50 protein-coding genes and 1 tRNA gene are annotated in these 57,182 nt (G+C 58.2%); 26 read left to right on the top strand and 25 right to left on the bottom strand.

Going from position 1 to position 57,182, the window contains the following annotated elements; translation table 11 throughout:
• Positions 1-4: 4 nt before the first annotated feature.
• From LRK71_RS12820 to LRK71_RS12810, 3 genes are all read right to left on the bottom strand, one after another.
• Positions 5-2,056 carry a molybdopterin oxidoreductase family protein gene (locus LRK71_RS12820; RefSeq protein WP_232404227.1) on the bottom strand — a complete coding sequence of 684 codons (2,052 nt, stop codon included), beginning with the start codon at positions 2,054-2,056 and terminating at the stop codon, positions 5-7.
• 121 nt (positions 2,057-2,177) lie between these two features.
• Positions 2,178-2,600, bottom strand: coding sequence for a tellurite resistance TerB family protein (locus tag LRK71_RS12815; RefSeq protein ID WP_232404226.1), 423 nt, complete (start codon positions 2,598-2,600; stop codon positions 2,178-2,180).
• Between the two features lie 154 nt (positions 2,601-2,754).
• Positions 2,755-2,928, bottom strand: coding sequence for a hypothetical protein (locus LRK71_RS12810; RefSeq protein ID WP_232404225.1), 174 nt, complete (start codon positions 2,926-2,928; stop codon positions 2,755-2,757).
• A gap of 357 nt (positions 2,929-3,285) precedes the next feature.
• On the opposite strand from LRK71_RS12810, the gene LRK71_RS12805 reads away from it, so the two are divergent.
• Positions 3,286-4,923 (top strand): lysine--tRNA ligase, encoded by a 1,638-nt coding sequence (locus tag LRK71_RS12805; RefSeq protein WP_232404224.1) that lies wholly within the window; start codon positions 3,286-3,288, stop codon positions 4,921-4,923.
• A 433-nt stretch (positions 4,924-5,356) separates the two neighbouring features.
• Entirely contained in the window at positions 5,357-7,642 is a 2,286-nt protein-coding gene (locus LRK71_RS12800; protein ID WP_232404223.1) for a glycosyl hydrolase family 28-related protein, read from the top strand.
• 90 nt (positions 7,643-7,732) lie between these two features.
• Here the strand turns inward: LRK71_RS12800 and LRK71_RS12795 are convergent, their stop codons facing one another.
• Together LRK71_RS12795 and LRK71_RS12790 are read right to left on the bottom strand one after the other, a co-directional pair.
• The gene (locus LRK71_RS12795; protein WP_232404222.1) at positions 7,733-8,227 is read right to left on the bottom strand and encodes a HugZ family pyridoxamine 5'-phosphate oxidase; all 495 of its coding nucleotides are present in this window, start codon (positions 8,225-8,227) and stop codon (positions 7,733-7,735) included.
• 51 nt (positions 8,228-8,278) lie between these two features.
• Positions 8,279-9,046, bottom strand: a complete 768-nt coding sequence (locus LRK71_RS12790; RefSeq protein ID WP_232404221.1) for a hypothetical protein — start codon at positions 9,044-9,046, stop codon at positions 8,279-8,281.
• A gap of 117 nt (positions 9,047-9,163) precedes the next feature.
• Between LRK71_RS12790 and LRK71_RS12785 the strand changes: the two genes are divergently transcribed.
• Positions 9,164-9,490, top strand: a complete 327-nt coding sequence (locus tag LRK71_RS12785) for an antibiotic biosynthesis monooxygenase family protein (RefSeq protein ID WP_232404220.1) — start codon at positions 9,164-9,166, stop codon at positions 9,488-9,490.
• A 159-nt stretch (positions 9,491-9,649) separates the two neighbouring features.
• Complete coding sequence (locus LRK71_RS12780) at positions 9,650-10,060, top strand: universal stress protein (protein ID WP_232404219.1); 411 nt, start codon at positions 9,650-9,652, stop codon at positions 10,058-10,060.
• Between the two features lie 101 nt (positions 10,061-10,161).
• Here the strand turns inward: LRK71_RS12780 and LRK71_RS12775 are convergent, their stop codons facing one another.
• From LRK71_RS12775 to LRK71_RS12760, 4 genes are all read right to left on the bottom strand, one after another.
• On the bottom strand, positions 10,162-10,779 hold the full coding sequence (locus tag LRK71_RS12775) for a hypothetical protein (protein ID WP_232404218.1): 618 nt from the start codon (positions 10,777-10,779) through the stop codon (positions 10,162-10,164).
• A 74-nt stretch (positions 10,780-10,853) separates the two neighbouring features.
• The gene (locus tag LRK71_RS12770) at positions 10,854-11,885 is read right to left on the bottom strand and encodes an ABC transporter substrate-binding protein (protein WP_232404217.1); all 1,032 of its coding nucleotides are present in this window, start codon (positions 11,883-11,885) and stop codon (positions 10,854-10,856) included.
• Positions 11,864-13,228 carry a sensor histidine kinase gene (locus tag LRK71_RS12765; protein ID WP_232404216.1) on the bottom strand — a complete coding sequence of 455 codons (1,365 nt, stop codon included), beginning with the start codon at positions 13,226-13,228 and terminating at the stop codon, positions 11,864-11,866. Before LRK71_RS12765 ends, LRK71_RS12770 begins: the two co-directional genes overlap by 22 nt.
• A complete protein-coding gene (locus LRK71_RS12760) occupies positions 13,221-13,886 on the bottom strand; it encodes a response regulator transcription factor (protein WP_232404215.1) in 666 nt (221 codons plus the stop codon). Before LRK71_RS12760 ends, LRK71_RS12765 begins: the two co-directional genes overlap by 8 nt.
• Positions 13,887-13,996: 110 nt before the next feature.
• Between LRK71_RS12760 and LRK71_RS12755 the strand changes: the two genes are divergently transcribed.
• From LRK71_RS12755 to LRK71_RS12745, 3 genes are all read left to right on the top strand, one after another.
• Complete coding sequence (locus LRK71_RS12755) at positions 13,997-14,980, top strand: Bug family tripartite tricarboxylate transporter substrate binding protein (protein WP_232404214.1); 984 nt, start codon at positions 13,997-13,999, stop codon at positions 14,978-14,980.
• A 75-nt stretch (positions 14,981-15,055) separates the two neighbouring features.
• Positions 15,056-15,538 (top strand): tripartite tricarboxylate transporter TctB family protein, encoded by a 483-nt coding sequence (locus tag LRK71_RS12750; RefSeq protein WP_232404213.1) that lies wholly within the window; start codon positions 15,056-15,058, stop codon positions 15,536-15,538.
• A gap of 1 nt (position 15,539) precedes the next feature.
• The gene (locus LRK71_RS12745) at positions 15,540-17,054 is read left to right on the top strand and encodes a tripartite tricarboxylate transporter permease (protein ID WP_232404212.1); all 1,515 of its coding nucleotides are present in this window, start codon (positions 15,540-15,542) and stop codon (positions 17,052-17,054) included.
• A gap of 86 nt (positions 17,055-17,140) precedes the next feature.
• On the opposite strand, the gene LRK71_RS12740 is transcribed toward LRK71_RS12745, so the two are convergent.
• A complete protein-coding gene (locus LRK71_RS12740; protein WP_232404211.1) occupies positions 17,141-17,620 on the bottom strand; it encodes a MarR family winged helix-turn-helix transcriptional regulator in 480 nt (159 codons plus the stop codon).
• 145 nt (positions 17,621-17,765) lie between these two features.
• Here LRK71_RS12740 and dctP point away from each other — a divergent pair, with 145 nt between their 5' ends.
• The 7 genes from dctP to LRK71_RS12705 all read left to right on the top strand — a co-directional run bounded on the left by dctP (position 17,766) and on the right by LRK71_RS12705 (position 24,927).
• Positions 17,766-18,761 carry a TRAP transporter substrate-binding protein DctP gene (dctP, locus tag LRK71_RS12735; RefSeq protein WP_232404210.1) on the top strand — a complete coding sequence of 332 codons (996 nt, stop codon included), beginning with the start codon at positions 17,766-17,768 and terminating at the stop codon, positions 18,759-18,761.
• Positions 18,762-18,826: 65 nt separating this feature from the next.
• The gene (locus tag LRK71_RS12730; protein ID WP_232404209.1) at positions 18,827-19,354 is read left to right on the top strand and encodes a TRAP transporter small permease subunit; all 528 of its coding nucleotides are present in this window, start codon (positions 18,827-18,829) and stop codon (positions 19,352-19,354) included.
• A gap of 1 nt (position 19,355) precedes the next feature.
• Complete coding sequence (locus LRK71_RS12725; protein WP_232404208.1) at positions 19,356-20,627, top strand: TRAP transporter large permease; 1,272 nt, start codon at positions 19,356-19,358, stop codon at positions 20,625-20,627.
• Positions 20,628-20,671: 44 nt separating this feature from the next.
• Entirely contained in the window at positions 20,672-21,553 is an 882-nt protein-coding gene (locus tag LRK71_RS12720; RefSeq protein ID WP_232404207.1) for an isocitrate lyase/PEP mutase family protein, read from the top strand.
• A gap of 126 nt (positions 21,554-21,679) precedes the next feature.
• A complete protein-coding gene (locus tag LRK71_RS12715) occupies positions 21,680-22,636 on the top strand; it encodes a TAXI family TRAP transporter solute-binding subunit (RefSeq protein ID WP_232404206.1) in 957 nt (318 codons plus the stop codon).
• Between the two features lie 53 nt (positions 22,637-22,689).
• Complete coding sequence (locus tag LRK71_RS12710; protein WP_232404205.1) at positions 22,690-24,477, top strand: TRAP transporter permease; 1,788 nt, start codon at positions 22,690-22,692, stop codon at positions 24,475-24,477.
• Positions 24,478-24,849: 372 nt separating this feature from the next.
• A tRNA-Arg gene (locus LRK71_RS12705) sits at positions 24,850-24,927 on the top strand.
• 10 nt (positions 24,928-24,937) lie between these two features.
• Here the strand turns inward: LRK71_RS12705 and LRK71_RS12700 are convergent.
• From LRK71_RS12700 to LRK71_RS12675, 6 genes are all read right to left on the bottom strand, one after another.
• Positions 24,938-26,062: a tyrosine-type recombinase/integrase gene (locus tag LRK71_RS12700; protein ID WP_232404204.1), complete on the bottom strand. Its 1,125-nt coding sequence runs from the start codon at positions 26,060-26,062 to the stop codon at positions 24,938-24,940.
• 147 nt (positions 26,063-26,209) lie between these two features.
• Complete coding sequence (locus LRK71_RS12695) at positions 26,210-27,427, bottom strand: phage portal protein (RefSeq protein WP_232404203.1); 1,218 nt, start codon at positions 27,425-27,427, stop codon at positions 26,210-26,212.
• The gene (locus tag LRK71_RS12690) at positions 27,424-27,903 is read right to left on the bottom strand and encodes an HK97 family phage prohead protease (protein ID WP_269751754.1); all 480 of its coding nucleotides are present in this window, start codon (positions 27,901-27,903) and stop codon (positions 27,424-27,426) included. The genes LRK71_RS12695 and LRK71_RS12690 overlap by 4 nt, the downstream gene beginning before the upstream one ends.
• Positions 27,904-28,213: 310 nt before the next feature.
• The gene (locus tag LRK71_RS12685; protein ID WP_232404201.1) at positions 28,214-28,465 is read right to left on the bottom strand and encodes a hypothetical protein; all 252 of its coding nucleotides are present in this window, start codon (positions 28,463-28,465) and stop codon (positions 28,214-28,216) included.
• Positions 28,462-28,848: a hypothetical protein gene (locus LRK71_RS12680; protein WP_232404200.1), complete on the bottom strand. Its 387-nt coding sequence runs from the start codon at positions 28,846-28,848 to the stop codon at positions 28,462-28,464. Before LRK71_RS12680 ends, LRK71_RS12685 begins: the two co-directional genes overlap by 4 nt.
• 199 nt (positions 28,849-29,047) lie before the next feature.
• Complete coding sequence (locus LRK71_RS12675) at positions 29,048-30,535, bottom strand: hypothetical protein (protein ID WP_232404199.1); 1,488 nt, start codon at positions 30,533-30,535, stop codon at positions 29,048-29,050.
• A 707-nt stretch (positions 30,536-31,242) separates the two neighbouring features.
• On the opposite strand from LRK71_RS12675, the gene LRK71_RS12670 reads away from it, so the two are divergent.
• On the top strand, positions 31,243-31,875 hold the full coding sequence (locus tag LRK71_RS12670) for a tyrosine-type recombinase/integrase (RefSeq protein WP_232404198.1): 633 nt from the start codon (positions 31,243-31,245) through the stop codon (positions 31,873-31,875).
• A 221-nt stretch (positions 31,876-32,096) separates the two neighbouring features.
• Here the strand turns inward: LRK71_RS12670 and LRK71_RS12665 are convergent, their stop codons facing one another.
• Positions 32,097-33,053: a formylglycine-generating enzyme family protein gene (locus LRK71_RS12665; RefSeq protein WP_232404197.1), complete on the bottom strand. Its 957-nt coding sequence runs from the start codon at positions 33,051-33,053 to the stop codon at positions 32,097-32,099.
• Positions 33,054-33,095: 42 nt separating this feature from the next.
• Positions 33,096-34,676, bottom strand: a complete 1,581-nt coding sequence (locus LRK71_RS12660) for an arylsulfatase (protein WP_232404196.1) — start codon at positions 34,674-34,676, stop codon at positions 33,096-33,098.
• 339 nt (positions 34,677-35,015) lie between these two features.
• On the opposite strand from LRK71_RS12660, the gene LRK71_RS12655 reads away from it, so the two are divergent.
• From LRK71_RS12655 to LRK71_RS12645, 3 genes are all read left to right on the top strand, one after another.
• Positions 35,016-36,020, top strand: coding sequence for a hypothetical protein (locus LRK71_RS12655; protein WP_232404195.1), 1,005 nt, complete (start codon positions 35,016-35,018; stop codon positions 36,018-36,020).
• Positions 36,021-36,331: 311 nt separating this feature from the next.
• Positions 36,332-36,541 carry a hypothetical protein gene (locus LRK71_RS12650; protein ID WP_232404194.1) on the top strand — a complete coding sequence of 70 codons (210 nt, stop codon included), beginning with the start codon at positions 36,332-36,334 and terminating at the stop codon, positions 36,539-36,541.
• A 391-nt stretch (positions 36,542-36,932) separates the two neighbouring features.
• Complete coding sequence (locus LRK71_RS12645; RefSeq protein WP_232404193.1) at positions 36,933-37,133, top strand: hypothetical protein; 201 nt, start codon at positions 36,933-36,935, stop codon at positions 37,131-37,133.
• 471 nt (positions 37,134-37,604) lie between these two features.
• On the opposite strand, the gene LRK71_RS12640 is transcribed toward LRK71_RS12645, so the two are convergent.
• Entirely contained in the window at positions 37,605-38,108 is a 504-nt protein-coding gene (locus LRK71_RS12640) for a GNAT family N-acetyltransferase (protein WP_232404192.1), read from the bottom strand.
• Positions 38,105-38,416, bottom strand: coding sequence for an ETC complex I subunit (locus tag LRK71_RS12635; RefSeq protein ID WP_232404191.1), 312 nt, complete (start codon positions 38,414-38,416; stop codon positions 38,105-38,107). Before LRK71_RS12635 ends, LRK71_RS12640 begins: the two co-directional genes overlap by 4 nt.
• Before the next feature lie 187 nt (positions 38,417-38,603).
• On the opposite strand from LRK71_RS12635, the gene uvrB reads away from it, so the two are divergent.
• Together uvrB and LRK71_RS12625 are read left to right on the top strand one after the other, a co-directional pair.
• Positions 38,604-40,835, top strand: coding sequence for an excinuclease ABC subunit UvrB (gene uvrB / locus LRK71_RS12630; protein WP_232404190.1), 2,232 nt, complete (start codon positions 38,604-38,606; stop codon positions 40,833-40,835).
• Entirely contained in the window at positions 40,832-41,350 is a 519-nt protein-coding gene (locus tag LRK71_RS12625) for a YdcF family protein (RefSeq protein WP_232404189.1), read from the top strand. The genes uvrB and LRK71_RS12625 overlap by 4 nt, the downstream gene beginning before the upstream one ends.
• Here LRK71_RS12625 and LRK71_RS12620 read toward each other — a convergent pair.
• The 4 genes from LRK71_RS12620 to LRK71_RS12605 form a co-directional block, all read right to left on the bottom strand.
• Complete coding sequence (locus LRK71_RS12620) at positions 41,347-41,748, bottom strand: hypothetical protein (protein ID WP_232404188.1); 402 nt, start codon at positions 41,746-41,748, stop codon at positions 41,347-41,349. The genes LRK71_RS12625 and LRK71_RS12620 overlap by 4 nt on opposite strands.
• Before the next feature lie 148 nt (positions 41,749-41,896).
• The gene (locus LRK71_RS12615) at positions 41,897-42,580 is read right to left on the bottom strand and encodes a DsbA family oxidoreductase (RefSeq protein ID WP_232404187.1); all 684 of its coding nucleotides are present in this window, start codon (positions 42,578-42,580) and stop codon (positions 41,897-41,899) included.
• Between the two features lie 232 nt (positions 42,581-42,812).
• Positions 42,813-44,678 (bottom strand): methyl-accepting chemotaxis protein, encoded by a 1,866-nt coding sequence (locus LRK71_RS12610; RefSeq protein ID WP_232404186.1) that lies wholly within the window; start codon positions 44,676-44,678, stop codon positions 42,813-42,815.
• 50 nt (positions 44,679-44,728) lie between these two features.
• Positions 44,729-45,298 (bottom strand): hypothetical protein, encoded by a 570-nt coding sequence (locus tag LRK71_RS12605; RefSeq protein ID WP_232404185.1) that lies wholly within the window; start codon positions 45,296-45,298, stop codon positions 44,729-44,731.
• A gap of 579 nt (positions 45,299-45,877) precedes the next feature.
• Here LRK71_RS12605 and LRK71_RS12600 point away from each other — a divergent pair.
• The 3 genes from LRK71_RS12600 to fdhF are packed head-to-tail and all read left to right on the top strand — an operon-like array spanning position 45,878 to position 51,352.
• Positions 45,878-46,777, top strand: coding sequence for a LysR family transcriptional regulator (locus LRK71_RS12600; RefSeq protein ID WP_232404184.1), 900 nt, complete (start codon positions 45,878-45,880; stop codon positions 46,775-46,777).
• A gap of 54 nt (positions 46,778-46,831) precedes the next feature.
• Positions 46,832-48,574: an NAD(P)H-dependent oxidoreductase subunit E gene (locus LRK71_RS12595; RefSeq protein ID WP_232404183.1), complete on the top strand. Its 1,743-nt coding sequence runs from the start codon at positions 46,832-46,834 to the stop codon at positions 48,572-48,574.
• A 3-nt stretch (positions 48,575-48,577) separates the two neighbouring features.
• Positions 48,578-51,352 (top strand): formate dehydrogenase subunit alpha, encoded by a 2,775-nt coding sequence (fdhF, locus tag LRK71_RS12590; RefSeq protein WP_232404182.1) that lies wholly within the window; start codon positions 48,578-48,580, stop codon positions 51,350-51,352.
• A 287-nt stretch (positions 51,353-51,639) separates the two neighbouring features.
• On the opposite strand, the gene LRK71_RS12585 is transcribed toward fdhF, so the two are convergent.
• Positions 51,640-52,269, bottom strand: a complete 630-nt coding sequence (locus LRK71_RS12585; RefSeq protein WP_232404181.1) for a TetR/AcrR family transcriptional regulator — start codon at positions 52,267-52,269, stop codon at positions 51,640-51,642.
• Positions 52,270-52,374: 105 nt separating this feature from the next.
• Here LRK71_RS12585 and LRK71_RS12580 point away from each other — a divergent pair, with 105 nt between their 5' ends.
• The 3 genes from LRK71_RS12580 (at position 52,375) to LRK71_RS12570 (ending at position 56,805) form a co-directional block, all read left to right on the top strand.
• Positions 52,375-53,937 (top strand): trimethylamine methyltransferase family protein, encoded by a 1,563-nt coding sequence (locus LRK71_RS12580; RefSeq protein WP_232404180.1) that lies wholly within the window; start codon positions 52,375-52,377, stop codon positions 53,935-53,937.
• A gap of 89 nt (positions 53,938-54,026) precedes the next feature.
• Positions 54,027-56,072: an NADH:flavin oxidoreductase gene (locus tag LRK71_RS12575; protein WP_232404179.1), complete on the top strand. Its 2,046-nt coding sequence runs from the start codon at positions 54,027-54,029 to the stop codon at positions 56,070-56,072.
• 1 nt (position 56,073) lies between these two features.
• Positions 56,074-56,805 (top strand): NAD(P)-binding domain-containing protein, encoded by a 732-nt coding sequence (locus LRK71_RS12570; RefSeq protein ID WP_232404178.1) that lies wholly within the window; start codon positions 56,074-56,076, stop codon positions 56,803-56,805.
• Positions 56,806-57,182: the final 377 nt, after the last annotated feature.

The following is a 57,182-nucleotide window of genomic DNA, read 5'->3' as shown; positions in this document are numbered from 1 at the left end:
GGGCTTACGGTGCCGTTTGCACCTCGACAAAGGTTTCGTGATAGCAGGCACCATCCTCGATATCCGTGCGCAGATCAGCCGGGATCAGCGCATTCACGGTAAAGCCGGTCTGCGATGTGGCGCGCCAGGTGCCTTTGGGGGAATAAATCACCCCTGGGCGGGTAGCATCAGAGATTTTCAATTGCAGGGTCACCGCGCCACGCGCGTTTGAGACCAGGACAAGCGCGCCATCCTTCAGGCCACGGGCTGCGGCATCTTTGGGGTGCATTTCCAGCTGCTCTGGTCCAGAGGAGGCCGGGTCCGACCCAAAGGTTGCATTGGTGCGCTTGGCAGAGCTGGGGCTGATGAGCACCAACGGCAGATCCTGCGCCACCGGGTCATAGCGCGGCACACCAAAGCCATAGCGGGTTTCATACTCCTGGCTGAACAGCTCAATCCTGCCCGACTTCGTCGCGGGGATGACGTTTTGACACATAACCAGGGGCGCGCCATCTGCTGCCATCATTTCGATGGCGCGATCCAGCGCGATCTCGCTGGGGCGCTGGCCGTCCAGCTGTGGATGACTGGCATCAATTGCTTCATCCATCAATTGGCTGTCGCTGGCCTGAAACAGCGCATCCTCATAGCCAAAGCGCTTGGCCAGGCGGCGAAAAATTTCCGTATTGGGCAGGCTTTCCCCGACACAGGGGATCACCGGGGCGGCGCGCTGCAGATAGTTCTGCCCATAGGCGCCATAGATGTCGTCAAATTCAAAATGCGACGCGGCGGGCAGGATCACATCGCAATAGGCCATGCTGTCGGTCATCACCACATCGCAGCCGACAATGAACAGATCTTCGCGCATCAGGGCGCGCATCAGATTGGCCTGATCCGGGTGGGTTGCAACCGGGTTGTGGTTGTAGATCATGGTGGCCTTGATCGGGGGCTCCAGCGTGTCATCCTGCAGTTTTTCGGCCAGATCCACGATGTTAAAGACCCGGGTGCCGGGTTTGATCAGGTGATCTCCCTGCAGCCTTGCTTGGGTCTTTGGGGTGGCGCTGCCGGATTTGGCCAGGACGCCCGCGCCCAGCCGTCCATGATGACCCAGCAGGGCAGGTAGGGCCATGGCGGCGCGCAGCCCGGACCCACCAGAGCGGCCGCGTTCAATCCCGTTGCCAAAGGCGCAGGCCATGGTCTGCGCCGCCTGCATCATATCGGCAAGCGCATGGACCTCGGCGGTGGTGATGCCGCAGATCTCGACGATCTGTGCGATGCTATAGCGCCGCGCCTGTTCCATGAAGGGGGCAAAGCCATCGACCCAGAGATTGATGAAATCCTGATCCAGCGCCCGGCGGCGCTCTAGCTCGGCCGCCAGCCCCATGGCCAGCACCACATCGGTGCCAGGTTTGATTTGCAGATGCATGTCGCATTGTTCCGCGATCTTGACCCGCTTGGGGTCGATCACCACCAGCCGCCCGCCCTGGGCGCGCATCTTTTTCAGCAGCGGCGCCAGATGCAGGTTGGAGACGGTGACATTGTTGCCCCAGACCAGCACCAGATCAGAATGGACAACTTGAAGCGGCGGCATTCCGGGGGCACTGCCAAAGAGGCTGGCATAGGCGCCGCCCCGCACCCCGCCGCAGAGCGGGCCACGGTTCAGCAGGCTTGCCCCCATTTTATAAAAGAAACGCCGATCCATCGAGCCGCCGGCCAGCTCTCCATGTGGGCCGGCATAGTTGAAGGGCAGGATGCTTTGCGGGCCGTGGCTGTCGATGGCTTTGGTGAAACCCGCATGAACCAGATCCAGCGCGGCGTCCCAGCTGATGCGTTCAAACTGCCCGGTGCCGCGAGGCCCCACCCGTTTCAGCGGATGGGGCAGACGGTTTTTGCCATGGACAAATTCGGGGTAGGACCGGGCGACCTTGTTGCAAATCACGTTCGCGGTAAAGGGGTTGGCCCGAGATCCCTTGACCTCGACCAGGCGGTCGCCCGCAACCTTGACAGAGAGGCTGCAGGTGTCGGGGCAGTCCAGCGGGCAGACCGAGGGCAGGGTGCGGATCGCGCGAGGGGTATTCATAGGCTGGCTCCGATTGCAGTGGCTGGAGCCTGTGTAGCCTTGAACTGGATCCGTGATTAAGCACCAAAAATGCGAAATTTCAGCAGACCAATTTGATCTGCCGCCTCAGTCTTGTGGCGGCCTAGACCATGTGGCGGGCGCGGGCACCACGCTCAATAGCTGCCGCATGCAGCCGGTCGATGTTCAGCTCATAGCGGACCTCGGCCAGGAACTCGAGCTCGGTCTCGGCCAGCTTGCCATCGGCCGCGGCCACATCACAGGCCAGCGCATAGGCGGTTTCATAGAGATGTTCGGGCAGGTCGTCGCGGATCAGGCCAAACAGGGCCTCCAGCCCGTCTTCCTGTTCAAACAGGTCCAGAACGGTGTTCGAAATCCGGGTCATGCGGTCGATGTCGTAATCAGCAAAGACGGGCAGCATGTTGACGGCAGACTGGATCTTGATCAGCTCGGCGGTGCGGATGTTTTCATCCGAGGCAGAGACCGCCACCATCAGGGCCACGAGACAGTCCTGGGGGGACATGGATTGGGCGTTTTTCTCGGGCATGGGACATCCTTTTTGCGCGAAATTGCTAGCTTGAGAATAGGCTTGGCCAGAGGCAGGTTCAACTGCTGCCACTGTCCTATTGGCGCGAAACTGGCGGGAAACAGCCACTCGTAGTTGTTTTTGTGGCGCGTGCTGACCTGCGGGCGGGGCACTTTTATGCCAGTGCTTCGTCTGCGCCGGGAAAGCGATAGGTGATCTTCTCAAAGCTGGCCTCGGCAAACCCACAGGCAAAGCGCGGATCATCCGGGCTGGCCTGGGTGCCATGTTCGGCATTGGCGTGCACATAGATGGCAACACCGGGGCGCGGATTGTTGATTTCAGCTCTCATGCCATGTTGGTGAGTGCCGGGCTGGCCGGGCAGGGGATCTTTCTGGCCTGCGGGTCATTTTGATAGTTTTCATGAGACGGGTGCCCTGTTGCAGCTGCAGGCACCAAGGGCCACCTCGGCACGGGGGACTTTGCCGGGTTGCACGACGGCGCGGCTGCACGGCGAGATCTGCACCAGATTCTCGATTGGATTGTCGAAAAGGCGCAATTTCACGGCTGAAAGCAGCGCAGCTGCAGCTGTCTTTGTTGACTTATGCTGCATCTGCGCCATAGACCGGGCCGACCTAGTCAATGGGACTGCGGCATGGGGCTGCGGGCCATGGGTATGCGGCCACTGCGGCCGCCGATGGAGAATAAGATGTCTGATCTGCGCGAAACCGCTCTGACGAGCAAAGCCTGGCCATTTGAAGAAGCCCGCCGGGTGCTCAAACGGTATGCAAAGGGCGCGCCGGATAAGGGATTTGTTCTGTTCGAAACTGGCTATGGCCCCTCCGGCCTGCCGCATATCGGCACTTTTGGTGAGGTGGCGCGCACCACGATGATCAAGAACGCCTTTGAGGTAATCAGCGATATCCCGACCAAACTGGTCTGTTTTTCTGATGATCTGGACGGTATGCGCAAGGTGCCGGGCAATGTGCCCGATGCCGACAGCTTGGTGCCACATCTGCAAAAGCCGCTGACCTCGGTGCCGGATCCCTTTGGCACGCACGAGAGCTTTGGCCATCACAACAACGCCATGCTGCGCCGCTTTCTGGATACATTTGGCTTTGAGTATGAATTCTACTCAGCCACCGAGTTCTATGGCTCGGGCCGGTTTGATGAGGTGCTGAAGCGCGCCGTTGATAAATATGACGAGATCATGGAGGTCATGCTGGCCTCTTTGCGCGAAGAGCGGCGTCAGACCTATTCGATCTTTTTGCCCTTCCACCCCGAAACCGGCCGGGTGCTTTATGTGCCGATCAAGGTGGTTGACGCCGAAAATTACACCATCACCTTTGATGATGAAGAGGGCAAGGAATGGACCGTGCCGGTCACCGGTGGCAATGTAAAGCTGCAGTGGAAGCCCGATTTTGGTGCCCGTTGGGCGGCGCTTGAGGTCGACTTTGAGATGTATGGCAAGGATCACAGCACCAACACGCCGATCTATGACAAGATCTGCCGTATTCTGGGCCATCGGGCACCGGATCATTTCACCTATGAATTGTTCCTAGACGCCAATGGGCAGAAGATCTCCAAAACGTCGGGCAATGGGATTTCGATCGACGAATGGCTGACCTATGCCAGCGCCGAGAGCCTGTCCTATTTCATGTATCAAAAGCCCAAAACTGCCAAGCGGATGCATTTTGACGTGATCCCAAAGGCGGTGGATGAATACCACCAGCAGCTGCGGGCCTATGCGACGCAGGACCAAAAGGCACAGCTGAACAATCCGGTCTGGCATATCCACGCCGGTGATGTGCCTGCGTCCGATATGGTGGTGCCTTTCAGTATGCTGCTGAACCTGGCCAGTGCCTCCAGCGCAGAAGACAAGGCGACCTTGTGGGGCTTTATCAACAAATATGCCCCGGATGCGACGCCCGAAAGCAACCCGACCATGGATCAGGCGGCGGGTTTTGCGGTGGCCTATTTCAATGACTACGTCAAACCCGGCAAGGTGTTCCGCGCCCCCAGTGACGTTGAACGCGCAGCCCTGAGAGATCTGGCAGAGGCGCTGAAATCGCCGGATGCGGCGCTGGCGGCGATTGCCAAGAAGAACGAGATTGCCGGCAAGGACGAAGCGCTGCCAGAGGCGGATTTTTCCGATGCCGATTTCCTGCAGTCGGTGGTCTTTGCCATTGGCAAAATCCACGGGTTTGACCCGCTGCGCGATTGGTTCACCGCGATCTATGAGGTGCTCTTGGGGGCCAGCCAGGGCCCACGCTTTGGCGGCTTTATCGCACTGTACGGCGTGCAGGAAACCATCGCGATGATCGACAAGGCCCTGGCCGAGGCGTAATCGGCGGCGGGCCTGCTGCGCAAAGATCGGGACTGCCAGGCCCTCCTGTCTTTGGAGCATAAGAATTAAGAATAATGGGCGCCCTTCGGGGCGCTCTTTTTTGTTTTGGAGATTTCAAGGCGGGATCTGGGTCTCACCCAAGCAAAGCTTTGAAGTCACCCATCCCCTGATTGAGGTCCTGGCAGGAGGCGGTCGCACCCGGCAAGGCAAATAGCCGTCTCCCCGCCCCCTGGGCAGGGCCCCTCGGCGATTTGCCTTGCCTGCTGCTCTCTATTCCTGCCGGGCGGTCCTCAGGTGATGGGCGGCTCCAAAGCAAAGCTGCGACGTGTGGTGGCAGTGCGGGGGCAGCGCGCGCCCTGCTTTTGGGTCCTTAAGTTGGGCGGGGTAGCTCTTGTCGGTGAAATGCATGTGCGCTGCTGGAAAGGGTTACGGGATGAATAAAGTGATTTCTGCGGGATTGGAACTGATGCCGCCTGCGTTCGAGGCGGGGTTGGATACCTGGTCGAGTGGTGATGGAACGCCGGGGTCTGATACCTATGAGACGGCGCCGAATGCTGCCATCGTGGTGGCCGATCCGGATTTTGCCGACTGCCTGGAAATGCAGAAGCTGCAGGCAACCCAGAAGCTTCGCTACATGGGCAAGACGCCGCTGTTGCCGGGGTGCTATCTGCAGGTAAAGGCCCGGATCAAGGCGGTAAGCGGTGCCTTGCCAACGGTGCGTATCGCGGGTTGGGCTGGCGACAGCAGCGACACTCATGTCGGGGGGGTGATCGAGGTGGGTGCGACCACCACGCTGACCGCTTATGGCACTGTGGTCGAGGTGATGGCCATCATCGGCACCGGGGCGCGGCAGGGGGTGGATATGCCCTGGGGGTTGGCGGCGAGCTATGGCCATTTGGGGTTGGATCTGATTGGCCCCAATGGCGGTGTGGTGCGGATTGATGATATCGAGGTCACCGATGTGACCAGCGCCTTTCTGCGCGATATGCTGTCGCGCGTGGATGTCACGGATTACGGCGCCATTGGCGATGATGTAACGGACAACACGGCCGCGTTTGAAGCGGCGGATGCGGCGGCGGCCGGGCGGCAGATCCTGGTGCCTGCGGGCGCGTTTTTCTTGGCGCAGACCGTGTCGTTGAACAATCCGGTGTATTTTGAAGGCAGCCTGCGGATGCCGGTGGACAAGATGCTGCTGCTGCGCAAAAATTTTGACTTTCCCAGCTATGCGGCTGCCTTTGCCGATGAGGAAGCGGGGTTTAAAAAGGCCTTTCAGGCGCTGTTGAATTCGTCGGATCATGAATCGCTGGATTTGGGCGGTCGTATGGTAACGGTCACTGCACCAATCGACATGCAGGCGGCGGTGCCCAATCGCAGTTCTTATGCAACCCGGCGGGTGATCCGCAACGGGCAGTTTTCGGCCACTGGCGGCGCCGCCTGGGACACCGAAACCTGGAGCGAGCAGGCCACCTATGACATCAATGATCCGCGTAAGCTGAAGAACGTGAGCAACATCGCCAATATTCCCGTTGGCGCATTGGTTGAAGGCAGCGGCGTTGGCCGCGAGATCTATGTGCGGTCCAAGAATACCGGCGCAGGTGAGATCACGCTTAGTGCGCCGCTCTATGATGCGGTGGGGACGCAGGTCTTTACCTTCAAGGATTTCAAGTATCTGCTGGATTTCAGCGGCTTTAGCGCCCTGAGCAAATTTGGCATGACGGAGGTGGAAATTCAGTGCAATTCCCACTGTAGCGCGCTGCGCCTGCCCTCGGCTGGGACGGTGTTCAGCCTGGACCACTGCTTTATTTCGCGGCCCAAGGATCGCGGGATCACCTCTATCGGGTCGGGTTGTCAGGGCATTCTGGTAGACAATTGCCAGTTCCTGTCAGCGGAAGAAGCCGAGGATGTGCCTGATCGCAGTTCTGTCGGGATCAACGTCAATGCCAATGACGCCAAGCTGCGCAACAACCGGGTGACCAAGTTCAGACATTTTGCGCTGCTTGCGGGGGCAAATAATACCATCACCGGCAATCACTTTTTCCAAGGCGACGGTGTCGCGGGCGGGGTGCGGACGGCGGGGGTGATCCTGGCCTCGACCTATTGTGCCACGACAGTGTCGGACAACTATGTCGACAACTGTTTTATCGAATGGACCAATGAACAGGATCCTACGCCTGATTTTTCCAATGGGTTTTCCTTTAGCGCGCTGTCAATCACCGACAATGTCTTCCTGTCCAGTGATGTGGCGCCCTGGTTCAGCTATGTGGTGGTGAAACCCTATGGCACCGGGCATTTCCTGAATGGGGTAAGCATTTCTGGCAATAAGTTCCGCTCTATCAATGGCTATATTGACCGGGCCGACCGGGTGGATACCAGCTTTTCCGATCTGGAGTTCAACCGCTGCAAATCGGTGTTCTTTGAGGGCAATACCTTTCACGGTATTTCCACAGAGGTAGCCAGCCCGCTGCGTCTGCGTCATGAACAGGCTACGGTCGCCAGCAGTTGGGTGGTGACGACGGATGGCGGGCTGCCATTTCAGGGCCATGCCCGTGCGGTGGATGCGGTGGTGGCAATTGGGCCGATGCGCGACTCCAGTGGTACCTACAAATATCCGCGCCCCTATGTGCAGCTAGAGAAGGGCAGCAACAAAGATGAGATCCGGCTGAACTGGGGCGAAAGCCTGCACGGTGAGGTGCAGGTGGTGGTGCGGGTTGACAAGTAGCGCCGATCCCAAAAAGCGCCCGTCTGCGCGGCACAAAAGGCGACCGGGGAAGGGCACGTTGTTTCCCTGGTTTGTCGCTGCCGGATCCCTTTATTGGGGGGCGCTGGGCGGGATCAGATCTGCCGGGTTAAGGTGAAAGGCCTTGCCAAATCCACCATTCAGATAGCCCAGATCCAGTGCGAATTGCACAAAGGAAAAGTCTGAAAAATCAATGTAGAGCTTGGCTTTGGGGTGGCTGCGTAGATAATGCGCTGCCAGGTGCGGATGCGCGGGGCTTTGTCGGTCGATAAAGGTGGCGCGGCCAACAAGGCTGATCCGGGGATGGGTCAGCGGGTCGCCCTTGGGGCCGGGGTCGCCAACCAAGAGCGAGCAGGCCGGGTTGTTGCGCAGGATCTGGCTGTGCTGTGCCAGGCTGGAGATTAGGCTGATTGGGTGCCCGGCGGGGCTTAGGCCAAAGGCAACCCGGGTTACCAGCGGGCAGCCTTCTGAGGTCACTGTGCCCAATGCGGCGCTGCGCGCGTCGCGCATCAGCTGTTGGGCCAGGGCACGGGCGGCATCATCGGTGGGGCGGATTGGGTTGGTCATGCGGTCCATTTCTGCCGTCCATTTATGCGGTGCAAATCGGCGCTGGCCGGATCAGAACCGCTGCCAGAGGGCGATCTTAAGGCCCAGACTTTGCCGGGGGCTGCGCCGATATTCAAGGCCGATGGTCAGGTCGCTGGTCTCAAACGGCTGCTTGCCCCAGACCGATAGCCCGGCCAGATTGATGCGCACCGCCGGGGTGATTGAATATCTAAAGTCAACATTCTGGCCAAAGGCAGTTTCAAAGCTGAGCAGCGGCGAGAGCCGTTGACCAGTCGACATTCCAAAGCTGCCGTCGAGTTTCCACAGTGGATGGGCGGCATTGCCGCGCTGTTCCAGCATCAGATCGAGGTTGCCCCAGAGATTGCCCAGCCGGGTCTTCGCCCCGCGCCCTGCCGACAGGGTGAAGCGATACATCGGATGCCATAGCCCCTGTGCATGATTGGCCCCAAGCGCCAGTTCCGCAGCAATCTGGGTTCCTCCATCGCCCTGACGCAGCGGCAGGCGGGCAAACAGAAGCGCATGGCCGGATTGGATGTCTGATTGGTCGAGGTCGATTCCAAGGTCAAACTGCCCGGTGACACCAAAGTCGCGATAATAGCTCAGCTCTGGCTCTAGCCCTTGCTCGGTGTCGCGCAGGATCAGGCTGGTGGCTACAAAGCCTTCGCCCTTGGGGCGCTTCCAAGCACCAGCCGTGGCGGCCAGCGGCTGCACCACCGTAAGGCAAAGCCCTAGGATCAGCACCCGTGCCCGCATGCAGCCCCGCCTTTTGGTCAGCGGGCTGAGGCTGGGCAGAAAATCGCCGGAATTTCCAATATCCATACACACGTTATAGGTGTATTTCTGGCATCGGCAATCAGCCGATTGAAAAACCGTTCCGCTTTTTACCGCAACCATCGTAGGCTGGTCACACTCAGCGAAACAGCGAGGGAGACCCAAATGCCTAAAATCACCGATGCGGCAGAGATCCAGACAGTCATCACCACCTTTGAGATGACGCCGGGAACCTGCCAGGATCTGCTGGATGCTCTTCAAGATGCCTATGCCGAGTTCATCTCTAAACAGCCGGGATTCGTGGCGGCTGGGCTGCATGTGAATGACGCCCAGACCCGCATTGCGAACTATTCACAGTGGCGGACCCGTGAGGATTTCCTGCGGATGCTGCGCTCTTCTGAAATGCGCGCGCGCAATCGCAAGATAAACGAGCTGTGCCGCAGCTTTGAGCCAGTGATGTATGAGGTCGCGGCCACCTTTGAGGCACCCTGACGCCAGACTTTGACTGAGGTATCTGATGGTGGGGCGTGGGGATATCACGTCGTTCGGCCAGGAAATGGAACTTGGCCAGCCCTGACGTGACCTGGATCAAGGCCTGTGTGGTCAAAGCGGTCTAATGTCCCCTCATGCGAACAGAAAAGGAGGTTTCCTATGTATCACAATATTCTCGTGCCGATTTCCTTCGACCCAGAGCGCGATGTCACTGCGCCGTTGAAATTGGCCCAGATTTTGGCGACGCCAGACGCCAAAATCACCCTGTTGCATGTGGTTGAGCAGGTTCCGAGCTACGCCATTTCATATCTGCCGACCGAATACATGGCTCAGGCCCGCGCCGCCCTGCAACAAGAGCTAGACGGGTTGGCCAAAACCCTGCCGGACCAGGCAGTGGGGCAGGTGATCGAGGGGCATTCCGGGCGCTCTATCCTGGACTGGGCAGAGCAGAACAAGCCGGATCTGATCATCATGGCATCGCATCGTCCCGGCATGCAGGATCTGCTGCTGGGGTCGACTGCCAGCCAGGTGGTGCGCCACGCAGCCTGCGCTGTGCATGTGGTGCGCTAGGCGGCACTGCCACCAAGGCGGAATGCCTTGGTCTTTGTGATCCGCCGCTCCGTGATGTCGCGGGCCTTGCCCTTGGTATCAGGGAGCGGCGCCAGGCTGGTTCAGGTCTGCTGCAGGAGACGGTGCAACACAATTCCGGCAAAGCGGATTATCCCGCCGGGTAGAAGGGCAGAGCGCAGCAAGGTCTTGTTGGAATTCACTGCTTCGGCAATGCGGGTATAGTGGACTTGCTTATTTGCAGGCGAGCGCAGCAAAATAGTTTCCGCCCTGTCTAGGGCCTGCTCTGCACCGCGGGTCACCTTGGGGCGGCTTGCGGGTTTCACCGGAGTATAGGTTTCCAGCGCCCGGCGCCGCACGGGCTGGCTGGGGTCGCGATTCTGTCTCACCAGGGTGTCTAGGCTGGTTTCTACGCTGGCCATGGCCTTATAGGCCTCGGAATAGGCGGTATTTCCCGCCAATTTATCCGCCGCACGTTTGTAAACCCAGCGATAGCAATCATATTTATAGACCCAGGGCAGCCTGCCACAGCGACTGGCCCCCCGGTTGAGGATGTTGACAACACTGCGGGTTGTTGCGTTGTTCAGCCCCTGCGAGGCACCGGAACCGCCGCCATAGTCGCCGCCGCCTCCGCCGCCTCCCTCACTCCCGGCGCTTGCGGATGGAACCAGCCAGAGGCCAACCATGACCGCAATAGGCGCTGCGTATCTAAAAACACTCATACAAAATCTCCTCACTACAGGTGCAAGGTTAGCATGGCGGCGGTCTGTGGCAAGGCGCGGGGCGAGGATTGCCCCTAGCGGATGATGGCGCGGGTCCATTCTTTCAAAAACATGCGCCGCTTGAGCGTATCCAGATAGGTCATAAGGGCGGGCCCAAGAGTGATGGTCGATTGCGCCGGTATTGTCTGGGATTGGATCAGCGGCGGCAGGAGAAAGCTTTCAGGATCAACTGCTTCGGTTTGGATTTGGATCAGATGCCGGATGAACTCCTTTGCCAGGTCCGGCTGCGGTGCCGAGGCGGTGACAAAGCCTGTTCGCATCATGGTGGTTGGAAAATCCGCCGCCAGAACCACCGTCAGCGCTGATGCGGTTTCGGATCGTGCCAGCGCATAGCTGCCCAGCACATTATAGGCCACAGCCAACTTGCCATTGGCTAGATCGGTGATCATGTCCCCGGAGCAACAGTATAGCCGGGTGCCCAGATTGCCCATGACTTCTGTCAGGCGCCAATAGGTCTCCGAAGCCCGCGCATCCTGGGTGGCAAAGAGATACCCCAGCCCGGAGCGGCGAATGTCATAGGTGCCTAACCGGTTGCGAAACACCTCGGGGCGTGCGCGCAGGGCTTCGATCAGCTCTTGTCGGGTCTGTGGGATGGGCTGGCCGTCAAAATCTGCCCGGCGGATGACAATGGCGGCGGGTTCGCTGGTAAAGGCAAACAGGCTCTGGCGCCACTGCGCCCAGTCGGGGGTCACCAGATCTTCGATCGGTTGGGCATAGCCATCATTTGTTAGCTTGAATTGCAGGTCCATGGCACTGGAAATGATCAGGTCATATTGGGTCGGGTCTTGGCGGAATATATGGTCGATCTGCGCTGATCCGGCGACCAGATATTCAATCGACACGCTTGGGCGATCAGCCAGAAAGCGGTGGATGATGGGGGTGAAAAAGGCGGTGTCGGTGCTGGAGAGAATACGCAGCTGCACCGCGTCAGCATTGGCACCAGCGTCCTGCAGGGCTGCGCCACGAAAGATCTGGCGATCCTCCCAGTTTTGCGCCGAAAGCGCCAGTGGCCAGAGCCCAAGGATCAGACAGAAAATATAACGCATGCGCCGCCTCCGGCTGTGTTGGACAGGGTCAGGCTGCCGCCATGGGCAGCGGCCACATCCTGGGCGATTGTCAGCCCCAGGCCGGACCCGATGGTGCCGCGGGCATTGTTGCCACGTGAAAACCGCTGGGCGAGATCGGCAATCTCATCGCTGGGAAAGCCCGCCCCCTGATCGCGCACGGCCACCTGCGGATTGGGGCTGGCAGTGACGGAGATTTCAATGACGCTCTCGCTGGGGGAATACTTCAGGGCATTGTCGATCAGGTTGCGAATGGCATTTTGCAGCAGGATCGCGTCCCCAATGAGCCGCACGGGCCTGTCGATCTGCAACACCAGGTCAATGTCCTTCATCTCGGCCACCGGGGTCAGGCGTTGCACCAATTCCTGCACCAGATCGCCCAGGTCAAGGTCTTCGTGCTCCAGATGGTCGGCGCGAAAGGTGATCATGGCATGATCCAGCAGTTGCCCCGCCGCGCGTGAGCTTTCGTCGATGGCCCGGACCATCGAGCGCAGTGCCTGACGGTTTTCTTCCTTGTCGACCCGCTGCAGCGTGGTTTCGGCGTAGGATCGCACTGTCGCCAGCGGTGTGCGCACCCGGTGGGCGGCTTCGGCGATGAAATCCTCGGATTGCGACAGAGACTGATTGAGCCGCCCCATCAGGGTGTTGAGAGAGTTGACAAGCGGAAGCATCTCGCTGGGCACAGGCTTGGTGAGTGGTCTCAGATCCTGCGGCCCGCGCCGGGTAACCGATGTTGTCAGCCGTTTCAGTGGGGCAATGGTCACCGAGGTGACCCAAAAGGACAAAAGCACCGCCAGCATGAAAAACCCAAGGCCAAAAGAGGCCACATTGGTGGAAATCTGGTTCAGAGTCTCAGAGAGCGCATCCTGGGTCTGGGCGACCGAAACAGTGATGCGGGTTCTGACATCCGCCCCCAGCAGGGTGCGCGAGGCGGTGGAAATCCGGACAGCCTTGCCATCATACAGCGCGGTCTGAAACTGTTTTGGGACGGCGCTGCTGGCCTGCTGCGGCAGGTCGGCGTATCCCGACAGGAAGCCACCATCGCGGTAGATGGCGTAATACACCTGGTCATCTGCGGCGGTGGTCAGCATGGAAAAGGCTGCATAGGGAAAATCAATCTCGACCTGATCGTCGCGCAGCACCGCCGCATCCAGAATAGAGGACACAGAAGCCGTAAGAATGCTATCCTGGCCCTGTTGGGCGATCTGCGCGGCATAGCTGCGCACAACCAAAAACAGCAGCAGCGCCAAGAGCGCAGCCCCCCCGATCAGCGTCACCGCAAGGCGATTGCGCAGGCTGCCCTGAACCTGCCCTGGCTCAGCCATGATCCAACCGATATCCCAGCCCGCGCAGGGTGGTGATCTTCAGCGCAGAGCCTTCCAGATGTTTGCGCAGCCGCGCGATATAGACCTCTATGGCATTGGCAGAGACATCCTCGTCATAGGAAAACAGCCGATCTACCAGCTTCTGCTTGGGAAAGATCTGCCCCGGTGCGTTGAACAAAAGTTCCAGCAGCCGCAATTCCCGGTTGCGCAGGCTGACGGCCTTGCCGCAGACGGTGACATGGCCGGCCACCGGATTAAAGGTCACATCCGCAAGTTGTAAAATCGTCTGGGCCGCCCCTGCCTTGCGGCGCAAAACCGCCCGGCAGCGCGCCTGCAGTTCTTCGTGATCAAAGGGTTTGGTGACATAGTCGTCCGCGCCCAGATCCAGCATGCTGATTCTGTCGGAAACCTGCGATCTTGCGGTCAGAACGATGACCGGGGTGTCGCGTTTCTGGTCGCGGTGCTGTTTCAAAAAGCTGCGGCCATCACCATCCGGTAACATGATATCCAGCAGGATAAGATCGTAGTCTCCGATCTCTGAAAAAGCGATGGCGTCCGAAATTGTCCCTGCATGATCAATAGTATGCCCATCCAGCTGCAGGCGAGCGCAGACCGCAGCTGCCAGATCAGGATTGTCTTCCACCAGCAGGAATTTCATGCGCTCATTTCACTTTTTTAATCGCGTGACAGGTCTGTGACAGGTTCTTGTGTTTGCCTCTCTTCAACTGAGCCGCCTTTCGGACAGTTGTCAAATGGGAGGAAAACATGATGACATTTAAACTGGGCCGCCGCGCCCTGCTGGCGGGTGCCATTGCAACCCTGGGCTTTGCAGCCCCTGTTCTGGCCGATGGGCAAAAGGTACTGGACAGCATTCACTTTCTGATCCCTGGCGGCGCAGGCGGCGGTTGGGATGGCACCGCGCGCGGCACCGGCGAGGCCTTGACCAAGGCAGGCTTGGTGGAAACCGCCTCCTATGAAAACATGTCCGGTGGCGGCGGTGGCAAGGCGATTGGCTATCTGATCGAAAACGCCGAAAGCAACCATGGCACCTTGATGGTCAATTCGACGCCAATCGTGATCCGCTCGCTGACAGGTGTTTTTCCGCATAATTTCCGCGACCTGACGCTGGTTGCCGGCACCATCGGCGATTACGCCGCAATTGTTGTGGGCAAAGACAGCCCGATCAACTCCATGTCGGATTTGATGGCAGCCTATGATGCTGATCCTTCCAAGACGGCGATTGGTGGCGGTTCGGTGCCTGGCGGCATGGATCATCTGGTTGCCGCCATGGTGATGGAGGCCGCAGGCAAAGACGCGCTGGAGGTGAAATACATCCCCTATGATGCGGGCGGCAAGGCCATGGCAGCGCTGCTGTCGGGCGAGATTGCCGCCCTGTCCACCGGGTTTTCCGAAGCGGTTGATCTGGCGAGCGCGGGCGAAGTGAAGATCATTGGCGTCACCTCAGAGGAACGCGTCGGTGCAGCCCCGGAGGCCATGACCATGAAAGAGCAGGGGATCGACACCAGCTTTGTCAACTGGCGCGGCTTCTTTGGCGCCCCCGGTCTGCCGGCAGACAAGCTGGCACTGTATCAGGACGCCTTGGCCAAGATGTATGACACCCCTGAATGGGAAGAGGTGCGCGCGCGCAACGGCTGGGTGAACATCCATAATTCCGGTGATGATTTCAAAAGCTTCCTGGAAGGTCAGGAAAAGACAATTGGCGATCTGATGAAGAAACTGGGCTTTCTGTAAGGCCCGTACAGGCAAGAAAACTGGTGGCAAAGCGGGCAATCGCTTTGCCACATTTTAAATGAGGGAGAGGGAAAGATGGCCCTGGATCGATGGATCGCGCTGGTCCTGCTAAGTATTTGTCTGGCCTATGGCTATACCGCCTGGTTCACCATGGATAGCGGGCTTGCCCCGTTTATGAAACGCAATCCAATCTGGCCCAGCACCTTTCCCAAGGTGCTGTCGGCCCTGGGGGTAATTGCCTCTTGTATCATTCTGTTTGGCCTGGAGAAGAGCGCGGAACAAACCGCAGAGATCGATTACCGCCGTCTGGGCGATTACCACCTTGGCCAGGCGCTTTTGCTCTTGGCGCTGATGGTGGGCTATGCGCTCTGTCTGCGCCCGGTCGGCTTTTTGCTGTCGACGGCTGGGTTTCTGTTTCTTGGCGGGGCCATCCTGGGCGAGCGCAAGTGGTATATTCTGATGCCTGTCGCGGCCTGCGCCGCGTTTATCGTGTGGTATCTGGTGCAACAGGTTCTGGGCATCTACATGCGCCCGTTGCCTGGTTTTTGGGGGGCTTGAGATGCTTGAAGGACTTTTGATTGGTCTGCAAACCGCGCTGTCGATGCAGAACCTGTTGATGGTGATCGGCGGCTGTCTGATTGGCACCTTTATCGGCATGTTGCCGGGGCTGGGGCCAATGTCGATCATTGCGATCATGATCCCGGTGGCGATTTCGATGGGGGACCCTTCGGCGGCGCTGATCCTGCTGGCAGGGGTCTATTATGGTGCCATTTTTGGTGGCTCGACCTCGTCGATCCTGCTGAACGCGCCGGGGGTGGCGGGGACGGTTGCCTCTAGTTTTGATGGCTATCCGATGGCGAAACAGGGCAAGGCGGGCAAGGCGCTGACCATTGCAGCCGTGGCCAGTTTTGCCGGTGGCACAATTGGTGCGCTGTTGCTGATGGTCTTTGCGCCGGCGCTGTCTTCGGTGGCCCTGTTGTTCCATTCGGCAGAGTATTTTGCCCTGATGGTTGTAGGTCTGTCGGCGATTGCCGCCTTTGCCGGCACCGGGCAGGTTGCCAAGGCAATGCTGATGACAACCCTTGGCCTGATCATGGCCACGGTGGGAGAGGGTGCGCTGTTCAATCTGCCGCGCTTTACCATGGGGATTATGGATCTTCAGTCTGGGTTTGGCTTTATCACCCTGGCGATGGCGATGTTTGCCCTGCCCGAAGCGCTGTTTCTGGTGCTGCGCCCCAAGACCACCCAGCAGGGCGATGGCGCGGCGATCAAGGATCTGCGCATCACCCGCGCGGAGGCCAAGGCCATTGCCCCGGTGATCGGGCGGCAATCTGTTCAGGGCTTCTTCATTGGGGTGCTGCCGGGTGCTGGCGCCACCATTGCCAGTTTTCTGGGCTACGCGGTGGAGCGTAATATCGCCCCCAAACACGAGCAGGACGAATTTGGCAAGGGCTCTATCAAAGGCTTGGCAGCGCCGGAAACTGCCAATAACGCCGCCTGTACTGGGTCTTTTGTGCCGCTGCTAACGCTGGGCATTCCGGGGTCGGGCACGACGGCAATCCTGCTGGGGGCGTTGATCGCGCTGAATGTCACACCGGGGCCGCGGCTGATGATTGACCAACCAGAGGTGTTTTGGGCGGTGATCATGTCGATGTTCATCGGCAATCTGGTCTTGCTGGTTTTGAACCTGCCTTTGATCCCCTATATTGCCAAGGTGCTGTCGGTGCCGCGCACCTACCTTATTCCGTTCATTTTGTTCTTTACCCTGATGGGCGCCTATATTGGCCAGAACAATGCAACAGAGCTTTTGCTGCTGGTTGGCTTTGGGATCTGTGCCACAGCGTTGCGCTTTGCCGACTATCCGCTGGCGCCCTTGTTGATCGGCTTCATTCTGGGCGGCATGCTTGAAGATAACTTCTCGCGCTCGATGCAGCTGTTTGATGGCCCCTCGTTCATCTGGGAACGCCCCATCACACTAGGGCTGCTGGTGCTGGCAGTCCTGCTGGTGGTGTTGCCCAGCTATCGGGCCCGGCGCGCCCGGTTGCGCATGCGCGGGGTGGCAGACGGGGATTAAGACAAAGGCACCGCCTTTGTTTCAAACTTTGCCTTTCAAAATACAAAAGCCGGGCCATGTGTTGGTCCGGCTTTTTGTCGCCCCTGTCAGGGGTTAGACATCCTGCCCTGGGGGGGCGGCGGGTCCGCTTTGTCATCCAGCAACCGGCCCAGTTCATCCTTGTATGAGCGTAGGCTGTTGAGCAGGGCATCCGCATCGCCGACATCGGGCTGGTTGGCCAGCTGGGCCTCGAATTCATGTAGCTTGGGCTCGGCGCGGGCGACCAGGTTTTGCCCCTGCTCGGTGGAGATGATGATGCGGCTGCGCTTGTCACCCTTGTTTTCCAGCCGGGCGATATGGCCGTATTCCTCTAGCCGGGCCAGACCATTGCTGACATGGGATTTCTTGATCCCGCTTTCTTCGCAGATGTCCTGGGCGCGGCAGGATTGCAGCGAGACCGCCGCCCGCAGAATGCGCCAATCCTGCCAGTTCAGTCCGGTTTCGCGCAGCACCGCCTTTGAATAGAGCAGCATGATTTTCTGCGAGAGCGAGTAAATCGCGGCGAAAATCATTTCGCCCGAGGTCATTCCTTTTAAGTCCTGGCCCATCTAGAGGGTCCCCCGGTTGCCACAGAGAATATGGTTACCTAGGTAACTTGACAAGAATTCCCGCATCGCGCAACTCTGGAATGAGGGGGGCAGAAATTGCTCTGGAAATTCTATGGAGGATACAATGCGTAAAATTCTTGTCGGGGCAATTTGTGCCGGGTCTTTGCTGCTCTCGGCGGCGGCGGTGCAGGCTGAAACCGTTATCCGGGTCACGTTGCAGCTGCCCAAAACCCATTCTCTTGGGCAAAACTGGTTGGATTTCAAATCGTTGATCGAGGAAAAGTCCGATGGTGAGCTGACTTTGCAGCTGTTTGATTCTGCGCAGCTGTTCAAGGATAAAGAAGTGCCCGAGGCGGTTGGAACTGGCGCAGTCGAGGCCGGTACGGCCTTCTTGGGGCGCTTTACCGGTTCGGTGCCTGCGGTTGATGTGGTCTCGCTGCCCTTCATCTTTGAAGATGAGGCCCACCTGCGAACCGCTGTAGCCTCCGGCTCTGAGCTGCGCAGCGGACTTGACGCTGAAATCCTGAAAGAAACCAACGCCAAGGTGCTGTGGTGGCAGGCCTATGGGCGCAATGTCTACCTGTCCAACGACAAGGCGCTGCGGGTGCCGGCGGATTTGGCCAGCCAAAAGGTCCGGACCTACGGCAAGGTGCATGGCTGGACCGTCGAAGCCCTCGGCGGTGCGCCGACCCTGATGTCGGGCTCCAAGCAGTTCCTGGCCTACCAGCAGGGCGCGGTTGATGTGGGCATGACCGGGGTGTCCGGCGTGCGCTCGCGCAAACTCTATGAGGTTATGGATCATGTGACCCTGTCCTATGACAGCGCCATCGAATTTGTTGCCGTGATCAACAATGACTTCTTTGAAGGCCTGTCGCCAGAGCATCAGGCGATCATCATGGACTCCGCCGCCATCGTCGAGGCGCAGCTGCGCGATGCGATCTATACGCAAGAGGCAGAGGCCATCACCGAGGTGAGCGACAAGATGACCGTTGTCGAGTTGACCAAAGCCGAACGCGCCGAATGGGTTGCTGCCACTGCCGGTGTTGTTGATCGCTTCGTGACCGAGGCCGGCGATGCCGGTGCCGCCGCTGTTGCCGCCGTGCGCGCCGCCGCGAACTGAAAAATAAAAAATCAGACCGCGGCTGCCCCTGGGGTGGCCGCGCTCTGTTTGGGAATGGGGTACAGATGGCGTCTAAAATTCAAACCTATATCCGCAGTATGGATGTGATTTCGGAAACTACCGGAGCCATCGCCGCTTGGATGTTTTTCACCACCGGCATTATCGTCTTCTTTGAGGTCTTTATGCGCTATGTGCTGAATTCACCCACGATCTGGGTAGATGAGATGAGCCGCATTTTTCAGGTCTGGGCCGCCTATCTGGCGATTGGCTATGTGCTGAAGCACAAGGCCCATATCATTATTGATGTGACCTTCCGCGACCCCCATACCTTTAACCGCAGGCTGGTGGACAGCTTTGCCATGGTGGTGATCATTTTGTTCTGCCTGATCACGGTAAAATATGGTCTGGATATTTGGTGGAAATCCACCAAGGCGGGCCATACAACCGATAGCTACCTTGCTGTTCCCAAAACCTTTGTTCAATCTGCGATCTGGGTTGGTTTTGGTGTGATGGCGCTGCAGGCTTTGGCGGAAATCTTCAAAATATGGACTTGGGATCCTGACGATCTACCCAAGCAAACATTGGTACACTGACATGGAAACCATTCTCATTCTCGGCAGCCTGATCGGGTTGCTCTTGCTGCGTGTGCCGGTTGCTTTTGCGATGGGGGCCTTAGGGGCGAGCTTGCTTTGGCTCAAGGGGTTGCCGCTGGTGGCGGTGCCGCAGCGCCTGTTTGGCACCATGGACAGCTTTGAATTGCTGGCGGTGCCGTTGTTTCTGCTGATGTCTAATGTGCTGCTGAAAGGCGGTGTTGGCCGTGATCTGTTTGCCAGCGTACAGGCCTGGGTGGGCCATTGGCCTGGCGGCCTGGGCGTTGCCACGACCATGAGTTGTACCCTGTTTTCTGCGATCTCCGGCTCTTCGGTGGCGACGGCCGCAACCATTGGCACCGTCGCGATCCCCGAAATGAAGCAGCGCGGCTATGACGAGCCCTTTATTCTGGGGCAACTGGCGGCGGGGGGCACCCTGGGGATTCTGATCCCGCCCTCCATTCCGTTGATTATCTATGGCGTGATTACCGAAACCTCAATCCCGACGCTGTTTCTGGCGGGGATTGGGCCGGGGCTTTTGATGGCCAGCGTCTTTGTCATCTATGCGATGATCTACAGCCGCATGGGGGCTGCGGCATCTATCGCCAAGGCAACCTGGAGCGAGCGCGCCTACGCGACCTTTTATGCCCTGCCAACTGTTGTGCTGGCCCTGGCTATTATCGGCTCGATCTATGCTGGCATCGCCACCCCCTCTGAAAGTGCAGGCGTGGGGTTCGTGATTGCGATGCTGATCACCTTTTTGATGGGGCGCATGAACTGGGCGAAATTGAAGGCAGCGGTTGAGGATTCGCTGAAAACCACAGCGATGATCTTTATCATCGTGGCCGGGGCCAAGGTCTTTTCCTACGCCATCACGCTCTATCTGATACCGCAGACCATCAGCGGCTATCTGATCAATAACATCTCTGATCCGACCCTGTTCATTCTGGCGGTTGGTCTGGTGCTGTTGATCATCGGTTTCTTTCTGGAATCGCTGTCGATGATGCTGATCATGGTGCCGGTTCTGTTCCCGGCGCTGCAGGCGATGAACATTGATCCGATCTGGTTTGGTATCTTCTTTGTGGTGTTGATCGAGGCGGCGCTGATCACCCCGCCCGTGGGGTTGAACCTTTTTGTCATCCAGGCAGTGGGCAAGGCGCGGCTGGAAAGCGTGGTCAAGGGTGCCTGGCCCTTTGCGCTGATGATGCTGGGCATGGCTGCCTTGCTCTGGTTCTGGCAGGATCTGGCGCTTTATATCCCGTATAAGCTGTTCTAGCGCCTGCTGGACTTAAATATCTCTTGTTGAAAGAAAATCTATCGATGACAGTTTCATCTTCTGACAGATTGCGCGCCCTGTTGCAGGGCGGGCAGATCATCACCATGCCCTGCTGTTTTGATCCGCTCTCGGCCAAATTGATCGAGCAGGAGGGCTTTCCACTGACCTTCATGTCGGGCTTTGCCACTGCGGCGGCCCGGCTGGGGATGCCCGATACCGGGTTGATGTCCTACGGCGAAGTGATCGACCAGGGTCGCAACATCTGCAACGCGGTCAATATCCCGGTGATTGGCGATGGCGACACCGGCTATGGCAACGCGCTGAATACCAAGCGCACGGTCAAGGGCTTTGCCCAGGCAGGGTTTGCGGCGGTGATGATCGAAGACCAGCTGGCGCCCAAACGCTGCGGCCATACGGCGGGCAAAAGCGTGGTTGGCCGGGACGAGGCCTTTGAACGCATTCGCGCCGCAGTGGATGCGCGCAACGAAGGCCATGACATTCTGATCCTTGCCCGTACCGATGCCCGCCATGACCACGGGCTGGACGAAGCCATCAGCCGGGCGCAAAAATTTCACGAGTTGGGCGCAGATATCCTGTTTGTTGAGGCCCCCCGCGATCTGGATGAAATGCGCCGGATCTGCGCGGAACTGCCCGGTCCCAAGATGGCAAATATGATCGAAGGCGGCCTGACGCCAAACCTGTCCCCGGCAGAATTGCAGGAGATGGGTTTTCAGATCGCCGCCTATCCGATCACCCTGATTGCGGCGGCAATGAAGGCAATGACCGGCGCACTGGCCGAGCTGAAGACCGGCGCCGTGCCCGCTGATCGCCTGATGCCCTTTGATGAGGTGAAAACCCGCATTGGGTTTGACGATTATTTCGCGGCTGAACAGGCCTATAACGCGCGCAAAACGCACGAGATCTAGACCTGCAGACTCGGGGTGCGCTGAATTGGCACAAAGACGCGGGCGGCGGCAGTTAGAATGTCGTCGCCGCTTGCATTTCACGGGCCAAGGATCAATTGTCTTGGCAATTCAATGGGAGGGATCAAAATGACCTTTATGAAATCCATTGGCGCAGCTGCGGCTGTTGCCCTGATGATGACCGGCGTGGCCTCGGCCGAAACCCGGATTACCTATAAATCGGCCAAGGCGGGGTCGTCTTATTTTCAGATGGCCGCGCAGATTGCCGAAGCCATGAAGGCAGGCACCGGCGGGGATATCTCTGTCACGGTGGAGGAAAGTCAGGGGTCGGTGCAAAACGTGATGGAGGTGCGCGCCCGCGGGGGCGATTATGTCTTTACCACACCACCGGCGCTGGTGGGGCTGGCCCAGGGCGGCAAGGCGATGTTTGAAGGCAAGGGCGATCCGGCCTTTGACGAGATCCGCGCACTGTTCCCGATCCCGTCGCTGACCATGCATTTTGTGATGTCGACAGACAGCGGCATCAGCAGCTTTGCCGATATGGAAGGCAAGACCATTCTCTTGGGCAGCGGCTCTTTTGGTGCGCGTGAGGGCGCAAAATACCTGGGTCTTTTCGGGCTTGAGGGCAAGGTGATCATCGCTGATTCTGAGCTGTCCAATGCGGTGAACGCGTTGAAAAATGGTCAGATCGACGGCTTTGTCACTGCCGGGTCCTTTCCGGCGCCAAATGTGATCGAAGCTGCGGCCTCGACCGGGGTGACCGTGTTGTCGCTGGATGACGAGCAGATCGCTGCGTCCAAGCGGACCCGACTGACGATCCCGGCGGGTACCTATACGGGGCAGACGGAAGACATCACCACCACCTCGCTGCCGGTTGTTGCCTATTCCACCACCAAGATGGACGATGACACGGCCTATGAGCTGACCAAAACATATTGGGAAACCCGCGAAGACATGGCCAAGGATGCGGCTTGGTGGGCGGGTGTTTCTTCAGACATGCTGAGCAACATCACCACACAGATCCACCCCGGTGCGATCCGGTATTACAAAGAAATCGGTATGGCGCTGGACGCCGCGCATATGTAATTTGTTGCCCTGCTCCGGTCTTGTGCCGGGGCAGGGCGCATTGAGCTGATCTCATGACATCTTTATCCCTCCGCTTCGCGCCACATGCAGGCCATGTCTGGATGCTGTTTGGCGCCATTACTGCCGTGTTTCACATCGGGCTGATCTTTTACGGATTGGTGCCCAATCTGGTGGCGCGCCCCCTGCACATGGCGTTGATCCTGCCTTGGGTATTCTTGTATTCCGCCAAGACCCCATTGGCCTGGTGGTCCGGCCTGGTCATTACCGTGATTGGCATTGCAGGCTGTATCTGGATCGCGCTGAGCCACCAGATGCTGCGCAACCAATATGGTTTTCTGGAAAACGGCTTTCAGGTGGTGTTGGCCATCAGCCTGTTGCTGATCGCGATGGAGGGGGCGCGCCGGATGATCGGCTGGCCGCTGCCATTGGTGGCGCTCTGTGCCCTGGCTTATGGGCTTTGGGGGCAGTATATCCCCGGTGAATTTGGCCATGCCGGCACCCCGTTGCGCAGCTTTCTGGGCACGCTTGTTATCGCCGAAGGCGGGCTGTGGGGCAGTCTCACCGGGGTGTCGGTCGGGGTTGTCGCAATCTTTGTGATCTTTGGCGCGGTGCTGAATGCGGGCGAAGCGGGGCAGGGGTTCATGAATGTGGCCGCTGCGGCTGCGGGGCGTCTGACCGGTGGTGCGGCCAAGGTTTCGGTGTTTTCTTCAGCGTTGTTCGGCTCTATCTCTGGCTCTGCCTCGGCCAATGTGGCCTCAACAGGGGCTATAACCTTGCCTGCGATGACCAAGCTTGGCTATCCCAAACGCCTGGCCGCCGCAGTGGAGGCCGTGGCCTCTTCCGGCGGGCAGATCATGCCGCCCTTGATGGGGGCTGGGGCCTTTGTCATGGTTGAACTGACAGGCGTGCCCTACACGAAGATCATGCTGGCAGCGCTGCTGCCTGCGGTGCTGTATTTTCTGACGGTCTGGGTTGGCATCAATGCCTATGCCCAACGTTTTGAACTGAAAGCCGTGCCGGAAGACCAACGGCCCAGCCCGCGCATGGTCTTTGTGACCTCATGCTTTTTCCTGGTGCCCTTTTCGGTGCTGCTGATTGCGATGTTTGCCGCCGGATTTACCCCGCAGTATGCAGCTGTTCTTGCTATTCTTGCGGGTGCTGCTGCGCTGTTCTTTGACGCCACGCCGCGCATGAACCTGACCCAGGGCCTGGCCCGTTTGGGCGGTGGCTTCACGGCGATCGGCAGGCAGGTTGCGATGATTGCTTCCATTATCATCTGCGCCTCTATCATCATCGGAGTGCTGGGCATCACCGGCCTTGGCATCAAGATCACCTCGGTGATCCTGTCCGGGGCGGGCGGGCTGCTTTGGCCTGCGCTTTTGCTCACGGCATTGGCCTGCCTGCTGCTGGGCATGGAGGTCCCGACCACCGCTGCCTATGTGATCTGCGTGTCGGTGGCAGGCCCGGCCCTGACGGAATTGGGGCTGGAGCCGTTGCAAGCGCATCTGTTTGTGTTTTGGTTTGCACTGCTTTCAACCATTACGCCCCCTGTCTGCGGCGCCGTCTTTATCGCGGCCGGCATGATCGGAGAGAACTGGCTGAAGGTGGCGCTGACGGCGATGGCGCTGGGGGTTGGGCTCTATGTGATTCCGCTGGCGATGATTGCAAACCCCGATTTGATCCGTCTCACGACCGATCCATTTGGGGCCGTCAAAGCCTTTGTCCTGATCGGCACGGGCCTGACCTGTCTGTCATACGCTCTTATCGGGCGGTTGCGTCTGCCGCTGCGGATGCTGCTTGCCGCCCTTGGTTTTGCCGCCTGCTTTGGGGCGGCGTTCTGACCCTGCCAGGATGTTTTCCTTGAACAATGCGGAAGGGGGAAACATCGCCAACAGCGGCGGCAAAGTGGCCATGTTGCATCAACAAGATGCGCGTGGCCATGGCCTGCTTTTGCATGTGGAAACAGCAGATAACGCGCGACGGATGGCATCCGAAATGGAACGCGTTTGCAACAGAACGCAGAGAGCGGAGGTCCTGCGCTATCGGCCCTATGTATCGCAAGAGGGTTTTAGGGCAGAGAGATATCTAGTGCCCTGGCCTCGGCCACGTACAAGGGTTGCATTGAAAATAAGTGGAAAGTTCAGGGTAGGTATCCCATTCTTCTACCACATTGACAAGGCGAGGAATTTGGCTGATATAGCCGAAAGAAGAGTGGGCCGTTAGCTCAGCTGGATTAGAGCAGGGAACTTCTAATTCTCAGGTCGGGGGTTCGAGTCCTCCACGGCTCGCCATTTCTTCCCATTATTCCTGTCCTTTCATATACTTATCTGCGCTCTTGGCGAACTTTCCTGCTCGGTTCGTCACGTTTTTATTTCCGTTTGGGCGGGCAATCAGCTTTTCCATTGCAGAATTTGCCAACTCTTCGCGACCGGCTGCTTCGGTATAGAGCTGCACCAAAGCCAGTGTTTTGTGGCCGGTTACAGATGCGATTTCATGCGTGGTGGCTTGGGCCTCTGCCAATCTGCGGGCACAGGCTTTACGCAAGCCATGTGAGCTGCATTTGGGCAGGCCTGCTTCATTGCACCAGTCCCGCATCGCATTGCCCAATCCGGCCGCAGAGCGTGTTTTGCCATTGCTTGTTGCTAGAAAGGACCCGGCATCCGGCAAAGCATCCAAGACTTCTGCCAGATCGGCGTGAAGGGGGATGCTTACCTTGATACCACCCGAACGGGCTGTTTTCTGACGGCGATATTCAATTCGGTCGCCCCGCAAGTTTTCAGGACCAAGTTGCACGGCATCCACGCGGGCCGCGCCTGTGTAGAGCATCAAGGTAACTGCTCGGTGGGCCAATGTGCCGGGTTTGTGGATCGCAAAAAACTGCGCGATCTCTTTTTCTTCCCAAGAATGGAAACCAGTCCCGGTGTTACGATAGGGCTTAGTCGCCCGAACAGGATTGTCCCCACGCCAATCCAAGCTGATAGCGTGATCCAATAGCTGGATCAGTCGCTTGCGAAGGTTATTCGCTGCGGCAGGGGTTTCCGCTTTTTCCGCAAGCATCGCCTGGACGTGGCGGCGTTCAAGTTGAGCAATCGGTTTCTTGCCATGCTTTTCGCGGAATTTTTCGATAATGCCTCGGTAATTCCGTTTCGTGCTATCTGCGAGATCCAGAAACTCAGGCGAGCGATACCAGGAGGCGACCAGTGCGGAGACGCTTCCCGGAACCGTCCTATCCGCACCGATCAATCCGCGTACGCGATGGCCCTTGAGTGCAGCTTCATAGCGCGAGATAAATTCGTCTGAGCCGTAATCAGTACCCAATTCGGCAGAAAAGCCGCCCTTACGAAAGCGCCAGCGGCGTTTGCCATGCCGGTCCTGGTAAGGAGTCGCGCCGGGATATTGAATTTTGTGCTTCACGGCTTGTCCCATGGGTTATCATTTTCCCGGCGGTTAAGGTCAATCGAGTAGACAACAATCGTGCCATCTGGCCGGGTTTCAGTTTTGGCGATTGGGATTCCAGCGTCTCGATGCGCCTTCAGGCAGCGCGTCAATTCGGACTGGGTAACAAGCGCTTTTCTATTCGCCATCGTCTTCGCCCTCCCGCTCGCCGAGCACAGTCATATTCAGAGGCGACAGGTACTCACCACCGCCTTCAATCTCGCTCAGGTTTTCCCAGGCGCGGATCTCGTTGGGGCTAAGCCAGCCCCATTCCCTGCCGATGCGATAGGCCTCATAGCGGGCCTTGATATCGCCGCGCATCAGCCCTGCCAGATCATGCTCCACAAAGAACCGTTTGCGGCCCTCTACGGTCAGCAAAGCCGCGTTCATAGCCTGCTCGATACGGCGGGCCATGGGGGCAAGGCAGCGCACCACAAGGGCGCGGCTTTCGCCATCCACGTTGGAATAGGTGGCGTTGTCGGTGATCCCCACAACAGTTGGTGGAACGCTGAAGGTGCGGGCCACGTCCATATTGGACAGCTTGCGGCTATCCAGAAATTCAGCATCTTTGGCCGTGATAGACAGGCTTTTCCAATCCACGCCGCCATCCAGAACCAAGATCCCAGAGGTTTCGACCTGACCTTCCACACGGTCGCGCAGGATCTGCAATGCGTCCGCCTTCTTGTCGCCACCGATGGACTGCGGAAACACCAGAGCGCCTTCGGCACGGAAGGCACGGCTGGCCTGCCGCGTGGCCTGGTCCTGCTGGGTCAGCGCCAGAGAAAAGGTTTCGCGGGCAAGCTGGATGGGCGAAACACCCATCACGCCGTCATTGGCAAGACGATAGCGCAGGTGCAAAATTTCATCCTGCAAAAGGATCTTAGACTGGCCGCGCGCATTGCTGACGCGGTAGCGCAAGCGGCCATTTTCCAACCGCTCAACCGCGACATTGGACGGGTGCAGAGGGTGTAGCGCCACCACTTGGCCGCGCGCGTTTGTCTCGATCCGGGCATAGCCATTGCCGTTGGTCAGCAGCGAGACCAGCAAAAATTCTCGCCCTTCAAAGGCGGTCATTTGGCTATTGAAGCGGTCATGCAAAACGCCGTGCAACGGATGGCTTGCCGCCCGATCTCGCCCGCCGTTGCTGCTGCGCTGATAGAGGTTCATCGGCATAGCTGCCAAGTTTTGGCTGATGACAGAAATACACGCCTGTGCGACTGCCAAGCCAGAGGCCCGGTTTGGATCAACAACGCCAGTGCCGTTGGCGCGGTGCCCCAGAAATTCTGCCAAGCTAGGGTCGGAGGTGGCAACGGTTTCGCGTGTCTCGCGGCCAAGGATACGGGAAAGAAAGCTCATTTCACCAACTCCAAAAGGCGCAAGCGACGTGCTGCGGCGCTGCGGAACAGGAAGGAACTATCTTTTGCCCGCGCATTGATCACGGTGCCCTCATAGGCCGGAAAGGCAGACACAACGCTGATTTCAAACAGATCAACAGCACGGAGTTCGCGCTGGCTTCCGTCCAAATGCTCATCACGCGCCGAAAATCCAAAGGACATACCGCCCAAATCGTTTCGCTCAGCCAATGCCAACACGTCGCGGCCCGCCTGGGTATCTGGCACATCCAAATCAAAGGCCAACCCTCGCGCGTCCTGGGACAGGCGGAGGGTGCCGGAACGGGTGCGGGCCAAAACGCGGTGCGGGTCATGGTCGACCAAGGCCAGAATGTCGCCGCGCTCTTCCAAGGTTCGAGAAAAGGCCCCTTGGGCGATGGTTTCAACCATGCCGCCACCAATCCGGGCCTCAGCGCCGAACAGGGCGGCATAGCCCTCCAGGCGTCGCCCTTTACCCCCTGCTCAATGGTGAGGGCTGGAGTTGAGGGCATAGGGCGACTAAGGCCGGGGCATTGCCCCAACCCGTCCCTATCCCTCTCGTGAAGTCCTGCTCAACGGAGCCGGGCCATCGTTTCGGGCACTGTGATCGCAAAGGCCTTCGTCACAGTTCGCTCACATCTTTACCGCCTAGGCAGGCAGCAGGGTCTCGGGCATTGAGCTTCAGGGCTGCCCTTCCGTTACGACCCACTCAAGGTAACGGGGAATACATATCAAGCGCCTCCAGTCGTCCGCACACTTGATACGGACGCGGTTAGGCTGCGTCGTGCCGGTCTCCTGTATCGATCAGGTCAATGTCAGCATCGGCGTTGAAGCCGTTTGGCGAGAAGAGGTCCGAAACCATGCGCTGCATGGTCCAGAGTTGTTTTTCAGAAGGGTTCCAGGTGGGTCTCTTTGACTGCCTCAAGATCGAGCGGGCAAAGTTGGCTTCCCATTCACTGGAAGCCTGCTTTGCAACGGTATTCATGTAGAACAGCAGCTCTTCGAGGGGGCGAGCGGTCATCATTGAACCCGCTCCCCTTTGGCAACACCGAACACGGCAAGCGTTGCCACCTCGTAGGCGGTGTCTTTGTCCAGGCTCATCAAAGCCGCATAGGTCAGTCCAGCCCGTTCCTTTTTGGAAAGGCGGGCCAACAAAATCAGCGAGAGCTTATTCCAGGCGCAGGGGGTGCCCAGAGTCAGGGCGTAGCCAATGGACCGCGCGACTTTCTTATGGGTAGCTTTGCCAAATTGTGACATTGCCGAACGCCGTTTCGGGGCTTCGGAAATGTTCGCCAAGCGGCGAATATTCTGTGTGTTTTCAAGGGGCGGATTTTTTGAGTTCGGCAGGCTAACCCGCTGTTTTAAATTAGGGTATTGGGTTCTCCACGGCTCGCCATTTCTTCCCATTGCCAATTGGGCATAAGTGTGTGAATTCAGCTTGTTTCATGCGAATTCCTGTCAAGAAGTTTGTCATTGCACTTCTAGCCCTTCAACCTTCACGATCTGTGCGTTTTTGCTGATAAGAAATTGGCCCCATCATAGAAGACCGGCGCATGCTCTTCCCGCGACTTCGTTGTTTCTTGCCTGCAACATGGGCTGAGAGGTGTCACTCTAAGACCGCTTCTACCTCATTGCGGAGATAAACCGACCCATAATCTTCTCCATTTGGTGCAAAGATTTCCACTCCGGCTGCTCTCAGCTTCCCCAGCAATATCTTCCGATGTTGACCAAATTTTTGCTCCATCGTCGCCGGGGTCATAAAGCGCTTGTGAAACTGGGCGATGTCGTCGGCAGAGAGGTAAGATTGGTCAGGGCCTCCCTTCGGGTGTGGCGTAAGGGTTTCAGGGGTATGGCCCCCTGCCGCGAGTTTTTTAAACCAGCCAGATGTTCGAATGCCAACTGACCGGCCAAATGCAGAAGCCGTTAGAAACCCTTGATCCGTGACCTTTTGTTTTGCTGGTCGCATGCCATTGATTTCTGCCTTCAAAACACAGAAGCCAGCATAGCCTTCAACGTTAGGGTAATGTCCGAGCTGAAGTTCACCATTGCGTAGGGCTTCGATGATCTTCCCAACCCGCAAACCTGTGCGCTTTCTTGCCTGCTGAATACTTTCCCATTTAGTGCTAGTAGGCGCCACAGGTTGCGCAATTCCCAAGAGCTCTTCCACCAATGCAATACCGTCGGATATGCGCCAAGGAGAGTTAATCGTTGCAACCTGGATCCGAGGTTTTATCACACCGTCCTCTGCGAGTGATTTGAATTGCATACGGGTTGCCCCCATTTCGTGCTGCATTCTCGCGGGACCAACCAAAGTCGGCACTTCTGCCAGTAGATCGGCATAGGCTACAGCGTCAAACGTCTTCCGAGAGACCGGCCGTTGATCGTCGGCAGTAATAGCCCCGGCATCTACTAGAAACTGTTCAAGCAGGGCAGGTCCAATCTTGGCTTCTTGAGCAGCGGTACCAACAGAATGCAATTTCCTCGTAGGTTGGAAGTATCCGAGAACGGTTTCACCGGGCGCTATTGGCCAGTGATCAAGGATGCAGTCTCTCATGATTTTCCGAAAGGGAACAAAATCCTCTTTGGCTAGGTGAAATTGCGCCAACTCCACGTACAGTTTTCCAAAGGCTTTGTGAGGCTCGTCGGTATTCCCGCTCGCGAGTGAGACCAATGCATCCAATGCTTCCCGGATTTCAACCTCACCACAGCGAGCGATATTGAAGCCGAGGGCTTGGCCATGCCTAATCTGAGCCTCTTCGCCTAAGTCGGATGTATCTTCCAATCGTAAAAGTTCTGCTCCCAAAAGGGTGCAGAACTTCGTTGCTGCATAGAGTGACTGACCAGCGAGCCATGTGTCGTCTGTCCCAGTCGCAAGACGTGTGTCGAGCCAAATATCATAGGGCGAGGGAGCTGTGCGAGGTTGTTCGAGTTTCCTAGCCAGAATGGCATCTTTGATATCCTCAAACCGTGATGAAAGATCATACCTTTCCTCGGGGCGATTATACTCCCAAAGCGGAACCAAAGGGTGTTGGTGATCGACGCAGAGGCTGCAGCGCAGCTTCACCAGACCGGCCATTCGTGCATCGCGCAGCATTTTCGGAGGGTGAAGGTCGGCAGCGCGGGACCCAAGCGGCGCTTTCTGTCGACAACCGTAAGATCAGCTTTGGAACATTGTATCGATTTCAGTATGTGCTTATCTCTCTTCTCGAGGAGCCGCATAGTGTTTGGTAGAATGGTTAGACTGTTTTGCAGGGTAAAATTTCAGTTCCTCGGATCGTGGCGGTAGCCTGCCTCTAGAACGAACACTTAAAGGACCTATAGCCCATGCAAGGGATCAACATCCTGAAGCAATTTTCTGATGCATTCCTGCTCATCACATTTGTGTGGCTATGGCTGAGCCTTCTGCTGCTATCGCTTAAGACATGGAGAACAAAAAGAAACTGGCAGTGGCGTTGGATCCCAGTTAGTGAGCAATTGCTGATGTCGAATGAAATGTTTGCATCGAAAAAGTACAAACGAGAGCGGACGTGAGTAGGCTACGCCTTGATGTGGTTTGTTACCACATTGATGACTTGGGGTGGTGTTTCAATCACAAATGCAGTTTTGACATGACACTCGAAGGTGACGTTCTTGGCCATGCGAGTCCCTCGATTGCCACTAAGGGGGCATTTGTGCAAAGCGCAGCAACATACAACATGGGCTCAGATCAGACCTCTGAGGCGGCGCAGTACACTATGATATGATGGCGTGTCAACGTCGGGTTGTCGTTCTGGGAGGGCATGGCGGATCGGAGGATTAGTCATGGAAACGTCAAACCTACCTGCCATTCGCGCACTTCGCCCCGCATGGAACAAGGGCCGCATCGTCGGTCAGAAGCGGCCACTGAAACCAAAACACGTCTGGGCGATCAGGGTTCGTCTCGAGCTGGCCGAGAACCACCGCGATCTCGCTCTTTTCAACATGTCGATTGACAGCAAACTTCGCGGCTGCGATCTGGTGAAGATGAAGGTCGTCGACGTCATGGCGTCCGGCCAAATCAAAGAGCGCGCTTCCGTCCTACAAAGCAAAACTCAGAAGCCGGTACGTTTCGAGATTTCCGAAGGCACGCGTGCCTCTGTCAAGAAGTGGATGGAGGATGAGCTCATGGTCGGCTCAGAGTATCTGTGGCCAGGTAGGTTCCATGAGCGCCTGCACATCTCGACCCGCCAGTATGCGCGGATCGTCCGGGATTGGGTGACTTCGATCGGCCTTGAGGTTAGCGCCTATGGGACGCATTCAATGCGGCGAACTAAGGTAACGCAAATCTATAAGAAGACCGGCAACCTCCGCGCTGTTCAGCTTCTGCTTGGTCACACCAAGATGGACAGTACAGTCCGGTATCTTGGGGTCGAACTTGAAGATGCTTTGGCCATTGCTGAAGCCATTGAAATTTAACGCCTCTGGGCCGCTTTTACAGGCGGCCCTTTCCAGTCATTCGAGGTGCCGATCTTCGCCGCTGCGCAGCCTTACCGGAGCTGGCTTTCGCTGCCGCTGCAAAGCTTGATGCGCGCGAATTTACTAAGTTTGGTGTTCTTGCCAGCGTGTCCGGGTGGGGTAACTTCATGTGCGGCGAGTGATGGGGCGCCGCCTGAAGCCCTCGTCCACATCCAGCTGTGCTATTCGATGTCGCGCGCGACACGGAAACCGATGTGGTTGGATCCAAGCCCACGTTCCGCTGACTGACGTCCGGACGGGCGGTATCGTCTGCAGTATCTGGGCGCACAAAGCCAGGAGCCCCCCTTGACTACCTTGTGGGCGCCGATATCAGATGGCCCAAACTGAGCCGCCAGCGCCTCGGACGGACCGATCGGGTCAATCTGGTTGACACGTGGATGGGCTGGCACCCACCAGTCCGAGACGTACTCCCAAACGTTCCCGATCATGTCGTGGAGGCCATAGTTGTTCGCAGGGAAAGACGCAACGGGCGACGTGCCGTGATGCCCGTCGAGCTCGAGGTCGCTGCTTGGGAACGTGCCCTGCCAGCTGTTTGCCTTCCATCCCGAATCTGGGTCGTAGGGCTCGTCCCAATTATTGTCCTTGCGTCCCCCACGCGCTGCGAATTCCCATTCGGCTTCCGTCGGCAGCCGACCGCCAGCCCATTCAGCATAGGCCGCCGCATCCTCCGGGGATACCTGCACAACAGGGCGATCCCCCAGCGTCGCAATGGAACTATCAGGACCAGTCGGGTGACGCCAGTTTGCACCAGGAACGTAACGCCACCAGGCAGTCGCGTCATCGAGTTCCGTCGGTTCCGACGGCTGCGCGAACACCATGGAGCCAGGCTGCAGAAGAAGCGCCGGCCAATTCGGATGGTCGGCGGGGGCCAGCGAGCGCTCGGCTGTGGTGACATATCCAGTTGCGTCGACGAATGACGCGAATTGCTCGTTCGTGACTTCCGTGGCTGATATCTCGAACGGACCGACCTCAACCCACCGGACCGGCTGTTCTTCCCTGTAATGGTTGGCCGATCCCATCTGGAACCGGCCTCCCTCAATCCGCACCAACTCAGCGGCGTCGGCTTCAATGCCAACGACACACAAGATTGACAGCAAGAGTGATCCCGAGCGCGTCATAAAGGAATTCCTGATTTAGAACATTGCCCGGAGAGACGCACGTTACTGCATCCCCTTGCTGATGAAATCCTCGACGATGTTGGACATGTCGAAGGACGTGCCACCCTGCACAGGAGGGTATTCCGCAAGGCTTTGAAGATGCTCTTGCATCAGCACGTTCATCGGTTGGAAAAGCCATGAAACCTTCTGCAACATATGCGCTTGGGCGCTCAGGTCATCGTAGCTCTCATACGGATCGGCGCGCAGGTTGTAGATTGGCGGAAAGGCCTGCGCTTGGATCGGGGCGTAGTAATCCTCCTTGGTTGAGAAATGCATCTTCCAGGGGCCCATACGAACCGCCATGATCCGGTTCTCGTAATAATGGAAGATGTGCCGACGGGCCGACTCCTCTGTCTCGCCAAGCCAGTAGGGAAGATTGTTCACGCCGTCGATTGGTTGGTCCATTGTCTCGAGGACGTGATCGGTCACGTTCTCGATGCCGGCTGCGGCGGCAAGCGACGTGAACATGTCCTCATGCGACTGGATTCCGTTGAGAACTGTCCCTTCGGGCAGCGCGCCGGGCCAGCGGATCATGGATGGGACGCGGATGCCTCCCTCGTAGGTCGTCATCTTTTCGCCGCGGAACGGCGTGGTGCCGCCATGTGGCCACGACGAATGCTCTGGGCCGTTGTCGGTCGAATACCAGACAATGGTGTTGTCGGTCAGACCATTGTCATCGAGCCAATCAAGCACGAGGCCGATATCCTGATCGTGCTGAAGCATGCCCGACCCATAGTAGTCGTACTCGCTGGTGTATTCTTCGGCGGCATAACGCCACTCGTCATTGAGCCGGGTATAAAGGTGCATGCGGCTCGTGTTCAGCCAGACGAAGAAGGGCTCCTCCGCTTCAGCGGCACCTGCCATGAAGTCGAGTGCCTTCGGGATCATCTCGGCGGCATCGAAATCCTTCATCCTTTCCTGGGTGAGAGGTCCGGTATCCTCGATCATTTGTTTTCCGACGACCCCGAAACGGGGATTCTCGGTTTCGTCGAAGGTGTCCGTCGCGAAGCTGTGCAACACGCCGCGCGTGCCGAAGCGCTCTTCGTAGGCCTCGAGGCTGCCTGAGAATTCTTCGCCGAAGCGTTGGTAGTCCCGCTGCTCGGCCTCCTCCTGCGTATTTAGGTGATAGAGATTGCCGAAAAATTCATCGAAACCGTGAACCGTGGGAAGATGTTCGTTGCGGTCGCCGAGATGGTTCTTGCCAAATTGCCCGGTCCGGTACCCTTCTGCTTTCAGCACTTCCGCCAGCGTCGGCGATTCGTGTTGAAGTCCTAGTGGTGATCCGGGCTGTCCAACGGTGGTCATGCCCGAGCGGATCGGGTACTGGCCTGTAATGAAGGCGGCCCGGCCCGCGGTGCAACTCGGTTGCGCGTAGTGATCCGAAAACCGGATACCGTCGTGTGCGATCCGGTCGATGTTCTCCGTGCGATAGCCCATCACACCGTCTTCGTAGGAAGAGAGATTGGACCAGCCAATATCATCGCCCCAAATGACCAGGATATTGGGCCGGTCGGCCTCCTGAGCGGCGGTCCCGCCCGTAAAAGCAGCCAGAATGACTGCGGCGTATATCGACGTTCGTTTCATGTTCACTCCTTGTTGGCCTCTCGTGTCCGCGATCCATTGGACACTACCAAAGCTTGAGTATTGTTCACCTCGCATCAGGATCAAGTTGTATCAGGATTAAGCACCTTGGTCTCAGGATCAAGCATTTTTTGCCCCCGGCTTACGCCAACCAATGACTATAATGGCGTATTCCGAACGCCCGCTCGGTCTTCCCCCGCATGAACTGCTCGCATCAGCAGCGAAGGGCAGCTTCCCGTCCACGACGTCGTGTCCCAAGGAAACTTGATCTGCGCGCAAGATGGCGGCATCATAAATTGTCCGTTGTTCTACTTCGGGAATGTCGGTTGAAGGAGATTTGTTGTGTCCAGTCGTCCGCTAAAAACCGAGATAGAGAAGTATGGCAGCGCCGATTTCGAAAATTTGGTTAAAGGGCTGCATAAGAACTGCAAGTACGAAATCAGCCGTGCAAAATCCACGATTTCAAAACTCGATGGTGGCGACACGTCTTTCAACATCCATGACAAAAACGATTTCAAGTCCGATATCAACGCGATGGAAACCAGCAGAGCCAAATTTGTCGCGGTTATGAAAGCGCTGCATGGGGGCAAGAAAGTTACGGCAAAAGATATTGAAACCGCTTACGATTCCTATTGTTTCTCGCTGGAGATGCTAGGTGCCCTGACGGACAAATGGGAAACCGTGATTGCAAGCGGTGTCATCAAGACCGCGATTTCCATGATTTCGATGGTTGGCGTTTACCATGATCGGATCAAAGTCTCTGGTCCCAAACTGGAAAAAGAGCTGAAGGAACTGAAAAAGCTCTTGGACAAAGCCCAAAAGTCAAAATCCGGTAGCTATATCAAGGCGAGCTTGTCGCTGGCTTTGGATGTGGCCGTTTTGGTGTCACCGCAGGCGCGGGCGTTGTCGGCAATTTCGAAATTCGCAATTGGCGGCCTGATCGATGTCGGGTCAAATTTGCTGGTTGGCAAACCAGAGGATTTTGTCGGCACAACGTTGGGCATGACTGTTTCGGGTACTGAGCTGGAATACAAGGCACGCGGACTGACCAAGGGCGCTGATGCACTCGCCAAGGCGGGCAAGGCAATGAAAATCAGCGGTATGGTGGGATCGGCGAAAGAAATCTCGGATGCGCACAAGGCTGTTGACGAAATTAACGCCAAAATTGGGAAGGTGCGGTCCGCATTGGTGGCCAATGCCAAGTTGCTTGAGAAAGCAGCCAGTCAGGTCGAGATTGCAAAGCGCGACATACGCAATCTGGTAAAACGTTTGCAGGCCAATGCAAAAAAGGCCGATAGCTCGCGGGCGGTCTATCAAAAGATGAAAGCAGCGCGCGATAAACTTTGAACCACCATTTAACCGAACTTCAAATCGCTACACCCGGAATGTCCAGCTCGCGACGAAGAACCTAGGCTCAAATCTTTCTTCATTGACCGCTTTCACCGATTTGGGGGAAGATGCGTGCGCATGCAGCTAATGTCTACAATCCGCCCGCTTTTGAATAGCGCTGTCACAAGCCGCCAATTTCTCTACGAACACAAAACCTCTACTTGTGATCGACTGGAGTCATATCTTTGCCTTCAGGGTTTTCTAAATCCCTGCGAAACATTCCATTGATAGAAAAGTGTTCACAAGCAGATGCATAAGGGGAACCATGCATGAAGAAGATGGCACAAATCGACTTAACCACCTGTAGCGACAACGCGTTCGATATACTCGCCCGGTGTCAAAGGGCCGCCAGACAGTCACAGGTATCTCAGGCAGATATTCAAGAATTTCTTTCAGAAGCGGTTGACGGTAATCACACCCATCTTCTAGCCACCGTGTTGAAGTACTTTGAGGTATCAATGGTAGGTGCAGCAGACTGAAACTACCGAGCACTGGCATGACCGCCGGAGGGGCTCAAAGGGAAGAGGGCACGAAGAAAACAGTTGATACGGGGGGATCGCCTCCGAACATTCTAGCTGAGAGGTGTAAGCTCCTTTGAATGCTCAGCAAGGCAGCGTCTTTCGCTGTGGGGGCAGATCTTGTTTGACACCTGAGGCCTTTGCAAAATTCGACATCCAGAACGACGACGTAGAAGGCAGTCGCACTTGGGGCTCGATCTGGGCAAAAAGACCAAATGTACCGTTGAACAGGTACTCATTGCCGCCAATCCCCTTAAAAAGTGTCCCTTTGATGGGACTTATTTTTCAAGGCTTTCTCTACCCCCATGCTGAGCCTAATATCCATTCTGGTAGCTAGAATGGAGAAGCGATGATGATCGAAATTTCGGACTATCCTCAGCTTCAGGCGCTGTGCTGGTTTCGTAAGCAGCGGGGTGAGATAGATGAACAGGACGCACTTCAGATCTATGAGCGCAGCTGGCGGCATATCAATCGGCGCAAGCTAGCCGAGCCTGAAATCACGTTCATTCGTTCCCTGAAGGAACGCTATGGCGCTGCACTGATTGATATCTGACTATGCCCAAAAAACGTAAACTGACACGTTGTGAGAAACATGCGCGTCGGCATGATGTTACTATCGCGGCTCACACAGGTAACTTGAGACTGCCCAGTGCTGTGCGTGAAATCCGGGATTCACTTGGGCTGAGGGGAACGATTCCATGACCCGCGCCCCGGCTCTGTGCGCCAAGGCCATAGATCACGCTCAAATCGGTCGTCAGGTGCCCGAGCTGTGCACGCTTATGCTTCCAACGCGCATGCTTATGCTGTCGTCAAAATCCAACCTGTATGCAAGTAATTGAATTAATAATATTATTCCGGGCGTCGGGAGATTTCATCAAGTGATTCCCGCACACTTATGCCCAATTGGCAATTATTTGTGCAACTGCCGCGCATCTGTTGCGAGCGGACGGCTAGCAACTATATGCGTTGGGCATGCCGACAGCACCGCTTTGGATGTGATGTGCTGGCCAGTTGGCGGTGCGGGTCAGTGCGTCGTGCGATTGCTTGAAGTCAGGGGCAGCTGCATAAAGACGCTTTGCGGGTCTTCCACATAGCTGCCAAAGGGGGGGCAATAGTCATAGCCCAGCCCTTCATAGAGTGCGCGGGCGGCGTCATAGCCGGGGCAGAGCGGCGAGCCGGTTTCCAGAACCAACGCCAAAAAGCCGACGTCCTGGGCGACCTGTGCCAGGTACTGCATCAACTGGCGGGCCAGACCCTGGCCTCGCGCGGACTGGCTGACAAAGACGGATTTCACTTCGGCACGGCCATCGGGTAGCGCTTTGAGCGCGCCACAGCCGAGCGGGGTGCCCGCATGATATGCGGCAAAGAACTGGATGTCGGGATGGCACAGATCAGCGATCCCAAAGGTGTGATCGCTGGCCGCCGGGGCTGTCGCGGCGCCATGTCTCTGATTGCCTAGGATCAACGGGTGCAGATCAGGGTTGGCCGGGTCTGCGGCGCGGATCTCTATCTGGTTAGGGCGGGTCAATGGGTCCAGGGGACACGCCGGTTGGTGGCGAAATTCTCGCCATAGCCGCCGGGGCGCAGATTGGCCTTGCGTGGCTTGGGCTCGACCACCTCGACGTCAATGCCGTGATCTTTGGCATATTCCAATGCCGCTTCTTTGGTGTCAAAACGCAGGCGTACCTGAGTTTGGGTGTCGCTGGAGGAGGTCCAGCCCATCAGCGGGTCCACTTCGCGGGCGCTGGCCTGGGCGTAGTCCAACACCCATTTGCGGGTCTTGGCCATACCAGAGGTCATGGCGTTTCGGGCTGGCCGGTAAATCCGCGCTCGCATGGGGGTCTCCTCGTGACTCGTCCTTGGCTATATATGCGCCGAATGGGCATTTGCCACAAGATGACAAATCCAGCGTATTCAACCCGTTTTGCACCGCTGCAACAGACGCAGTGGCAGAATCGCGAGAAATGCCCTTGAACAAGAACAAAAACAGACCAAGATCAGCACACAAAAGCAGGAGAGCCGGATGCCCTATGCCCATTCAGACAAATCGCAAGCCAAGATGCCGCAGGCAGATCGCGAGCAGGTGCAGATGGCAGAGCGTGATGCGGTGCAACGCCCCAAGCTGGAAGGCGGAAAGGCCTTTGTCATGCACACAGATTTTTCCCCGGCGGGCGATCAGCCTACCGCCATTGCTGAGCTTAGCGAGGGGATAAGAGAGGGCGAGCGCAATCAGGTGCTGTTGGGGGCGACGGGCACCGGCAAGACCTTTACCATGGCCAAGGTCATCGAAGAGACCCAGCGCCCGGCGATCATACTGGCCCCGAACAAGACCCTGGCGGCGCAGCTTTACGGCGAATTCAAAGGCTTCTTTCCGGACAACGCCGTTGAATACTTCGTCTCGTTTTATGACTACTACCAGCCAGAGGCCTATGTGGCGCGCTCGGATACCTTTATTGAAAAGGAAAGCCAGATCAACGAGCAGATCGACCGGATGCGCCACTCGGCCACCCGTGCCCTGCTGGAACGCGACGATGTGATCATCATTGCCTCGGTCAGCTGCATCTATGGTATCGGCTCGGTTGAGACCTATTCGGCGATGACCCAGGATCTGAAGGTTGGCAATGACTACGACCAGCGCCAGGTGATGGCGGATCTGGTGGCGCAGCAATACAAACGCAATGATCAGGCCTTTCAGCGCGGCTCATTCCGAGTGCGCGGCGACACGCTTGAAATCTTTCCTGCCCACCTGGAGGATCGCGCCTGGAAGCTGTCCTTCTTTGGTGAAGAGTTGGAATCCATCACCGAATTCGATCCACTGACAGGTGAACGTACTGGTAGCTTCGAACAGATCCGTGTCTATGCGAATTCGCACTATGTGACGCCAAAACCGACTCTTAATCAGGCGGTTATTTCGATCAAGCAAGAGCTGCGCAAACGTCTCGATCAATTCAATGGAGAAGGTAAGCTGCTGGAGGCGCAGCGGCTGGAACAGCGCTGCAATTTCGATATCGAAATGCTGGAGGCGGCTGGCCATTGCAACGGGATCGAGAACTATTCGCGCTATCTGACCGGGCGTGGCCCGGGCGAGCCACCGCCAACCCTGTTTGAATTCATCCCGGACAATGCCATCGTCTTTGCCGATGAAAGCCATGTGTCGGTGCCGCAGATCGGCGGCATGTACAAAGGCGACTTTCGGCGTAAATCCACCCTGGCGGAACACGGCTTTCGGCTGCCATCCTGTATGGATAACCGGCCGCTAAAGTTTGAGGAATGGGACGCCATGCGGCCGCAGTCGATCTTTGTCTCGGCGACGCCTTCGGCCTGGGAAATGGACCAGGCGGGCGGGGTCTTCACCGAACAGGTGATCCGCCCCACCGGATTGCTGGAGCCTGAGATCGAAATCCGCCCGGTTAAAATGCAGGTGGATGATCTGCTGGACGAAATCCGCAAGGTCAGCGCCGATGACTTGCGCACGCTGGTGACCACGCTGACCAAACGCATGGCCGAGGATCTGACGGAATACCTGCATGAACAGGGGATCCGGGTGCGCTACATGCACTCTGACATCGACACGCTGGAACGGATCGAAATCCTGCGCGATTTGCGTCTGGGGGCTTTTGATGTGTTGATTGGCATCAACCTGCTGCGCGAGGGGTTGGATATTCCGGAATGCGGCCTGGTGGCCATTCTGGACGCTGACAAAGAAGGCTTTCTGCGCTCTGAAACATCTCTGGTGCAGACGATCGGCCGTGCGGCGCGAAATGCCGAAGGGCGCGTCATCATGTATGCCGACAAGATCACCGGCTCGATGGAACGAGCGCTGGATGAAACCAACCGCCGCCGCGCCAAACAGGTCGCCTATAACGAGGAACACGGCATCACTCCGGCGACGGTGAAGAAGAACGTCGAAGATGTTCTGGCGGGGCTGTATCAGGGCGATGTCGACATGAACCGCGTCACCGCCAGCATCGACAAGCCAATGCATGGGGCCAATCTCGAAGCGCATCTGAACGGGTTGCGCGATGAGATGCGCAAGGCGGCAGAGAACCTTGAGTTTGAAGAGGCGGCGCGCCTGCGAGATGAGGTTAAACGCCTGGAGGCGGTGGATCTGGCGGTGTCTGATGATCCGCTGGCACGACAATATGCAGTTGAAAAGGCTTCGGAAGCGGCGGTGAAATCGCGCGGCCGATCCAGCGGCGGCAAGGCGGGCACGCGGGCCTATCGGGGCAAGTCGCAAAAGAAGTTTGGCGGATGACAAAGGCCAGGCCTGTTGCGGTGATCCTCGGCGCGGCGGTGCGCCCGGATGGCTCGCCCTCGCCAACGTTGCAGCGGCGCTGCCTGCATGCGGTTTCGCTGTATCAAAAGGCGGCGGTGACTCATGTGATCTGTAGCGGTGGCCTGGGGCGTTTCGGCCCAAGCGAAGCCTCGGTGATGCGCCAGATCTGCCAGGTTCATGGGGTGCCCGACTGCGCTATCCTGGTCGAGGAAGAATCTCGCAATACGCTGGAGAATATGCAGAATATCCGGCCAATCCTGGCGGAACTGGGGGCGCCGCCCGTGCTGATCGTCACCGATTTTTATCACAGGTGGCGCGCTGCCCTGACTGCGCGCCATTTTGCGATCCCGGCCTCCATGTCCTGTCCGGAAATGTCGGGCACCAAACCGCACCGGGTGCTGATATCCTGGCTGCGAGAGATCCCGGCGCTGCTGTATTATTGCTGGAAGCTACGCCCCCGGTTTGGGCTTCCGGGTGGGCGCGGCACAGGTTAGCGGCTGACGCTGGCGCGCAGATAGTCGTGCTTGCCGTTGTCATAGACAGTGATCCGCACCATAACGCCGCCACGCACGATATCGCGCCCTGCCTCAGGCGCGATAGACCCCCGCCGGATCATGTTCTCCATCACTGCGCGGTTGGATTTGTCTGAAAATAACGGATCCCACTCATCCCCAAGCTGTGAGATGCCAAAGCGGTGATAATTGGCGCGGTCCTGCCGCAGGATCTGCCAGGGTTCGCGCAGGCGTGTGCCCTTGGAATTGTGCAGGTCATCCTGACCGATAAAGGCGATATAATCCGCCAGTATCTCATCTGCCTGCGCCACAGTGGGTCCCAGCATCAGCGCAGTCAGCATGCCCAACACTGGCTTTGAAAATCTTGTCAATCGTGGCATAAAAATCTTCCTTCCAAATCCTTCGGGAAGAGTGTTCAGCAAGATCTGGGAAAAAACAAGTGCCCCTTGCCCCTGGCCATCCGGGGGGGCAGCCCCCCCCCCGGATGTTTGGCTGCTGTGCAAGATCGAGGTCGCAGGTCGCGGCGGATCACTCCTGACGCATCTGCGCCAGTTGCTCTAGGATATTGGTGAAATTCTCGACCCCCTGGGCACCGCTGACCAGATGTTTTTGGTCAAAGATTACCGCAGGCACGCCCTGAATGCCCTGGCCGCGCCAGAAGTTCTGGCTTTCGCGTACCGCGGCAGCAAAGCGCTGATCTTGCAGCACTGCCTGGGCCTCTACCCGGTCCAGCCCGGTTTCGCCTGCGATCTCAACCAGCACGGCCTGGTCCGATAGATCGCGCTGATGGGTGAAATGGGCGGTGAACAGCGCCTGTTTCAGCTCGTGCTTGCGGCCCTGCTCATCCGCCCAGTGCAGCAGTTGGTGGCTGTCAAAGGTGTTGTGCATGCGCATTTCGGGGTCAAAGCGGAACTCGAAATCAAGATCCTGGCCCAGCTGGGTGATCTGCGTCCGGTTCTGTTCCGACTGCGCAGGGCTTACGCCATATTTTTCCGCGAGATGTTCGCGCAGGTTCTGTCCTTCGGGCGGCATATCCGGGTTCAGCTCAAAGGGATGCCAATGCAGGTCGTATTTGGTCTGCGTGGCCTCTAGCGCGTCTGCCAGCTGGCGATAGCCGATGATGCACCAGGGGCACATGACGTCGGAAACGATGTCGATACGCAGCGGGTTGGGGGGTGTCTGGCTGTCTTGCGCGCGGTCTTGCGGCTGCATCTGGGGCCTTTCTGCGCGGGATATCGCGCGAATTGTGGGGCGGATTGCGGGATCGTGTCTTTGTCGTGTGAAATAGGCGGTTGTCCGGCAACATTCCAGTGGCAAGGCTGCGCAAGCACAGCGTCTTGAAAACGACGCTTAGGCGTGGGGCGGACAAAAGCAAAACCGCGCCACCCGGAGGGCAGCGCGGCTTTGATGCATGTTGACTGTTTTGCAGCGCAGATGAGCGCGCTTAGAAATCGTCCCAACCCACCGCCTTTGGCAGTCTAGAGTTGGCGGCGTTATCCGCAAAGAAGTCCTCATCTGGGTTGATGAATTCTGCATGGGCCGCAGGCGCGGAGGAGGGCGCATGCGTTGGCTTCGAGGCCATCGACGGCGCGCCAGTTGCGCCAGGGCTGTTGGCATTCACCTTGAAGACTGAAACCTGATTAGCAAGCTCGCTTGCATCATTGCGCAGGATCTGGCTGGCGGCTGTGCTTTCCTCGACCATGGCGGCATTGTGCTGGGTCACATGATCCAGCTGCGATACGCCGGTGTTGATTTCCAGCAGAGTTGTGGACTGTTCATTAGCACCCTGGGCGATCTCTGCGACATGGGTGGAGATGGTGCCAACCCGGTCGATGATGCTGTCCAGCTCGCTGCCGGCCTTGCCAACAAGATCGACCCCCTTGGCCACATGCTGCGAACTCAGCGAAATCAGTTGCTTGATCTCCTGTGCGGCATCGGAAGAGCGCTGCGCCAAGGCGCGCACCTCAGAGGCCACGACGGCGAACCCGCGCCCCGCTTCACCCGCGCGGGCGGCTTCTACCCCGGCGTTGAGCGCCAGCAGGTTGGTCTGGAAGGAGATATCGTCAATCACCGAGATGATCTGCGAGATCTGGTTGGAAGAGGTTTCGATTTCAGACATGGCATTGACCGCGTCGGTCACCACCTGGCCGCTCTGCTTGGCGCCGTTTTGGGCCTCGGTGACGATGCCTTCCACCTGTTTCGCCCCATCGGCAGCGGATTTCACGCTAACGGTAAGCTGCTCCATCGCGGCGGCGGTCTCTTCCAGAGTGGCCGCCTGGCTTTCGGTGCGCTGCGACAGATCACTGGATGATTGGCTGATTTCTTCGGCGCTGGCACGGATCCGAGTGGTGCTTTCGACAACGGCATTCATGATGTTCACCAGGGTCGAAAGGGTGGTGTTGTAATTGGTGCGCAGACTCTCGTACTCGCCCTCAAAGGGGGTATTGATCGACTGAGTCAAATCGCCTTCGGACATGCTTTGCAGGGCGCGGTTCAGGCGATCGACAACCTGCTTCTGCGAGACCTGCGCGGCCTGGCGCTCTTCCTCCACGGCCTTTGCGGCGGTGAGCTGGGTTTTCAGATTGTCGATGGTGCGGGCAATGGCACCCATTTCGTCACGCCGATCCAGCAACGGCACCGGTTGGGTGTAATCGCCATCGGCAATCACATTGATGGTATCCCCCACCGTTTTCAGCGGTCTGGACAGCACTCTGCGCAGTGCAAAGGCCGAAAGTAGGCACATGATGACAAAGGCAAGCCCGGCAAAGATATAGGTCTTCATCTGATCTGGTGCAGCCTCTGCAAAGGCGCGTTCCGGCGACCAGATCATGGCAATAGAGCCGACGACCAGGCTGCCGTCCGCGCCCGCTGTTGCAGGGGCCGCGATGAAATAGCCATCGGTGCTCATTTCCAGCGTGCCAGACGCAGCCGAGGCGGCGGCAATCTGCGTCAGGGCTTCGTGCTCGGCTTCGCTGGCTTCGCCGGCGGTGGTGACGACTTCGCCTTTGCTGTTCACCGCAACCCCGTAAAGGGCGCGCCGCTCAGAGAGGGTCAGGATTTCGTCGATATCAGCCGAGAGGCTGTCGGCATCGCCAAAGCGAATGGCGCCGCCGGCCCGTGAGGCCAAGGTGATGGTGACACCCATGCCCAGGGTACGGACCCCTTTTTCGACTGCGGCAACAAACGTGTTGTCGCTGCGCACAGTAAGGGAGGCCGCCACAACCAGAGTTGTTGTTGCGATCAGCAGGCAGCACTTCATGAAGACTGACATGCCTTTGAATAGAGGGATCGAGGGGATGCGAGCTTTCATTTTGGTACCTTTGTTTAAGTTGTGCCCGGGGCTGCTTGCAAAAAAAGACGTTACATTAAGGCTTCGGCGTCGATGCCAACGGTCATGGCGCCAATAGCAGCGCCGGTATCGGGGTCTACGATGGTCAATGAGATCTGCGCTTGATAGCGGCGGCTGGATTCATCCAATTCAACCTCGCCAAAATGGCTGGCATCGGCGCCGACGCTATAGGTCATTTGAAATTTGGCCTCATCGCCTTGCCACATGTCAGAGGTGGGGCTGGAAGCGGCGACATTGAGTCCCTGCGCATCCATGATGAAGACCTCGGTGATCCGGCCGCCTGACTTTTCGACCTGCTCGCGCAGGAAGTCTGCGGCGCTGTTGTTCAGCACCTGGTTGGTGAAAGATGAGTCCGGCGTGCCCACTTCTGCCCGCCAGCGGGTATCCATGGCGTCAATGGCTGCTTGATCAAACCCCTGAGTCTGGCTGTTCTGACTGGCAATCGCTTCGACCAGAACAGGCGACTGCACCCAGTTGCGGATGTTGTTTTCAAGATAGCTCTGCATCGCTGGCGTATATTCCGATGCAGCAGCCGGTAGGGCCGCCAAGGTGATAAGGGTCGCAAGTGTTAGGGTACGCATGTGATGCTCCTCTGGGGTGTCCGTCCAAGACTTAGGTTCCTCCAGCCTATGGAGAGAGGTTTACCGGGGCCTTAACTGCACAGCGCTGGGTAGGTGCCGGGGCTGGTGATCTGGGAGAGAGCCCGTCGATGCGTGGCAACCCAGGAGTGCAACAGCTTTGATTTTCACAGCGTAAGTGCCCTGTACAAAAGGTTTTCTTGGGATTGAAAGTCTCTGATCCGGCACAGTATTTTAGCTGGAAATAGCCGGTTGTTGTTGAAAGTTTTAATGGTGTTTCTAGGTTGCAAAGGTCTGAAAAGAGCTTTTCAAGCGACCGCGAGGTGCGAAATCGGGCGAGCGATGGAGGGGGGGGGCATCTTTGAGTTGTGCTTTCCGTGCTGTCCCTGCCGTGAAGCGATGATTCGTCATGCTTTTCGCGCTCAGATACCGGTAGATATGACGATCGGGTTGGGCCACATCTGTCCTACGGAGCGGTTGAACCATCACTGTTGGTGGCGCGGTGTCAGATGGGCTGTGGTTGGTGGCTTTTGTTGTGGGGATAGATTGCCTCTGCCTGTGTGCAGCCCTTATGATCGCCGGATGATAGAACTCAGAGACTTACAGCTGTTGACCGCCCTGGCGCGGCATCAGCATTTTGCCAAGGCGGCAAAAGACTGCGGCATGTCGCAGCCGGCCTTTTCCATGCGGATCAGAAATCTGGAGGAAAAGCTGGGCCTGTCGATCGTGCGCCGGGGCAACCGCTATCAGGGGCTGACCGGTGAGGGCGAGATGATTGTGCGCCGTGCCCGTGGCATTCTGGATGATGCCAAGGCGCTGGATCAGGAAATCGCTGCCTCGCGCGGCGAGGTGACAGGCACGCTGGTGCTGGGGGTGGTGCCGACTGCCACGGCCTTTGCAGCGCAGGTGGTCAATCGGCTGCATCAGGTACATCCGCGTGTGCTGGTGCATACCGATGTCACGACCTCGATGGCGATCCAGAAGCGGCTGCTGGATGGTACCATTGACGCTGGGGTGACCTATGCGGATAGCGTGCCTCCCGGTCTGGTCAGCATCACCAATCTCTACGAAGAAACCTATGTGCTGCTTGCCCCCAGTGCCATGGTGGCGGGGCAGGGCGATAGTATCAGCTGGCAGGCCGCTGCCGAGCTGCCGCTCAGCCTGTTGGAGCCTGGCATGCAGAACCGGCGCATTCTGGACCATATCTTTGGCGAATTGGGCCTGAAGCCAGAGATCATGTCTGAATCCAGCGGATTTATGTCGGCCATTGTCATGGCGCGGGCCGGGGCCGTTGCGACCATCCTGCCGCGCGCTTTGGTGGAGGCGCTGGGCGAGATCAGCGGCACCCGCGCCCTGACCCTGAACAGCGCAGAGGAGGAGGAAACGGCGCGGCCCCGCCCGATATGTCTTGCCTGCCTGCAGCGCGCGCCGGAACTGACCACGGTTGCCGCTTTGCGGCGCATTGTTGACGCCTTTGTGTAATAAGCTATCGTTATTGTGCCTTCTGCACGTTGGATTTGACGATATGATTTACTGATGGCATGCCGCCCAGATGGGCTGTCAAAGGCATGTGCAACATCGGAGATCATCGTGGCACCATTGGACAATAGCAAAGGCGTGTGGAAATCCGGCAAGGGCAAGGGGCGCCATACCCCTAAGGGCCGCCAGCTGGATTATCAGGCGCAGAGCCAAGTTCTGGATCTTCTCGGGGCGCGGCCCCGTAATCGGGATCTGCTGATTGAATTCCTGCATCTGGTGCAGGATGCCTTTGGTCACATCAGCGCCGCCCATATCCGTGCTCTGGCCGAAGAGCTGCACATCGGCCAGGCCGAAATCTTTGAGGTCGCCAGCTTCTATGCCCATTTCGACGTGGTGCGCGAAGGCGACACCCCGCCGCCAGCCCTGACAATTCGGGTCTGCGACTCGCTGTCCTGCGAGATGGCCGGCGCGGCGCAGCTGAAATCTGCGCTGGAGCAGGGGCTGGACGCGACCCAAGTGCGGGTGTTACGGGCCCCCTGCATGGGGCGCTGCGATACCGCTCCGGTGTTGGAGCTGGGCCATAACCACATTGATCACGCCACGCCGGAAAAGGTGCAGGCGGCGATTGCTGCAGGCGACACCCATGTTCACATCCCCGCCTATGAAGGGTTTGCCGCATATGAGGCCGGGGGCGGATACACAGTTCTGCAAGAGCTGCGCGCCAACGGAAACTGGGAAGACGTCCAGGCCAGGATCAAAGAGGCCGGCCTGCGTGGTCTTGGCGGGGCCGGGTTCCCATCGGGTACCAAATGGGGCTTTGTGCGTGCCAATGAAGGCCCGCGTTACCTTGCAGTCAATGGCGACGAGGGAGAGCCGGGCACCTTCAAGGATCGCTATTACCTGGAACGCACGCCGCATCTGTTCCTAGAGGGCATGTTGATGGCCGCCTGGGCCGTAGAGGCCGACAAGGCCTTTATCTACATGCGTGACGAATATCCGGCGGTGCTGCAGATCCTGGCAACTGAAATCAAGGAGCTGGAAGATGCTGGCCTCGTTGAGCCCGGCTATATTGATCTGCGCCGCGGCGCGGGTGCCTATATCTGTGGTGAAGAAAGTGCCATGATCGAGAGCATCGAAGGCAAGCGCGGCGAGCCGCGCCACCGGCCCCCCTTTGTGGCGCAGGTGGGTGTCTTTGGCCGCCCGACCCTGGTGCATAATGTCGAAACCCTGTTGTGGATCTGCAAGATCAACCGTGAAGGGCCCGAGTGCCTGAACAGTGTTGAAAAGAACGGCCGCAAAGGCCTGCGCAGCTATTCGGTCTCTGGCCGCGTGCGAAACCCCGGCGTCCACCTGCTGCCTGCAGGGTCCACCATCACCGATATCATCGCGGCAAGCGGTGGCATGCTGGCGGGTCATACCTTCAAGGCCTATCAGCCGGGGGGGCCGTCGTCCGGTCTGCTGCCGGCCTCGCTGCATGATGTGCCGCTGGATTTTGACACTCTGCAACCGCATGGCACCTTTATTGGCTCGGCCGCTGTGGTGGTGCTGTCCGATCAGGATTCCGCCCGCGATGCGGCGCTTAACATGCTGCGGTTCTTTGAAGATGAAAGCTGTGGCCAATGCACCCCCTGCCGGGTGGGCTGCGAAAAGGCGGTCAAACTGATGGGCGAAGCAAAATGGGATCAGGGCCTGCTGGAAGAGCTGAGCGCCGCCATGGTCGATACGTCGATCTGTGGGCTGGGCCAGGCCGCCCCCAACCCGATCCGCCTGACCATCAAACATTTTCCGGACGAGGTGTGAGCCATGAGCACTGATATTACTTTTACCCTTGATGGTGAAACCGTCACCGTCGAATCTGGCCTCACCATCTGGGAAGTCGCCAATGGCCGGGGCCTCAAGATCCCGCACCTGTGCCACAAACCGCAGCCCGGCTATCGCCCCGATGGCAATTGTCGTGCCTGCATGGTGGAAATCGAAGGTGAGCGCACGCTGGCGGCCTCCTGCATTCGCGAACCCAGCGAGGGCATGGTGGTCACCACCAATAATGCGCGGGCAGAAAACGCCCGCAAGATGGTGATGGAGCTGCTTGTTGCAGACCAGCCCAAGCAGGAAGAGGCGCATGACAAGTCCAGCCACCTGTGGGACATGGCCGATCTGAACGGGGTTTCAGAGTCGCGTTTCCCCAAGCTGGAGCAGGGCCGCATCCCGCTGCTGGATGACAGCCATGTGGCGATGTCGGTCAATCTAGACGCCTGTATTTCCTGTGGTCTTTGTGTGCGGGCCTGCCGCGAAGTGCAGGTCAATGACGTGATCGGCATGGCGGGCCGGGGCCATGATGCCTATCCGACCTTTGATATCGCTGATCCTATGGGGGCCTCGTCCTGTGTGGCCTGCGGCGAATGTGTGCAGGCCTGCCCGACAGGCGCGCTGATGCCTGCGACGGTGGTTGATGACAATCAGGTCGGCGACAGCAAGGAATTTGACTCTGAAACCGAAAGCGTCTGCCCCTTCTGCGGCGTGGGCTGCAAGGTCAGCCTCAAGGTCAAGGACGGCAAGGTCAAATATGTCGAGGGTATCAACGGCCCCGCGAACGAAGGCCGCCTCTGCGTCAAGGGTCGCTTTGGTTTTGACTATATCCACCATCCGCACCGGCTGACCAAACCCATGATCCGCCGCGACGATGCACCGGCCAAGGGGCTGAATGTCGATCCCGGTGATCTGTCAACGCATTTCCGCGAAGCCTCTTGGGAGGAAGCGATGGATCTGGCAGGTAGCCGTCTCAAGGCCCTACGCGAGGCAGACCCGCGTTCTGTTGCGGGGTTTGGTTCGGCCAAATGCACCAATGAAGAGGCCTATCTGTTCCAGAAGTTCATCCGCCAGGGCTTCAAGCACAACAATGTCGACCATTGCACCCGTCTGTGCCATGCCTCGTCAGTTACGGCGCTGATCGAAAATGTCGGCTCTGGTGCGGTGACCGCGACGTTCAACGAGATCGAAAACGCCGATGTGGCGATCATCATCGGGTCCAACCCAATTGAAAACCACCCCGTCGCGGCGACCTATTTCAAGCAGTTCGCCAAGCGCGGCGGCAAGCTGATCGTGATGGATCCGCGCGGCGTGGGCATGCGGCGCTATGCAACCGAGATGCTGCAATTCCGCCCCGGTGCCGATGTCTCGATGCTGAATGCCATCATGAATGTGATCGTCGAAGAAGAATTGTATGACGCCGATTATATCCGCGACCGTACCGAAAACTGGGAGGCCGAAAAGGCTCACCTGAAAGACTTTACTCCAGAAAAGATGTCCGAGATCTGCGGCATCGAGCCCGAACAGCTGCGCCGCACCGCGCGGCTCTTTGCCAAGGGCAATGCCGGGATGATTTTCTGGGGCATGGGGGTCTCGCAGCATATTCACGGCACCGATAATTCGCGCTGCCTGATTTCCCTGGCGCTGATGACCGGCAATGTCGGCAAACCTGGCGCCGGTCTGCACCCGCTGCGTGGCCAGAACAATGTACAGGGGGCGTCGGACGCCGGCCTGGTGCCTATGTTCCTGCCTGATTACCAAAGCGTCACCTCGGATGATGTGCGCCGCTCCTTCACCGATGTCTGGGGTGGCGGTGACTTTTCAAATGAAAAGGGCCTCACCGTGACCGAGATCGTCGATCAGGCCTATGCCGGTATGATCAAGGGCATGTATATTCAGGGCGAAAATCCGGCCATGTCGGACCCGGATGTGGATCACGCCCGCGAGGCTTTTGCCAAGCTGGATCTGCTGATCGTGCAGGATATCTTTCTGACCGAGACGGCGAACTACGCCGACATCGTCCTGCCGGCCTCGGCGCTTTATGAAAAGAACGGCACCGTGTCCAATACCAACCGTCAAGTGCAGCGGGTTCGCCCGGCTGTGCCGCCCCCTGGCGATGCGCGCGAAGATTGGAAGATCACGGTAGATCTGGCGCAGCGCATTGGCCTGCCCTGGGACTATGCAGATGTCTCTGAGGTCTTTGCCGAGATGAAGCTCAACATGAAATCGTTGAACAACATCACCTGGGACCGGCTGGAGACAGAGACCATTACCTATCCCTCTCTGCATGACACCGACCCCGGTCAGGCGATTGTCTTTGGCGATGGCTTCCCCCGTGTCGATGGGCGCGCGCGCTTTACCCCGGCCAGCGTTATTGCCCCGGACGAGGCACCGGATGCCGAATACCCGATGATCATGACCACCGGGCGTCAGCTTGAACATTGGCATACCGGTTCCATGACCAGGCGATCAAAGGTGCTGGATGCGGTCGAACCCGAAGCCAACTGTTCTTTGCACCCTAAAACCCTGCGTGCCCTCGGGGTCGAACCGGGAGAGATGGTGCGGCTCAGCACCCGGCGCGGGGCAATTGACATCATGGCCCGCGCCGATCGCGCCATTGCCGAAGACATGGTCTTTGTTCCCTTTGCCTATGTCGAGGCTGCTGCCAATATCCTGACCAACCCGGCGTTGGATCCCTATGGCAAAATCCCGGAGTTCAAATTTGCAGCCGTCAGGGTTGAAAAGGCCAATGACCAGGTGGCGGCAGAATAACCTGCCAAGGCCAGGCCAATCAGCGAGGCGGTGTCATAAAGATGCCGCCTCTTTTATTTTGCGCCGCCCTTTTTGCTTTCGCCGGGCCCAACGGGAGCAGAGGGGCCTTTGGGCCCTCATGCGACGGGCGGGAGCCCCTCTTTTATGGGCGCGGTGTCACGCGAACAGGGTAGGCGCTTTTCCCGGCGCGCGTTTCGACTGGGGGCTTTACACCGGCGATGAGGCCGCGTCGAAGGCGGCCCTGGCACTGGTTCCCAAGGCGCATATTCGTGCCCGTCAGGATGAATTCACGACCCTGTGGCGGGCTGATGGCGTGCCATGAAGCGGTCAATATCCACCTGGGTCGGGCGCTGGCCGGTGAAGACTTCGATATAGTCGGGCATGAGCGCAAGACGCTGATCTTCCGGTTCGTGGATCTGCATCGAAATATAGCCGATCTGGGTGTAGACCATGGTGCGTGCGCGGGCCAGCGCGCTTTTGGGGCTATAGCCAAAGCGTTCCAGCATGGCGGCCATGGCCTGTTCGCGGCGGGCATCCGCCAGGTCCAGCCGGTGCTGGAGCGCGGCATCCTTGCGCGCCCAGTTGCGGATCGCCAGATCCAGCCGGGAGTCAAACAGATCGGCGTCGAGCCAGCAGTCAAACAGGTTGAAGATCGCTTCGCAGACATTTGCGGCATAGGCCTCTGTGCGGGCGACCAGGGTGCCGGTATTCTTGTCCTCCCAGTGCTGGATCATTGCTTCCAGCAGGGCCTCGCGGTGCTTGAAATGCCAATAGAAACTGGTGCGCGACACGCCCAGCCGTTTTGCCAGAGGCATGATTTTCACCGCTTCCACACCTGAAAGGGTCAGCGCGTCATAGGCGGCTGTCAGCCACGCCTCGGCAGAGGTCGGCGGGCGGGATTGGTCCTGAAATGTCATGCCAATGTCCTAACACCGACATCGCCGTGTCGCAACGAAGTTGACAGGTCTGAATGTTAACTTGACACTTGTGTCAAGTTAATGGCGTAGGATGGAGGGAACGATATGGTCGAAGCACAGGTGGCATCACGACGGCGGCGGTCGCGACGCGGCGACGGGCGCTCGGCAGAGCCGGGGCAGAACACATACTTGAAAACGCCCTTCATCACCCGAAAAATCCCGACCTATGATATCCTGTCGGAAGACAGCCTGGTGCAGATAGAGGCTACGGCTGACCGTATCCTGGCCGAGATCGGTATCGAGTTTCGCGAAGATCCCGAGGTGGTGGCGCTGTTTCGTGCGGCGGGGGCGCGGGTTACGGATCTCACGGCTGATAGCTGGAACCTAAAGTTCGAGCCGGGCATGATCCGGCAAATCCTGTCGACGGCGCCACAGCGCTTTACCCAGATGGCGCGCAACCCCGCCAACAGCGTAGAGATCGGCGGTGATGCCATGGTTTTTGCGCCCTCTTACGGATCGCCCTTTGTGATGGATCTGGACGGGGGGCGGCGCTACGGCACCATCACGGATTTTGAGAACTTTGTGAAACTGGCGCAGATGAGCCCCAATCTGCATCATTCCGGTGGCACCATATGCGAGCCAACAGATGTGGCAGTGAACAAACGTCACCTTGATATGGTTTACGCCCATATGCGCTATTCTGACCGGGCGTTTCTGGGGTCGATTACCGCGCCGGAACGGGCCGAAGACAGTATAGAAATGTGCCGTATTCTGTTTGGCGCTGAATTCGTTGACCAGAATTGCGTCATCATGGGGAATTTCAACACCACCTCGCCGCTGGTGCTGGATGGGGTGACGACGCGGGGCATCCGTGCCTATGCGGCGGCGGGGCAGGGCTCGATTCACCTGCCGTTTTTGCTGGGTGGTGCGGTCTCACCGCTGACCATTGCGGGATCGGTGGCGCAGTGTCTGGCTGAAAGCATGGTATCCTGTGCCATCACCCAGTTGGTGCGCCCTGGCGCGCCTGCGGTTCTGGGCTCTTTCATCAGCTCGATGTCGCTGCGCACTGGCTCTCCAACCTTCGGCACGCCTGAACCGGCGCTGGGGTCGCTGGCCATGGGACAACTGGCGCGCCGGTTGAAGCTGCCGCTGCGCTGCGCCGGCAATTTTTCCACCTCCAAGCTGCCAGACGGGCAGGCGATGCAGCAATCCATGATGTCGATGATGTCGGCGGTGCAATGTGGCGCCAATTTCATTCTGCACTCGGCCGGGTTTCTCGATGGGCTGTTGTCGATGTCTTACGAAAAATTCATCCTGGATGCCGATCTCTGCGGCGCACTGCATGCCTATCTCAAAGGGTTCGAGGTCACAGAGGACACGCTTGGCTTTGACGCTTTGGCCGAGGGCGGACCAGGGCAGCATCTCTTTGCTACCCAGCACACTCTGCGCCATTACCAGACTGCCTATTGGGACAGTGCGCTGGATGATCACCAGCCTTGGGAAACCTGGGATGAGCAGGGCGGCGTTGACGCGGCAACCCGGGCCAATCTTCGCTGGAAGGCGCAGCTGGCCCAGTATCAGCCGCCCGCGATGGATCCCGGCACGGACGAGGCGCTGCAGGAATTCATCACCAAGACCAAGACCGCTGTGCCAGACGCCTGGTACTAATCACATGCCTTGGCAACCGGGACTGTACTTTACAGCCGTGTGCCGTTTCACTGAACGTACCCCAAGGCCCGTCCCAGGAGAGACCCGCCATGTCTAACGACCCGCTGCTGCAGCCCTATAAGCTGAAACATCTGACTCTGCGCAATCGGATCATGACGACCAGCCATGAACCCGCCTATCCCGAAGACGGAATGCCGAAAGAGCGCTATGCCGCCTATCATGCTGAACGCGCCAAGGCCGGGGTGGCCCTGACCATGACGGCCGGCTCGGCCGCTGTGTCACGCAACAGCCCGCCGGTGTTTAACAATATCCTCGCCTATAAGGACGAGGTGGTACCCTGGATCCGCAATATGACCGACCAGGTGCATGCGCATGGCGCGGCGGCGATGATCCAGCTGACCCACCTGGGCCGACGCACACACTGGAACAAGGGCGACTGGCTGCCGGCGGTTTCCTCTACCCGCCACCGGGAACCTGCGCATCATGCGTTTCCCAAACTGGCCGAAGATTGGGATATTGCGCGGGTGATCTCTGACTTTGCTGACGCGGCAGAGCGGATGAAGGAAGGCGGCATGGACGGGGTCGAAATCATGACCCATGGCCATCTGCTGGATCAGTTCATCTCGCCGCTGACCAATGACCTGGATGGGATCTATGGCAAGGATACTCTGGAAAACCGGATGCGTCTGACCACCGATATCATTGCCGCCGTGCGGGCGCGGGTGGGGCAGGACTTCGTGCTTGGGGTGCGCTTCGCCCCGGATGAGGCCCATGTGGGCGGTATCACCCCTGAAATGGGGGTAGAGATCGCCAGGATCCTGCAAGCAACCGGCCAGGTCGACTTTTTCAACGTCAATCGTGGCCGGATCCACACCGATCCGGCGATGACCGATATGATCCCGGTACAGGGCATGAAGAATGCGCCGCATCTGGATTTTGCCGGATCGGTGCGCGCCGCCACCGGGATGCCAACCTTCCATGCCTCAAAAATTCCCGATGTGGCCACCGCCCGCCATGCGGTGGCAGCGGGGTTACTGGATATGGTGGGGATGACGCGGGCACATATGGCCGACCCACATGTGGTGCGAAAAATCATCGAAGGCCGCGAGGATGATATCCGCCCCTGCGTTGGTGCTACCTATTGTCTGGACCGGATTTATCAGGCGGGCGAAGCCCTATGTATTCACAATGCCGCCACGGGGCGCGAGCTGTCGATGCCGCACGAGGTTGCGCCAGCGCCCGAGAAAAAGAAAGTTGTGATCGTCGGCGCAGGCCCAGGGGGGCTAGAGGCGGCACGGGTCGCTGCCGAACGCGGCCATGCCGTCACCGTGTTTGAGGCGCAGCCTGATCCCGGCGGGCAGATCCGTCTGACAGTGCAGAACCCACGCCGGGCCGAAATGATCTCGATCATCGATTGGCGTATGGCGCAATGTGCCGCGCGTGATGTGGAATTCCGCTTCAACACCTGGGCCGAGGCGGCAGATGTGACGGCGCTGAACCCGGATGTGGTGATTGTGGCAACTGGCGGAATGGCCAATGTGATGCTGCATGAAACCAGCGCCGAGGCGGCAAATGTATTCTCCAGCTGGGATATCATTTCAGGCGACGTGAAACCCGGTGCCAATGTGCTGGTCTACGATGAAAGCGGCGATCACCCCGGCCTGATGGCCGCCGAGGTGGCGGCAAATGCCGGGGCGCAGGTGGAAATCATGACGCCCGATCGCAGCTTTGCTCCAGACATCATGGCGATGAATCTAGTGCCCTATATGCGTGCGCTGCAGGACAAGGATGTCACCTTCACCATCGCCCGGCGCTTGCTATCTGTCGCACAACAGGGCAACCAGCTTCTGGCCAGCATTGGCACCGATTACAGTGACCACCGGGTGCTGGCACAGTATGATCAGGTGGTGGTAAACTATGGCACCCTGCCGCTGGACGAGCTGTATTTTGATCTCAAAGAGCTCTCCTCAAACCGTGGCGAGGTCGATCAGACTGCCCTGATCGAAGGTCGGGTGCAGAACATCATCACCAATCCTGACGGCGGCTTTCAGCTGTTTCGCATTGGCGATGCGGTGGCCGCCCGCAATACTCATGCCGCAATCTACGATGCGCTGCGCCTGCTAAAGGATATCTGACATGAAACTGGGCTTCATCGGTACCGGGGCAATAGCCTCAGCCGTGGTGCGTGGCCTGACGGGGCAGGGCCATCATATTCGCATTTCTGCGCGCTCGGCCGCCCGATCTGAACCCCTGGCAGCAGAGTATCCCGAAGTGACGATCGCCGGGCTGCAAGAGATCCTCGATCAGAGTGAGGTGGTGTTTCTCGGGCTGATGCTTGGGGACGCGCCGGAAATCCTCGGAGCGCTGACCTTTCCCAGCGGGCTGCAGGTGGTCTCTTTTATGGCGGGGGCGGATCTTGCACAGGTTGCTTCCCTGGTGGCCCCGGCCCGGGCCGGGGCGGTGATGATGCCCTTCCCCAGCATTGCCCAGGGGGGCTCTGCCATCATGGCGCTGGGGGATACCGCTTTGCTGGAGCGGATCTTCGCCCCTGCCAATACCGTCTTTACGCTGGAGGATGCGGTTGAGCTGGACGCCTACCTCTGTGCACAGGCCGTGTTGTCTCCGGTGGCGCGTCAGCTGGCCGACGCCGCCGCCTGGCTGGGGGCGCGTGTGTCTGACCCCACGAAAGGAGAGGCCTTCCTGCGGATGCTGGTGGCAACCAGCCTGTCCCAGAGCGACGCCGAAACCCTGCTTGCCGTGCTGAACACGCCGGGCGGTTATAATCAGCGGCTCCGCCAACATATGGACGACGCGGGGCAGGGGGCGGCCCTGCTGGCCGGGCTGACCTCCCTTGAGGCCAAGGCTTGAGGGTGTGTCTGTCAGATTTAGCGCGGGTCTTTCGCATGTTTGGCGCGACTCGGGAGTGAGTCTGTGGGTAATGTTGTGGGTAAGTGCTGGTTTGGGATGTTTGTGGTTTGTGGCAAGGGTTCTGGGCGGTATTTAGGTGAGGTTTGCGGGTTTTTTCTCCGTGTAATATGTTGATATTGTTTAACTTTCACATTTCTGTTGCGGAAAGTTGCGATTTGCTTGGTTTTTGGGTTGCGGGTGCTGCCGGTTATACTTAGAACCCCCTCTACCGGCAGCGGCGACGCGGTCTGGTGGGTTGCTTCGGCGGCCGGACGGGCCGGAGAGACGGTTGAGACGCTCGGGAGAGACCGGGGCACTTATTGGCAGAATGAGGCGGG

It is taken from the genome of Pseudophaeobacter flagellatus, from assembly GCF_021228235.1.
GTDB lineage: Bacteria > Pseudomonadota > Alphaproteobacteria > Rhodobacterales > Rhodobacteraceae > Pseudophaeobacter > Pseudophaeobacter flagellatus.
The sequence above is the reverse complement of the archived record's forward strand: the minus strand, read 5'-3'. Positions and strand labels throughout refer to the sequence as shown.

Coding starts and splice junctions, on each gene's coding strand:
- LRK71_RS12820 (WP_232404227.1), bottom strand. CDS start 2,056: ATGAATACCCCTCGCGCGATCCGCACCCTGCCCTCGGTCTGCCCGCTG.
- LRK71_RS12815 (WP_232404226.1), bottom strand. CDS start 2,600: ATGCCCGAGAAAAACGCCCAATCCATGTCCCCCCAGGACTGTCTCGTG.
- LRK71_RS12810 (WP_232404225.1), bottom strand. CDS start 2,928: ATGAGAGCTGAAATCAACAATCCGCGCCCCGGTGTTGCCATCTATGTG.
- LRK71_RS12805 (WP_232404224.1), top strand. CDS start 3,286: ATGTCTGATCTGCGCGAAACCGCTCTGACGAGCAAAGCCTGGCCATTT.
- LRK71_RS12800 (WP_232404223.1), top strand. CDS start 5,357: ATGAATAAAGTGATTTCTGCGGGATTGGAACTGATGCCGCCTGCGTTC.
- LRK71_RS12795 (WP_232404222.1), bottom strand. CDS start 8,227: ATGACCAACCCAATCCGCCCCACCGATGATGCCGCCCGTGCCCTGGCC.
- LRK71_RS12790 (WP_232404221.1), bottom strand. CDS start 9,046: ATGGATATTGGAAATTCCGGCGATTTTCTGCCCAGCCTCAGCCCGCTG.
- LRK71_RS12785 (WP_232404220.1), top strand. CDS start 9,164: ATGCCTAAAATCACCGATGCGGCAGAGATCCAGACAGTCATCACCACC.
- LRK71_RS12780 (WP_232404219.1), top strand. CDS start 9,650: ATGTATCACAATATTCTCGTGCCGATTTCCTTCGACCCAGAGCGCGAT.
- LRK71_RS12775 (WP_232404218.1), bottom strand. CDS start 10,779: ATGAGTGTTTTTAGATACGCAGCGCCTATTGCGGTCATGGTTGGCCTC.
- LRK71_RS12770 (WP_232404217.1), bottom strand. CDS start 11,885: ATGCGTTATATTTTCTGTCTGATCCTTGGGCTCTGGCCACTGGCGCTT.
- LRK71_RS12765 (WP_232404216.1), bottom strand. CDS start 13,228: ATGGCTGAGCCAGGGCAGGTTCAGGGCAGCCTGCGCAATCGCCTTGCG.
- LRK71_RS12760 (WP_232404215.1), bottom strand. CDS start 13,886: ATGAAATTCCTGCTGGTGGAAGACAATCCTGATCTGGCAGCTGCGGTC.
- LRK71_RS12755 (WP_232404214.1), top strand. CDS start 13,997: ATGACATTTAAACTGGGCCGCCGCGCCCTGCTGGCGGGTGCCATTGCA.
- LRK71_RS12750 (WP_232404213.1), top strand. CDS start 15,056: ATGGCCCTGGATCGATGGATCGCGCTGGTCCTGCTAAGTATTTGTCTG.
- LRK71_RS12745 (WP_232404212.1), top strand. CDS start 15,540: ATGCTTGAAGGACTTTTGATTGGTCTGCAAACCGCGCTGTCGATGCAG.
- LRK71_RS12740 (WP_232404211.1), bottom strand. CDS start 17,620: ATGACCTCGGGCGAAATGATTTTCGCCGCGATTTACTCGCTCTCGCAG.
- dctP (WP_232404210.1), top strand. CDS start 17,766: ATGCGTAAAATTCTTGTCGGGGCAATTTGTGCCGGGTCTTTGCTGCTC.
- LRK71_RS12730 (WP_232404209.1), top strand. CDS start 18,827: ATGGCGTCTAAAATTCAAACCTATATCCGCAGTATGGATGTGATTTCG.
- LRK71_RS12725 (WP_232404208.1), top strand. CDS start 19,356: ATGGAAACCATTCTCATTCTCGGCAGCCTGATCGGGTTGCTCTTGCTG.
- LRK71_RS12720 (WP_232404207.1), top strand. CDS start 20,672: ATGACAGTTTCATCTTCTGACAGATTGCGCGCCCTGTTGCAGGGCGGG.
- LRK71_RS12715 (WP_232404206.1), top strand. CDS start 21,680: ATGACCTTTATGAAATCCATTGGCGCAGCTGCGGCTGTTGCCCTGATG.
- LRK71_RS12710 (WP_232404205.1), top strand. CDS start 22,690: ATGACATCTTTATCCCTCCGCTTCGCGCCACATGCAGGCCATGTCTGG.
- LRK71_RS12700 (WP_232404204.1), bottom strand. CDS start 26,062: ATGGGACAAGCCGTGAAGCACAAAATTCAATATCCCGGCGCGACTCCT.
- LRK71_RS12695 (WP_232404203.1), bottom strand. CDS start 27,427: ATGAGCTTTCTTTCCCGTATCCTTGGCCGCGAGACACGCGAAACCGTT.
- LRK71_RS12685 (WP_232404201.1), bottom strand. CDS start 28,465: ATGATGACCGCTCGCCCCCTCGAAGAGCTGCTGTTCTACATGAATACC.
- LRK71_RS12680 (WP_232404200.1), bottom strand. CDS start 28,848: ATGGGAAGAAATGGCGAGCCGTGGAGAACCCAATACCCTAATTTAAAA.
- LRK71_RS12675 (WP_232404199.1), bottom strand. CDS start 30,535: ATGCTGCGCGATGCACGAATGGCCGGTCTGGTGAAGCTGCGCTGCAGC.
- LRK71_RS12670 (WP_232404198.1), top strand. CDS start 31,243: ATGGAAACGTCAAACCTACCTGCCATTCGCGCACTTCGCCCCGCATGG.
- LRK71_RS12665 (WP_232404197.1), bottom strand. CDS start 33,053: ATGACGCGCTCGGGATCACTCTTGCTGTCAATCTTGTGTGTCGTTGGC.
- LRK71_RS12660 (WP_232404196.1), bottom strand. CDS start 34,676: ATGAAACGAACGTCGATATACGCCGCAGTCATTCTGGCTGCTTTTACG.
- LRK71_RS12650 (WP_232404194.1), top strand. CDS start 36,332: ATGAAGAAGATGGCACAAATCGACTTAACCACCTGTAGCGACAACGCG.
- LRK71_RS12645 (WP_232404193.1), top strand. CDS start 36,933: ATGATCGAAATTTCGGACTATCCTCAGCTTCAGGCGCTGTGCTGGTTT.
- LRK71_RS12635 (WP_232404191.1), bottom strand. CDS start 38,416: ATGCGAGCGCGGATTTACCGGCCAGCCCGAAACGCCATGACCTCTGGT.
- uvrB (WP_232404190.1), top strand. CDS start 38,604: ATGCCCTATGCCCATTCAGACAAATCGCAAGCCAAGATGCCGCAGGCA.
- LRK71_RS12625 (WP_232404189.1), top strand. CDS start 40,832: ATGACAAAGGCCAGGCCTGTTGCGGTGATCCTCGGCGCGGCGGTGCGC.
- LRK71_RS12620 (WP_232404188.1), bottom strand. CDS start 41,748: ATGCCACGATTGACAAGATTTTCAAAGCCAGTGTTGGGCATGCTGACT.
- LRK71_RS12615 (WP_232404187.1), bottom strand. CDS start 42,580: ATGCAGCCGCAAGACCGCGCGCAAGACAGCCAGACACCCCCCAACCCG.
- LRK71_RS12610 (WP_232404186.1), bottom strand. CDS start 44,678: ATGAAAGCTCGCATCCCCTCGATCCCTCTATTCAAAGGCATGTCAGTC.
- LRK71_RS12605 (WP_232404185.1), bottom strand. CDS start 45,298: ATGCGTACCCTAACACTTGCGACCCTTATCACCTTGGCGGCCCTACCG.
- LRK71_RS12600 (WP_232404184.1), top strand. CDS start 45,878: ATGATAGAACTCAGAGACTTACAGCTGTTGACCGCCCTGGCGCGGCAT.
- LRK71_RS12595 (WP_232404183.1), top strand. CDS start 46,832: ATGGCATGCCGCCCAGATGGGCTGTCAAAGGCATGTGCAACATCGGAG.
- fdhF (WP_232404182.1), top strand. CDS start 48,578: ATGAGCACTGATATTACTTTTACCCTTGATGGTGAAACCGTCACCGTC.
- LRK71_RS12585 (WP_232404181.1), bottom strand. CDS start 52,269: ATGACATTTCAGGACCAATCCCGCCCGCCGACCTCTGCCGAGGCGTGG.
- LRK71_RS12580 (WP_232404180.1), top strand. CDS start 52,375: ATGGTCGAAGCACAGGTGGCATCACGACGGCGGCGGTCGCGACGCGGC.
- LRK71_RS12575 (WP_232404179.1), top strand. CDS start 54,027: ATGTCTAACGACCCGCTGCTGCAGCCCTATAAGCTGAAACATCTGACT.
- LRK71_RS12570 (WP_232404178.1), top strand. CDS start 56,074: ATGAAACTGGGCTTCATCGGTACCGGGGCAATAGCCTCAGCCGTGGTG.